General features: G+C 71.7%; 46 protein-coding genes (1 of these 46 running past the window's edge). 21 read left to right on the forward strand and 25 right to left on the reverse strand.

Translation table 11 applies throughout. The annotated features are described in order from the left end of the window. Together ACZ58N_RS03745 and ACZ58N_RS03750 are read right to left on the reverse strand one after the other, a co-directional pair. The coding region (locus tag ACZ58N_RS03745; RefSeq protein WP_471155249.1) for a transglycosylase family protein at positions 1–866 on the reverse strand (866 nt) is incomplete at its 3' end. A 448-nt stretch (positions 867–1,314) separates the two neighbouring features. Beyond that, positions 1,315–2,826: a hypothetical protein gene (locus ACZ58N_RS03750; RefSeq protein WP_471155252.1), complete on the reverse strand. Its 1,512-nt coding sequence runs from the start codon at positions 2,824–2,826 to the stop codon at positions 1,315–1,317. 95 nt (positions 2,827–2,921) lie between these two features. Between ACZ58N_RS03750 and ACZ58N_RS03755 the strand changes: the two genes are divergently transcribed. Next, entirely contained in the window at positions 2,922–3,461 is a 540-nt protein-coding gene (locus tag ACZ58N_RS03755) for a WcaF family extracellular polysaccharide biosynthesis acetyltransferase (protein ID WP_471155255.1), read from the forward strand. Beyond that, on the forward strand, positions 3,458–4,576 hold the full coding sequence (locus tag ACZ58N_RS03760; RefSeq protein WP_471155257.1) for a glycosyltransferase: 1,119 nt from the start codon (positions 3,458–3,460) through the stop codon (positions 4,574–4,576). The genes ACZ58N_RS03755 and ACZ58N_RS03760 overlap by 4 nt, the downstream gene beginning before the upstream one ends. A 93-nt stretch (positions 4,577–4,669) precedes the next feature. Here ACZ58N_RS03760 and ACZ58N_RS03765 read toward each other — a convergent pair whose 3' ends face one another. The 4 genes from ACZ58N_RS03765 to gmd form a co-directional block, all read right to left on the reverse strand. After that, positions 4,670–4,885 carry a DUF6458 family protein gene (locus tag ACZ58N_RS03765; protein ID WP_281210803.1) on the reverse strand — a complete coding sequence of 72 codons (216 nt, stop codon included), beginning with the start codon at positions 4,883–4,885 and terminating at the stop codon, positions 4,670–4,672. Between the two features lie 132 nt (positions 4,886–5,017). Next, positions 5,018–5,713, reverse strand: coding sequence for a hypothetical protein (locus ACZ58N_RS03770; protein ID WP_471155260.1), 696 nt, complete (start codon positions 5,711–5,713; stop codon positions 5,018–5,020). A 94-nt stretch (positions 5,714–5,807) separates the two neighbouring features. Further along, positions 5,808–8,585, reverse strand: a complete 2,778-nt coding sequence (locus ACZ58N_RS03775) for a CBM96 family carbohydrate-binding protein (RefSeq protein WP_471155262.1) — start codon at positions 8,583–8,585, stop codon at positions 5,808–5,810. Positions 8,586–8,830: 245 nt separating this feature from the next. Then, the gene (gene gmd / locus ACZ58N_RS03780; RefSeq protein WP_281210800.1) at positions 8,831–9,844 is read right to left on the reverse strand and encodes a GDP-mannose 4,6-dehydratase; all 1,014 of its coding nucleotides are present in this window, start codon (positions 9,842–9,844) and stop codon (positions 8,831–8,833) included. A 287-nt stretch (positions 9,845–10,131) separates the two neighbouring features. On the opposite strand from gmd, the gene ACZ58N_RS03785 reads away from it, so the two are divergent. After that, positions 10,132–11,076: a GDP-L-fucose synthase family protein gene (locus ACZ58N_RS03785; RefSeq protein ID WP_471155263.1), complete on the forward strand. Its 945-nt coding sequence runs from the start codon at positions 10,132–10,134 to the stop codon at positions 11,074–11,076. A gap of 14 nt (positions 11,077–11,090) precedes the next feature. Here ACZ58N_RS03785 and ACZ58N_RS03790 read toward each other — a convergent pair whose 3' ends face one another. Further along, on the reverse strand, positions 11,091–12,578 hold the full coding sequence (locus ACZ58N_RS03790) for a sugar transferase (RefSeq protein ID WP_471155266.1): 1,488 nt from the start codon (positions 12,576–12,578) through the stop codon (positions 11,091–11,093). 382 nt (positions 12,579–12,960) lie between these two features. On the opposite strand from ACZ58N_RS03790, the gene ACZ58N_RS03795 reads away from it, so the two are divergent. Beyond that, a complete protein-coding gene (locus ACZ58N_RS03795) occupies positions 12,961–15,228 on the forward strand; it encodes a M4 family metallopeptidase (RefSeq protein ID WP_471155269.1) in 2,268 nt (755 codons plus the stop codon). 36 nt (positions 15,229–15,264) lie between these two features. Here ACZ58N_RS03795 and ACZ58N_RS03800 read toward each other — a convergent pair whose 3' ends face one another. After that, complete coding sequence (locus ACZ58N_RS03800) at positions 15,265–17,136, reverse strand: hypothetical protein (RefSeq protein ID WP_471155271.1); 1,872 nt, start codon at positions 17,134–17,136, stop codon at positions 15,265–15,267. 162 nt (positions 17,137–17,298) lie between these two features. Between ACZ58N_RS03800 and ACZ58N_RS03805 the strand changes: the two genes are divergently transcribed. Further along, positions 17,299–18,747, forward strand: a complete 1,449-nt coding sequence (locus ACZ58N_RS03805; protein WP_471155273.1) for a nitronate monooxygenase — start codon at positions 17,299–17,301, stop codon at positions 18,745–18,747. An 89-nt stretch (positions 18,748–18,836) separates the two neighbouring features. On the opposite strand, the gene ACZ58N_RS03810 is transcribed toward ACZ58N_RS03805, so the two are convergent. The 4 genes from ACZ58N_RS03810 to ACZ58N_RS03825 form a co-directional block, all read right to left on the reverse strand. Continuing rightward, entirely contained in the window at positions 18,837–19,307 is a 471-nt protein-coding gene (locus ACZ58N_RS03810) for a hypothetical protein (protein ID WP_471155275.1), read from the reverse strand. A gap of 223 nt (positions 19,308–19,530) precedes the next feature. Continuing rightward, complete coding sequence (gene glgP / locus ACZ58N_RS03815) at positions 19,531–22,167, reverse strand: alpha-glucan family phosphorylase (RefSeq protein WP_471155276.1); 2,637 nt, start codon at positions 22,165–22,167, stop codon at positions 19,531–19,533. A 131-nt stretch (positions 22,168–22,298) separates the two neighbouring features. Continuing rightward, on the reverse strand, positions 22,299–23,165 hold the full coding sequence (locus tag ACZ58N_RS03820; protein WP_471155278.1) for a hypothetical protein: 867 nt from the start codon (positions 23,163–23,165) through the stop codon (positions 22,299–22,301). A 142-nt stretch (positions 23,166–23,307) separates the two neighbouring features. After that, on the reverse strand, positions 23,308–23,931 hold the full coding sequence (locus ACZ58N_RS03825) for a GNAT family N-acetyltransferase (RefSeq protein ID WP_471155279.1): 624 nt from the start codon (positions 23,929–23,931) through the stop codon (positions 23,308–23,310). A gap of 335 nt (positions 23,932–24,266) precedes the next feature. Between ACZ58N_RS03825 and ACZ58N_RS03830 the strand changes: the two genes are divergently transcribed. The 5 genes from ACZ58N_RS03830 to ACZ58N_RS03850 all read left to right on the forward strand — a co-directional run bounded on the left by ACZ58N_RS03830 (position 24,267) and on the right by ACZ58N_RS03850 (position 32,889). Then, positions 24,267–26,261 (forward strand): alpha-1,4-glucan--maltose-1-phosphate maltosyltransferase, encoded by a 1,995-nt coding sequence (locus tag ACZ58N_RS03830; RefSeq protein WP_471155282.1) that lies wholly within the window; start codon positions 24,267–24,269, stop codon positions 26,259–26,261. Continuing rightward, a complete protein-coding gene (gene treS, locus ACZ58N_RS03835; RefSeq protein WP_471155284.1) occupies positions 26,258–27,964 on the forward strand; it encodes a maltose alpha-D-glucosyltransferase in 1,707 nt (568 codons plus the stop codon). The genes ACZ58N_RS03830 and treS overlap by 4 nt, the downstream gene beginning before the upstream one ends. Positions 27,965–28,119: 155 nt before the next feature. After that, a complete protein-coding gene (locus ACZ58N_RS03840; RefSeq protein WP_471155287.1) occupies positions 28,120–29,568 on the forward strand; it encodes a maltokinase N-terminal cap-like domain-containing protein in 1,449 nt (482 codons plus the stop codon). Continuing rightward, positions 29,565–31,844, forward strand: a complete 2,280-nt coding sequence (glgB, locus tag ACZ58N_RS03845) for a 1,4-alpha-glucan branching enzyme (RefSeq protein ID WP_471155289.1) — start codon at positions 29,565–29,567, stop codon at positions 31,842–31,844. The genes ACZ58N_RS03840 and glgB overlap by 4 nt, the downstream gene beginning before the upstream one ends. Positions 31,845–32,199: 355 nt before the next feature. Next, positions 32,200–32,889, forward strand: coding sequence for an XRE family transcriptional regulator (locus ACZ58N_RS03850; RefSeq protein WP_471155292.1), 690 nt, complete (start codon positions 32,200–32,202; stop codon positions 32,887–32,889). Between the two features lie 121 nt (positions 32,890–33,010). On the opposite strand, the gene ACZ58N_RS03855 is transcribed toward ACZ58N_RS03850, so the two are convergent. After that, entirely contained in the window at positions 33,011–34,036 is a 1,026-nt protein-coding gene (locus tag ACZ58N_RS03855; protein WP_471155295.1) for an ATP-dependent 6-phosphofructokinase, read from the reverse strand. A 310-nt stretch (positions 34,037–34,346) separates the two neighbouring features. On the opposite strand from ACZ58N_RS03855, the gene pta reads away from it, so the two are divergent. The 3 genes from pta (at position 34,347) to pyk (ending at position 39,237) form a co-directional block, all read left to right on the forward strand. After that, a complete protein-coding gene (gene pta / locus ACZ58N_RS03860; RefSeq protein ID WP_471155297.1) occupies positions 34,347–36,464 on the forward strand; it encodes a phosphate acetyltransferase in 2,118 nt (705 codons plus the stop codon). 65 nt (positions 36,465–36,529) lie between these two features. Then, positions 36,530–37,744 carry an acetate kinase gene (locus ACZ58N_RS03865; protein ID WP_471155299.1) on the forward strand — a complete coding sequence of 405 codons (1,215 nt, stop codon included), beginning with the start codon at positions 36,530–36,532 and terminating at the stop codon, positions 37,742–37,744. Between the two features lie 62 nt (positions 37,745–37,806). Then, entirely contained in the window at positions 37,807–39,237 is a 1,431-nt protein-coding gene (gene pyk / locus ACZ58N_RS03870; protein ID WP_471155301.1) for a pyruvate kinase, read from the forward strand. A 103-nt stretch (positions 39,238–39,340) separates the two neighbouring features. Here the strand turns inward: pyk and ACZ58N_RS03875 are convergent, their stop codons facing one another. The 4 genes from ACZ58N_RS03875 to ACZ58N_RS03890 form a co-directional block, all read right to left on the reverse strand. Beyond that, positions 39,341–40,684, reverse strand: a complete 1,344-nt coding sequence (locus tag ACZ58N_RS03875) for a hypothetical protein (RefSeq protein WP_471155304.1) — start codon at positions 40,682–40,684, stop codon at positions 39,341–39,343. Continuing rightward, the gene (locus tag ACZ58N_RS03880) at positions 40,674–41,267 is read right to left on the reverse strand and encodes a DUF6114 domain-containing protein (protein ID WP_471155306.1); all 594 of its coding nucleotides are present in this window, start codon (positions 41,265–41,267) and stop codon (positions 40,674–40,676) included. Before ACZ58N_RS03880 ends, ACZ58N_RS03875 begins: the two co-directional genes overlap by 11 nt. Before the next feature lie 107 nt (positions 41,268–41,374). After that, positions 41,375–42,013: a DUF6230 family protein gene (locus ACZ58N_RS03885; protein WP_388901014.1), complete on the reverse strand. Its 639-nt coding sequence runs from the start codon at positions 42,011–42,013 to the stop codon at positions 41,375–41,377. Positions 42,014–42,618: 605 nt separating this feature from the next. Further along, positions 42,619–43,611 carry a tetratricopeptide repeat protein gene (locus ACZ58N_RS03890; RefSeq protein ID WP_471155308.1) on the reverse strand — a complete coding sequence of 331 codons (993 nt, stop codon included), beginning with the start codon at positions 43,609–43,611 and terminating at the stop codon, positions 42,619–42,621. Positions 43,612–43,914: 303 nt separating this feature from the next. On the opposite strand from ACZ58N_RS03890, the gene ACZ58N_RS03895 reads away from it, so the two are divergent. Then, a complete protein-coding gene (locus tag ACZ58N_RS03895) occupies positions 43,915–44,553 on the forward strand; it encodes a TetR/AcrR family transcriptional regulator (protein WP_471155310.1) in 639 nt (212 codons plus the stop codon). A 299-nt stretch (positions 44,554–44,852) separates the two neighbouring features. Here ACZ58N_RS03895 and ACZ58N_RS03900 read toward each other — a convergent pair whose 3' ends face one another. The 4 genes from ACZ58N_RS03900 to ACZ58N_RS03915 form a co-directional block, all read right to left on the reverse strand. Beyond that, a complete protein-coding gene (locus tag ACZ58N_RS03900) occupies positions 44,853–46,553 on the reverse strand; it encodes an acyl-CoA mutase large subunit family protein (protein ID WP_471155313.1) in 1,701 nt (566 codons plus the stop codon). A 99-nt stretch (positions 46,554–46,652) separates the two neighbouring features. After that, entirely contained in the window at positions 46,653–46,982 is a 330-nt protein-coding gene (locus ACZ58N_RS03905) for a DUF3817 domain-containing protein (RefSeq protein WP_362876919.1), read from the reverse strand. Between the two features lie 96 nt (positions 46,983–47,078). Then, on the reverse strand, positions 47,079–47,588 hold the full coding sequence (locus tag ACZ58N_RS03910; RefSeq protein WP_471155316.1) for a MarR family winged helix-turn-helix transcriptional regulator: 510 nt from the start codon (positions 47,586–47,588) through the stop codon (positions 47,079–47,081). Between the two features lie 21 nt (positions 47,589–47,609). Further along, the gene (locus ACZ58N_RS03915) at positions 47,610–48,878 is read right to left on the reverse strand and encodes an MFS transporter (protein ID WP_471155318.1); all 1,269 of its coding nucleotides are present in this window, start codon (positions 48,876–48,878) and stop codon (positions 47,610–47,612) included. A gap of 117 nt (positions 48,879–48,995) precedes the next feature. Here ACZ58N_RS03915 and ACZ58N_RS03920 point away from each other — a divergent pair, with 117 nt between their 5' ends. After that, positions 48,996–49,991 (forward strand): ArsR/SmtB family transcription factor, encoded by a 996-nt coding sequence (locus ACZ58N_RS03920; RefSeq protein WP_471155321.1) that lies wholly within the window; start codon positions 48,996–48,998, stop codon positions 49,989–49,991. 365 nt (positions 49,992–50,356) lie between these two features. Next, positions 50,357–51,376 carry a glycoside hydrolase family 6 protein gene (locus ACZ58N_RS03925; RefSeq protein WP_471155323.1) on the forward strand — a complete coding sequence of 340 codons (1,020 nt, stop codon included), beginning with the start codon at positions 50,357–50,359 and terminating at the stop codon, positions 51,374–51,376. Positions 51,377–51,462: 86 nt separating this feature from the next. Here the strand turns inward: ACZ58N_RS03925 and ACZ58N_RS03930 are convergent, their stop codons facing one another. Both ACZ58N_RS03930 and ACZ58N_RS03935 read right to left on the reverse strand, forming a co-directional pair. Then, entirely contained in the window at positions 51,463–51,759 is a 297-nt protein-coding gene (locus ACZ58N_RS03930; RefSeq protein ID WP_355410677.1) for an MTH1187 family thiamine-binding protein, read from the reverse strand. Further along, positions 51,756–52,103: a DUF3817 domain-containing protein gene (locus ACZ58N_RS03935; RefSeq protein ID WP_471155326.1), complete on the reverse strand. Its 348-nt coding sequence runs from the start codon at positions 52,101–52,103 to the stop codon at positions 51,756–51,758. Before ACZ58N_RS03935 ends, ACZ58N_RS03930 begins: the two co-directional genes overlap by 4 nt. A gap of 151 nt (positions 52,104–52,254) precedes the next feature. On the opposite strand from ACZ58N_RS03935, the gene ACZ58N_RS03940 reads away from it, so the two are divergent. The 5 genes from ACZ58N_RS03940 to ACZ58N_RS03960 all read left to right on the forward strand — a co-directional run bounded on the left by ACZ58N_RS03940 (position 52,255) and on the right by ACZ58N_RS03960 (position 55,630). After that, positions 52,255–52,893: an AIM24 family protein gene (locus ACZ58N_RS03940; RefSeq protein WP_471155328.1), complete on the forward strand. Its 639-nt coding sequence runs from the start codon at positions 52,255–52,257 to the stop codon at positions 52,891–52,893. Beyond that, complete coding sequence (locus ACZ58N_RS03945; protein ID WP_471155330.1) at positions 52,893–53,543, forward strand: AIM24 family protein; 651 nt, start codon at positions 52,893–52,895, stop codon at positions 53,541–53,543. Before ACZ58N_RS03940 ends, ACZ58N_RS03945 begins: the two co-directional genes overlap by 1 nt. An 11-nt stretch (positions 53,544–53,554) precedes the next feature. Then, positions 53,555–54,358, forward strand: coding sequence for an AIM24 family protein (locus tag ACZ58N_RS03950; RefSeq protein ID WP_389706190.1), 804 nt, complete (start codon positions 53,555–53,557; stop codon positions 54,356–54,358). A gap of 85 nt (positions 54,359–54,443) precedes the next feature. Then, positions 54,444–54,920 (forward strand): MarR family winged helix-turn-helix transcriptional regulator, encoded by a 477-nt coding sequence (locus ACZ58N_RS03955; protein WP_471156520.1) that lies wholly within the window; start codon positions 54,444–54,446, stop codon positions 54,918–54,920. A 122-nt stretch (positions 54,921–55,042) separates the two neighbouring features. Further along, complete coding sequence (locus tag ACZ58N_RS03960) at positions 55,043–55,630, forward strand: PepSY domain-containing protein (RefSeq protein ID WP_471155333.1); 588 nt, start codon at positions 55,043–55,045, stop codon at positions 55,628–55,630. An 88-nt stretch (positions 55,631–55,718) separates the two neighbouring features. Here the strand turns inward: ACZ58N_RS03960 and meaB are convergent, their stop codons facing one another. Continuing rightward, positions 55,719–56,681 (reverse strand): methylmalonyl Co-A mutase-associated GTPase MeaB, encoded by a 963-nt coding sequence (gene meaB, locus ACZ58N_RS03965; RefSeq protein WP_471155336.1) that lies wholly within the window; start codon positions 56,679–56,681, stop codon positions 55,719–55,721. A gap of 8 nt (positions 56,682–56,689) precedes the next feature. Then, positions 56,690–57,671: the 3' portion of an acetyl-CoA C-acetyltransferase gene (locus ACZ58N_RS03970; protein WP_471155338.1), read on the reverse strand. It continues 221 nt past the right edge of the window; 982 of the gene's 1,203 nt are visible here — the last part of the coding sequence; the start codon falls outside the window, past its right edge — the gene reads right to left on this strand; it ends in the stop codon at positions 56,690–56,692.

Raw genomic sequence — 57,671 nt, forward strand, 5'->3', positions numbered from 1 at the left:
ACCTGCACATCGGACCCGGTGCGAGCCATCGCCACCTTCGCCACCGGCCTGTCACCCACCGGGTTGCCCACCGGAGCCAGCGGCGTCCAGTTGCCATCCGCCCGACGCACCGTGTGATACACCTTCCCGTCCGCCACCACAGCCACCTGAAGCTCCGCACCCACCGAAGCCGCCGCCACCTGCGTCACGTTCGACAACTGACCGGCTGCGCCGTGGACATCGCCGAAGGTGCCCCATGAACCGTTCCCGTTGCGGACGGTGTGGTAGAGCCTGCCCTCGTTGCTGACGGCCAGGACGTGCGTGTCGCCGTTGATGCCGGCTTCCGCGACGGCGCGGACGCCGCCGGGTACCGCGGCCGCCTCACCCTCGACGTTGCCGAAGCGGGTCCAGGTGCCGTCGGCGAAGCGCGTCGCGTGGTGCAGGCCGTTGCCGGAGTCGACGAGAACCTGCGCCTTCCAGGACTGCGCGGGGGCGGGCGGGGTGGGGGCGTCGGGGTACGGGTCGGCGTGGTCGGTGCCGAGTCCCCGGCTGCGGCCGCAACTCGGCCAGGCGCCCGGGCCCTGAACGGCGAGGACCTTCTCGGCTATCAGGATCTGCTGCTTCTTGGTGGCCTGGTGCGCGTACGCGGCGTACGCCGTGCCGCCGAAGGCCCGCCAGGTCGACGCGGAGAACTGGAGGCCGCCGTAGTACCCGTTGCCGTTGTTGATGCTCCAGTTGCCCGAGCTCTCGCACTGGGCGACCTTGTCCCAGGTCGCCACGCTGGCCGCCGAGGCCGAGGTGGTGCCCAGCGAGAGCGCGACGGACGCGCCGATGGCGATGGTGGCGGTGAGCGAGGCGAGCGCGGTCGTACGACGGCGAGCGGGCATGACGGATCCCCCGGGATGAAGACGTGGATGTACTGCGGACGCGCAGCGGTGCGGTGATCGGGGGTGCGCTTTTCGGCCGCACCTCCCGGTGTTCCCCGGCCCCTGCGGGCCGTTGACACGATCATGTCCGCTGGTCAGGGGCTGTTCCAAGGGGTTCCGGCCGGCCTGAAGGGGCCCTGGCCGGAAGCGTCCGCCGAGGCTTGAACCGGCGGTCGGGAGCGCGGTCGGGAGGCGTCACCACCGTCCGCGCCCGGACGTGCGGAAGCTCCGCTCGCGGGCGTCGGGCGAGCGGAGCGGGACGGGCGGCGTGGCCGCGGGCAGCGCGGAGCGGGACGGGACGGGGCAGGCGGAGCGGAGGGCGCCGAGCGGGGAGGGCTGCGCCGCCGGCGCGGGCGCGTGTGGGGACCGGGGCCGTACCGGGTGATGCCGGGCGGCAACCCCGTGCGCGTCAGCGCAGGGTGGTGCCCTTGTCCGTGCGGTACGTGGCCACGAGCGCGAGGCACATCGCGGCGATGGCGACCCGGCCCGAGGCCTGGAGCAGCGGACCGCGCAGCAGGATGAAGGAGTAGCCGGCGACGAGCGGGACGACGACGGAGATCAGGCTGCCCGGTGGCGAGCGGCGGGTGGCCCGCTTGGCATAGCGGCGGTCCACGCGGGCGGCGGCGTACCCCATGCCGAGCAGTCCGGCGCCCATGCCGAGCGGGCCGAAGTCGATCCACAGCTCCGCCCAGATCGGGGAGGAGAGGTTGGTGTTGACGGTGCCCATCCACGTGCCGACCATCACGCCGGTGTCACGCGGCTTGCCGGGCCAGACCGAGCGCGGCACCGCGAAGAAGATGGATCCGGCGAGCTGGCGGCCGTAGAAGTGGCCGGGACCGGAGTTGGAGTAGGTGATGGTGTTCGCGAACATGCCGACCTGGTCGTAGTCCTTGAGCGCCATCGGCTCCAGGAACGAGGTCGTCTCGACCGGCTTGTAGTTCTTCTCGTCGTAGCGGAAGCGGTCGGCGAAGGGGAAGACGAGGAGGGCGATCACCACGGCCATGGACAGGGCCACCCGGTACATCGCGGCGCTCACCGGGAACACCGTGAAGAGCAGCGCGAACATGACGGTGAGGAACCAGTAGCGCGGGTTGGAGATCGGGTTGTTGACGATCAGGTTCAGCCCGGCGAGCGCGGCCCAGGTCACGATGACCGACACCTTGCGACGGGCGAACTTCGAGGTGATCAGCCAGCGCGTGTACAGGAGCAGGGCGAGCAGCGCGGGCACGGTGCCGAAGCCGCGGAGCAGGGCCTGACCGGCCTGGCCGTCGCCGTTGGAGACGCCCGCCTCCTCGATGCCCGCGATGATCTCCTGCCGGCTGGAGAAGAACACGGCCGGGCCGCCCAGCTTCATGATGAAGGCGGCGCTGCACAGGAACGCGATGACGGTCAGGAGCTGGAGGCGGCGCCGGTGGGCCATGACCGGCCGCGCCTCCTTCTGCGAGCCGCCCGCGCGGCCGGTGGGCCGGTGGCGGGCCAGCAGGACGCCGACGTCGAAGGCGGTGCAGCCGAGCAGTACGAGGCCCACGGCGACGGTGAGGTCCGAGCGCGGGCCGACGACCGGCGTCGGTACCTGTCCGAGGACGGCCTGGGCGAGGGGCGCCACACCCATGGCCATGTAGACGAAGAGCCAGAAGGAGCCCTGGAGCAGCTTGCGGCGGCTGGTGAGGACCATTGCCGAGAGTCGGGCGCCGGCGTACATGGCGAGCAGGAGCTGGAGCCAGAAGGCCGCGTCGCGGGCGCCGGCACCGGATTGGGCGGCGACGAAGAACGGCAGGAAGACGGTGAACCCGAGGGCGAGCGGGACGGACAGCGCCCGGGAGAGCAGGGTGCGCGGGGTGGTGACCCTGCCCCACTTCGATTCGTCCTCGACGGGGGGTGCCTTGGGCGTGACGGTGGGCTTGCGTATGTCCGTAGCCACTGTTGCCCCCACCCCTGTGCGTGATCCGCGCGCAGTCTAGTCTGAGCGGTCTGCGCCCGGGGAGGCGCGTCGGGGTGGACGATGAGGGGCGACTGGTGCGTGATCTTCCTGCCTTCACGCTGGCCGGGTACGACAAGGGCCGCGGGCTGCTGACGCAGGCCCTCTGGTTCGCCGTGATGAACACGGTGTTCATGGCGTGGTTCTGTCCGGCGCGGCTGCGCGTGGCACTGCTGCGGGCCTTCGGGGCGAGGATCGGCGAGGGCGTCCTGATCCGGCACAAGGTCCGCGTGCTGTGGCCGTGGAAGCTGACCGTCGGGGACCACACCTGGATCGGTGAGGGCGCCTGGCTGCTGAACCTGGAGCCGGTGACCATCGGGGCGAACGTGTGCCTGTCGCAGGAGTCGATGCTGTGCACCGGCTCGCACGACCACCGGGCCGCCGACTTCCGCTACCGCAACGCCCCGATCACCGTCGAGGACGGCGCGTGGGTGGCCGTACGGGCGACCGTGCTGGCCGGGGTGACCGTGGGCCGCTGCGCGGTGGCGGGCGCGGGCGCCGTGGTGCACAAGGACCTGCCGGAACTGACCCTGCAGACCCAGGACGGCCGCCGCCGCCCGGTGGAGGAGCCGAAGTGAAAGTACTGCACGCCGTCACGCTGCACTCCCCCTCGCACGCCTTCGGCGGGCCGGTACGGGTCGCGCTGAACCTCGCCAAGGGGCTGCGCGCGCGGGGCCACGAGGCCCGGCTGCTCGCGCTCGGCGAGGGTTTCCCCGAGCCGTGGCCCACCGACGTGGAGGGTGTTCCGGCCAAGCTCTTCCCGGCCCGTCGGATCCTGCCCCTCGGCTTCAGCGGGATGACCTCGCCGGCCCTGCTGGTCTCGGCGGGGCGGCTGGTCCGGGAGGCCGACGTGGTGCACGTGCACCTGGCCCGGGACCTGGTCACCCTGCCGGTGGCTTTGGCCGCGCTGCGTGCCGGCAAGCCGCTGGTGCTCCAGACCCACGGGATGGTCGACCCGAGCGACAAGGCGCTGGCCAAGGTGCTGGACGCGGTGGCGGTGCGCCGTCTGCTGCGCGGTGCCGACGCCGTGCTGTACCTGACCCCGCACGAGCGCGAGGGGCTGGACGCGGTGGTCGGCTCGCCGCTGGAGCGGTCCGTGCGGCTGGTCAACGGCACTCCGGCGCAGGAGGAGCGGCCGCCGCTCGACGGACCGCCGCGGATCCTGTACTCGGCGCGGCTCCAGGCCCGCAAGCGGCCGGTGGACTTCGTGGACGCCGCCCCGGCGGTCCTCGCGGCCCACCCGGACGCGCACTTCGTGGTGGCGGGCCCCGACGAGGGCGAGCTCGCGGCCGTCCGGGCCCGGATCGACTCGCTCGGCCTGGGCGCGCGGTTCACGGTGCCGGGGGCCCTGTCGAGCAGCGAGGTCCTGACGGAGCTGCGGCGGGCCCACGTGTACGTCCTGCCGTCCGTCGAGGAGCCGTTCCCGATGTCGGTCCTGGAGGCCCTCGCGGTGGGCGTGCCCCCGGTGGTGACGCACTCCAACGGCCTGGCCCGCGACATCGCGGCGGCGGGCGCCGGCCGCGCCGTCGACCCGGGCCCGGAGGGGGTGGCCCGCGCGGTCCTGGACCTCCTCGACGCCGACACCAACGGCAAGGCCTCCCACGCGGCCCGCGAGCTGGCGACCGCGTCCTTCTCGATGGACGCGGTGCTGGACACCCTCCTGCCGGTGTACGAGGGAGCCCTGCGCCACTGAGGGCGGTGGCCCGCCCGTGCGGCCGGCGCCCAAGGGCCTGTCGTCGAAGTCCCGTCGTCGACCGCGAGGCAGACGGGAGTTCGACGACAGGTCCTAGATGACGTCCCGGCGTTCCTCGACGACCGGGAAGGCGGCCGTGGCGCGGCGGCGTTTGAGGACGCTCGCGTAGACGGCGAGGCCTACGCAGCCGGCCGCCATCATGATCAGGCCGACGAGGTCGAGGTTGACGCTCTCCAGCTCCCAGTCGCTCGCGAAGGTGAGGATGGCCCCCACCACGATGAGGGCGATGCAACCGCCGATGCCCCGCATAGGATTCGCCTCCGCTGTGTCGTGTGACCGCGCGGGTACCCCGAACGCGGGCACGAAAACGCCGCCGGGGCCCGGGTGTTGCGGGTGCGGCGGCGTTGTCGTGGTGGTGCCGGGGGGCTCGGCGGGTACGGGCTACGCGGGGATCCAGGCGAAGCAGCCGGTGGAGTTGAACGTGGCGGCGCCGCCCGGGACGGTGGCCGTGATCCGGTCGCCCGCCTTGGGCGGGGCCTCGGGGCCGGAGGCCAGGACGGAGCCGTCCTTGCCCTTGGCCTCCCAGGTGCAGGTGGTGCCCTGGGTCAGCGCCCGGTAGGTGCCCGCGGCGGGCGCGTTGCGGGATCCGTCACCGAAGCCCTTCTCCGCGACGGTCAACACCGGCTTCTGTTCGGGGCACAGGTGCGTGATCGCGTCCTTCGCGCCCTTGATCTCGCCGGAGATGATGGCCGCGGTCGCCGCGTCCTTGTCCCGCTTCGCGGTGCGCTCCACCCGCTGGCAGGCTTCCTCGCCGGTCTGGAGGACGGCCGCGGGGTCCATCTTCTCGGGGACCCGGCCGCTGAGGTACTTCTTCTCGTTGTCCTTGAAGCTGCCCGTCTTCGGGGTGAGCTTCGGGTCCGGCACTACGGGGCCCGTCGGCTTGGCGTCGGGGGCCACGGACGCGGCCGGCCCGGAGGGCGTCGGTGAGGCGTCCGCCGGGTCGGGGACCGAGGAGGAGGCCGGCGGCTTCGGCTTGACCGCGGCCCCGGCGTCGGCCTTGCCGTCGTCGGAGGAGCAGGCGGTCAGCGTCAGGGCGGCGGCCAGCAGAACAGCAGCCGCTGCGGAGCGTCGGTACATCAGGTGGCTCCCGTACTTACTGGGTACTCGGGGTGGAGAGGCGGACGGGGCCCGGCGTCACCAGCGGTGGCCGGGCCCCGTCCGCGCTCGGCGGTTACTTCGGGCCGAAGGTGAGGATCAGCTGCGGTGCGGCGTCCGCGGCCGTCGACTCCGAGGACCAGATCCACATCGGGTCGGTGCCCGTGCTCGTCAGGCCCAGGCCGGCGCTGGTGCCGAGCAGCGCCGAGACCACGGCGTTGTCCAGCTCGACGCTCTGGATGGCCGAGCCGTCCGGCACGCCCGCGACGCTGCCGAGCGGGGTGGTGCCGAGGGTGGGCTTGGTGTTGAACGTCGTGCCCGCGCCGCTCCAGGTGCCGGTGACCGGGACCACGGACACGGTGTCGGCGGTGCCGGCACCCGCCTGCGAGCTGGTCTTGAACTGGAGCGAGGCGGCCTTCAGGACCTGCCCGGACGGCGCGGCCGGGAGGGTGAAGCGCAGGTACGTCTCGTACGCCGAGGTGCCGCGCACCGCGAGCGAGGTGGACGTGCCGTAGGCGGCGTTCGGGGCGCCCTGGTTGATGTAGGTGTCCTCGGACGTGACGACCTTGGAGACCGTGTCGGTGGGCGCCTTGGCGAGGTCGAAGTGGTTCTTGACCTGCGCCTGGGTGAGGACCGTCGGGTAGACGGCCGTCTCGTCGATCTGCCCGGCGAAGAAGTTGCTCGTCGGGCGGGTCGGCCAGCTTCCGAGGTTGTCACCGCCGACGTGCCAGTAACCGGCGTACGGGGTGGAGTTCGTGGCGCTGTTCGTGCCCTTGTTCTGGCCGTCCACGTACAGGGTCATGCCGCCGGGGCCCTGCGTACCGACGACGTGGTGCCACTTGTTGTCGTTGTACGTCTCGAACAGACCGGTGGAGATGGTGCGGGTCGAGCCGTTGTAGACGCCGAAGATCAGACGACCGGTGTTGGTCATGTAGATCTGCTTGTCGTACGAGCCGCTGCTGTTGACCGTGTTGTTGCCGAAGCCGATCAGCTTGCCGCCGCGCGTGGTGTTCGTCTTGAACCACGTCTCGATGGTGTAGGTGGCACCGACCGACTGGCGGTGGTCGCTGTACACCTGCTGGCTGGTGCCGTTGAAGCCCATGGCCGTGCTGGAGCCGGTGACGGCGCCGGGGGTCTGGCGCAGGGTCGGGGCGTTGACCTGGATGCCGCTGGTGTTGCCGCCGTTGGAGGAGTCGGCGACGTAGGGGCTGACCGTGTCGTCGTAGCGCCAGTACAGCTGGGCGCCGTCGCTGCGGACCTTGTCCGGGTAGGCCTGGACCGAGGTCGGGATCGTCACGGAGACGTTCGCCGACAGGGCGCTGGTGTTGCCGGCGGCGTCGGTGGCGGTCACCCGGTAGGTGTAGGCCTGTCCGGCCTTGACCGTGGTGTCGTTCCAGGACGCCTGCGGGCGCTCGAACTCCAGGGAGTCGGCGTTGACCGTGGCGATCGGGGTGCCCGAGCCGTTCCGGTAGATCCGGTAGGTCAGCTTGCTGTCGTCCTGGTCGTAGCTGGTGCGCCAGCGGACCTGGGCCTCGCCGGGCTTGACGCTGGAGACGCTGGCGACCGGCGTGGTCGGCGCGCCGACGTCGCCGGTGGAGGCGAAGCGGGTCAGACCCTGCTGCGGCTCGCCGTTGATGAGCGTGAACTCACCGCCGACCCACATGTACTTGACGTCGTTCTTCTCCGCGACGGACATGACGCGCGGGCCGATGCCCTCGCCGATGCCGTCGTTGGCGTTGGGGTGCCAGCCGAGCTTGCGCGGGCCGCGCACGAAGCCGTCCACGGGCGCGGGGGCTACGCCTTCGTGGTCGGTCCGCTGGGCCAGCAGGAAGTTCCGCTTGCCGTCGGGGAACTCCAGCTCGGTGGAGCAGTCGTGCGCGTGCGAGGAGCTGTACAGGACTCCGTCGTACGGCTGGACGTACTGGGTCGCGCCGAGGCAGCGGTCGCGCCACTTCTCGCTGAAGTCGAGGTTCAGGCCGATGCGGCCGTCGAAGACGCCGCCGCCGGAGCCCTCGTTGCCCGTGTAGTAGCCCGTCGCGTCGGCCGAGATGTCCTTGACGACCGAGTTGGAGGGGATGTTGTTGTACGTCTTGGTGACCGCGCCCGTGGTGGCGTCGACGACGGCCAGCGCGTGCGTGTTCGCGTTGTTGACCGAGAAGAAGTCACCGCCGAGCAGGACGTTCTTGCCGTCGTTGCTGATCTCGATGGCGCGGCCCGGCTCGTCGGCGTTGGCGACGAAGGCCTTCAGCGCACCGGAGGAGGCGTCGACCGCGGCGAACCGCCCGCGGGTCTGGCCCTCGACGGTGTTGAAGTCGCCGCCCGCGTACAGGGTGTCGTCCGTGACGGCGAGCGCGCGCACGGTGGCGGGGAAGCTCGGGTGGAACGAGGCCTTGGGGGTGCAGCTCTCGATGTCGATCGCCGCGACGCTGGAGACCGGGGTCCCGTTGACGGCGCCGAAGTAGCCGCCCGCGTACAGGGTCTTCTTGTCCTTCGAGACCACCAGGGCCCGCACGGTGGCGGTGCCCTCGCCGACCGTGAAGGCCAGCTTGCAGGAGGTCGGGTTGCCCGTGGCGGCGTCGAGCGCCACGAAGTTCACGGCTTCCTGCTCGGTGCCGCTACCGGCGCCCTCGGGCGGGGTGACCGCCGAGAAGGTACCGCCGGCGAAGACGGTTCCGTTCGCCTGGTCCATCGCAAAGACGATGCCGTTCGGCTGCCAGGTGGGCAGTTCGTCGGCCGTGAACGCCACCGGCGGCGTGATGGCCGACGCCTCGGGCATCAGCACCAGGCCTATGCCGGCGCCGGTACCGGCCAGTGACAGGACGAGGGCAGCAGTCAGCCCTCTGGATCTACGCATGAGCCCCCCAGGGCAATCGCCCGGTTTGATGGCTGAAAATTATCCGAACAGCCATATGTACTGGCGCAGACTAGGGCTCACGCGAGTACCCGGTCACCTCACTTGACCCATTGCATACCAACTTGGAATCAACAAGGTTCACGAGGAGGGTGCACTTCGGACATACGGCAGGTTTGCCCCGGTCAGGCCGCGAAATATCGCAACGATGACCGGGACACGGCAAAGCGTAGGGGCAATATAAGCCCTCAGCGGTCGATGCGGACCGTTACGCCCGCCAGTTGGTCCTCGACCTGACGGATGTCGGCGTCCACCATGATCCGGGCCAATTCGGGCACCAGGACCGACGGCTTCCAGCCGAGGATCTCCTGGGCCTTGGAGGCGTCGCCGATGAGGGCGTCGACCTCGCTGGGGCGCTCGTACTTGGGGTCGTAGCGCACGTGGTCGTTCCAGTCGAGACCGGCGTGCGTGAAGGAGGACTCGACGAACTCGCGGACGGTGGCGGCGACGCCGGTGGCCACCACGTAGTCGGTCGGCTCGTCCTGCTGGAGCATCCGCCACATCGCGTCGACGTACTCGGGGGCGTAGCCCCAGTCACGGACGGCGTCGAGGTTGCCCAGGTAGAGGTGGTCCTGGAGGCCGGCCTTGATGCGGGCGACCGCGCGGGTGATCTTGCGGGTCACGAAGGTCTCGCCGCGACGCGGGGACTCGTGGTTGAAGAGGATCCCGTTGACCGCGAACATGTCGTAGGCCTCGCGGTAGTTCACCGTGGTCCAGTACGCGAAGACCTTCGCGGCGCCGTACGGGCTGCGCGGGTGGAACGGGGTCCCCTCGTTCTGCGGCGGCGGGGTCGCGCCGTACATCTCCGAGGACGAGGCCTGGTAGATCCGGGTGTCGACGCCGCTGGCCCGGATGGCCTCCAGCAGGCGCAGCGCGCCGAGGCCGGTCACGTCGCCCGTGTAGAGGGGGGCGTCGAAGGAGACGCGGACGTGGGACTGCGCGCCGAGGTTGTAGACCTCGTCGGGGCGTATGTCGCGCAGCAGGTTCACCAGGGCGACGCCGTCGGAGAGGTCCGCGTGGTGCAGGACGAAGGACCGGTTGGCGGTCTGCGGGTCCTGGTAGATGTGGTCGATCCGCTCCGTGTTGAAGCTGGAGGACCGCCGCACGAGCCCGTGCACCGTGTAGCCCTTGGAGAGCAGGAGCTCTGCGAGGTACGAGCCGTCCTGCCCGGTGACGCCGGTGATCAGTGCGGTCTTGCCCATGGGATCCCCCTGGTGGTGGTTGCTGTTCGACGTGGTGAGGCTGTGCCTCGGGGTGTGCGCGGGTCGGGCCCCGGCGGGGGGCGCACCGAGCGTTCGGGCCGCGGCCCGGGGCTGGATGGGTACCGTACACGTCCGTTGCGGCGGGCTTTGCGGCGGATTCCGCCCTCGACGGCCCGGGCGGAATCCGCCCTGCCGGAGCGGGGCCGCGGGTGCCGGGGGCCGGGTCCCGCGGGCTCGGATCCGGACCGTGCGGAATCCCGCGGCGACGGACTGGCATCATCGGCGGTATGACAAGTTCGCTGCCGCTCCTGCCCCCGCACGCCCGCGTCTTCGTCGCCGGTCACCGCGGCCTCGTCGGTTCCGCGGTCGTCCGCCGGCTGACCGCCGACGGCCACGAGGTGCTCACCCGGGGCCGGGCCGACCTGGACCTGCGCGACGCCGCGGCGACCGGGGCCTGGCTGAAGGACGTCCGCCCGGACGCGGTCGTGCTGGCCGCCGCCAAGGTCGGCGGCATCATGGCCAACAGCACCTACCCGGTGCAGTTCCTGGAGGACAACCTCAAGATCCAGCTCAGCGTCATCGCCGGGTCGCACGCGGCCGGCGTCGGGCGCCTGCTGTTCCTCGGGTCGTCCTGCATCTACCCGAAGCTTGCCCCGCAGCCGATCAGCGAGGACGCGCTGCTGACCGGTCCGCTGGAGCCCACCAACGAGGCGTACGCCCTCGCCAAGATCGCCGGCATCGTGCAGGTCCAGTCGTACCGCAAGCAGTACGGGGCCTCGTACATCTCGGCCATGCCGACGAACCTCTACGGTCCGGGCGACAACTTCGACCTGGAGTCCTCGCACGTCCTGCCCGCGCTGATCCGCCGCTTCCACGAGGCCGCGGCCGAGGGGCGCGAGCAGGTCACGCTGTGGGGATCGGGCACCCCGCGCCGCGAGTTCCTCCACGTCGACGACCTCGCGGCCGCCTGCGCGGTGCTGTTGGAGCGCTACGACGGCGACGAGCCCGTGAACATCGGCTGCGGCGAGGACCTGACCATCAAGGCCCTCGCCGAGACGGTCGCCGAGGTCACCGGCTTCCGGGGCGAGCTCGCCTGGGACACCTCGAAGCCCGACGGGACGCCCCGCAAGCTGCTGGACGTCGGCCGCCTCACCTCGCTGGGCTGGAAGCCCGGCATCCCCCTGCGGGACGGAATCGCCTCCACGTACCGCTGGTGGCTCGACCAGAACTGACTCCACCACGGCCCTCAGTACGCTCCGCGACCGTCGACGACGGCGCGGAGGGTACGGCCCATCACGTCGACGTCGCTGGTGAAGGACCAGTTGTCGACGTACTGGAGATCAAGCTGAATCGTTTCGTCCCAGGACAGGTCGGACCGTCCGCTGATCTGCCAGAGGCCGGTCATGCCGGGCCTCACCGAGAGCCTGCGCAGCTCGACCTCGTCGTACTCCGCCACCTCCTCGGGCAGCGGCGGGCGCGGGCCCACCAGCGACATGCTGCCGGTCAGCACGTTCAGCAGCTGGGGCAGTTCGTCCATGGAGGTCCGGCGCAGCAGCCGGCCCACCCGGGTCACCCGGGGGTCGCGGCGCATCTTGAACATCAGGCCGTCGTTCTCGTTGGCCCCGGAGAGCTCCGCCTTCAGCTTGTCGGCGTCCACCACCATCGTGCGGAACTTCCACATGACGAAGGGCTCGCCGTCGCGGCCGATCCGGTGCTGGCTGTAGAAGGCGGGGCCGCGCGAGCCGAACCGGATCGCCAGGACGACGGCGAGGAACATCGGTGACAGCAGTATCAGGCCGACTCCCGCCCCGATGCGGTCCAGCGCGGACTTGAGGAGGGGCTGCACGCCGCGGCTCACGGGCGGCGCGATCCGCAGCACGGCGAGACCGCCGGCGGACAGGGTCTCCAGCCGCTTGATCGATATCTCGACGAGTCCCGGGAACACCGCCAGTTCGAGGCCCTCGTCGTGCAGGGCCCAGGCCACGCGGCGCAGCCGCTCCCCCGCGATCCGCACACCGGGCGCGACGAGCACGAGGTCGGCGTGGTGGCTGCGGACGGCGCCGAGCACGGCGGCGGAGTCGCCGTTCGGCGTCGCCGGCATCACGCCGTCGAGCCGCGCGGCGACGGGTGTTCCGCTGGTCAGGGCGCCGGCGCCGACGGGTACCACGCCGACGACGACGTACGGGTGGTCGGTGCGGGCGGCGAGGTGGGCGATGACGTGCTCGGCCGCCTCGGGTTCCCCGACCACCAGGACCCGGCTGACCGCCTGCGCCTCGCGGCGGGCCGCCGTGAGGTGGCGGTAGGTGAGCTTGTGGCAGGCGACGGTGATCAGCAGCGCCGGCAGCAGTGCTCCGAGGGCGGCCAACCGCGGGGTGCTCTCGCCCGTCACCACCCGGGCCACGGCGAGCACCCCGATGAGAATCAGCCAGTCATGGAGGACGGGCAGGACTCCTCGGGATTCTCCGAGCACGCGGGAGGTGTAACGACGCCTCAGCGCCTGCACGCCGGTCCATGCCAGAGCGGCGCCGACGGCGCAGTACACGGGCCGGGCCTGCTGCGCGGCCTCGAAGACGAGGCCGACGGGCACGGCGGCGCCGAGGAAGTCGGCGGTGACTGCGGCGGGCAGGTACCAGCGGGCCTTGTCACCGAGGCGCCGCGCCGGGGCGGTTGCCGGCCCCGCCGACTCGGAGACCGCTCCGGCCGCCCTTTGCGCAGGAAAACGGACATGCCTCATGGGCCCCCCTGGCACGTGGTCTATGACGTTGGCGCGTGCCCGCGGCTTCCCCTGGCAACGAGCGACAGTCGCACCGGGAAACAGTACGACAAACACCCGTACGGTAAATGCCGTTTGCGTTAACGAGAGCTCTCGTTGCTCAAGCGTTAGAAACCGGTATCAACCACTCCGCATTTTGGACACCTCCTTCGCACGCGAAGGTGAATGGTTCGGATACCGGATACGTATCTTCGGACAACGAACCATTTCCAGCCAACCTTTTGACGCGGCCCTGACATCACGGCCCACAGGTGGCACTCTTCGACCGTTCATCGCACCAGCCCTGATCTGCCCGGAGGCCCTACCCAGCCGTCCGGAACCCCCCTTGCAGAAGGAGTCTGCGTTGAGTCCCACCCCCCAGAGGCGTGCCACCGCGGCCGGAGCGCTCGTCGCCGCGGCAGCACTGCTCGCCGTAGGCATACAGGCCGGCAGTGCCACCGCCGACGCCACCGCGTCGCAGGCCAGTGCGGCCGCCCAGCCCAACCCGGGCGCGGCCAACCTCAAACTCAGCGCTTCGGAGCGTGCGACGCTCCTTGCCGAGGCCAACTCCACCACCGTGCAGGCGGCCAAGGCCCTGGGCCTCGGCTCCGGCGAGAAGCTGGTCGTCCGCGACGTCGTCAAGGACGCCGACGGCACCACGCACACCTCGTACGAGCGGACCTACGACGGCCTGCCCGTGCTCGGTGGTGACCTCACCGTCCACGCCAAGGGCGGCGTCACCAAGAGCGTCACCAAGGCCACCAACCACGAGATCAAGGTCGCGGACACCAGCGCCTCGGTCACGCCGGCGGCCGCCGAGAGCCAGGCCGTCTCCGCCGCCAACGCCGAGGGCTCGAAGGAGGCCAAGGCCTCCAAGAACGCCCGCAAGGTGATCTGGGCGGCCGAGGGCGCCCCGGTCCTCGCGTTCGAGACCGTCGTCGGCGGGCTCCAGCACGACGGCACCCCGAACGAGCTGCACGTGGTGACCAACGCCAAGACCGGCGCGAAGATCACCGAGTGGCAGGCCATCGAGACCGGCACCGGCAACACCATGTACAGCGGCCAGGTGACGCTCGGGACCTCGCAGTCGGGCAGCAACTACACGCTGACCGACACCACCCGCGGCAACCACAAGACCAACAACCTCAACCGGGGAACCTCCGGCACCGGCACCCTCTTCTCGGGCACCGATGACGTCTGGGGCAACGGCGCGGCCTCCAACCTGGAGACCGCCGCCGCCGACGCGCACTACGGCGCCGCGGTCACGTGGGACTACTACAAGAACGTCCACGGCCGCAACGGCCTGCGCAACGACGGCGTCTCGCCGTACAGCCGGGTCCACTACGGCAACAACTACGTGAACGCCTTCTGGGACGACTCCTGCTTCTGCATGACGTACGGCGACGGTGACGGCAACGCCAAGCCGCTCACCTCCACCGACGTCGCGGCGCACGAGATGACCCACGGCCTCACCTCGGTCACCGGCAACATGACCTACAGCGGTGAGCCCGGCGGCCTGAACGAGGCGACCTCCGACATCTTCGCGGCGGCCGTCGAGTTCTACGCCAACAACCCGCAGGACGTCGGCGACTACCTGGTCGGCGAGAAGATCGACATCCGCGGCAACGGCACCCCGCTGCGCTACATGGACAAGCCGAGCAAGGACGGCTCGTCCAAGGACTCCTGGTACTCGGGTCTGGGCGGCATCGACGTCCACTACTCCTCGGGTCCGGCCAACCACTGGTACTACCTGGCCTCCGAGGGCTCGGGCGCCAAGGTGGTCAACGGGGTCAGCTACGACTCCCCGACCGCGGACGGCCAGCCCGTCACCGCGATCGGCCGTGACGCCGCCTCGAAGATCTGGTTCCGCGCGCTGACGGTCGGCTACTTCAAGTCGAACACGAACTACGCCGCCGCCCGCACCGCCACCCTCCAGGCCGCCGCCGACCTGTACGGCCAGGGCTCGACCACGTACAACAACGTGGCCAACGCCTGGGCCGGCGTCGCCGTCGGTGCCCGCATCGCCAACGGCGTGACGGTCACCAACCCCGGCAACCAGAACACCATCACGGGCAGCGCGGTGAGCCTGCAGATCCAGGCGAACAGCACGAACCCGGGTGCGCTGAGCTACGCGGCGACCGGCCTGCCGGCCGGTCTGTCGATCAACTCCTCCACCGGCCTGATCTCGGGCACGGCCTCCACGGCGGGCACGTCCAACGTGACCGTCACGGTGACCGACTCGCAGGCCAAGACCGGTACGGCGGCCTTCACCTGGACCGTCGGCACCTCGCAGCCGAGCGTGTTCGAGAACACGACCGACTACGCGATCGCGGACAACTCCACGGTCGAGTCGCCGATCACCGTGAACCGCACGGGGAACGCGTCCAGCGCCCTCAAGGTGGACGTCAACATCCTCCACACCTACGTCGGTGACCTGAAGGTCGACCTGGTCGCCCCCGACGGTTCCGTCTACAACCTGCGCAACCGCACCGGCGGCAGCGCGGACAACATCATCCAGAGCTTCACCGTGAACGCCTCCTCCGAGGTCGCCCAGGGTGTCTGGAAGCTCCGTGTCGCGGACCTCGCGAGCCTCGACACCGGCAAGATCGACAGCTGGAAGCTCACCTTCTGACCCCTCCGGGGCCGGACGTGAACCAGAGCTGAACCGTCAGATCACGGGGCCGCCCGGGAGCAGACCTCCCCGGGCGGCCCTGTTCCATGACCCGGCGGCGCCGGCCGGCCACTCCTGGCGGCCGGTCAGGGCCAACAACCCCCGGGCCAGTGCCCTCACCTCCAGGTCCGGGTGCGGCGTCCCGTCGCACGGCAAGCCGCGGACGACCCGGCGCGGTGAGGAGGCGATGCGCTCCACCGCCGACCGGGCCTCCGCCGGCAGCGTCCGCATCTCCGTCAGTGCGCGCAGCGCGTCCGGACTCGGCGCGTGCAGGGCGCCCCGGGGGACGAGTTGGCGCGCGATCACCGGGGCCGTGTCGTGCCTGCGGCCCGTGACGCGCCAGACGGCGGCGGCCGCGTCCGCCCGGCTCTCCCGGTCCGGTGCCCCCAGCCGCTCCTCCACCAGCGGCAGCAGCGCCTTCGCGGCCGGCCCGAGTTCGCCCGCCACCCGTACGGCCGCCCGGCGCCGCGCCACCGCCTCCGGCAGTCCCCGTACCGCGTCCACCGCCGGCCCCACCTCGCCCGTGACGTGGAACAGCGCCGTGGCCGACGCCAGGTCCCCGGCCTCGGCCGCGGCCCGCAGGGCCTGCGCCGAGGCGGTTCCTCCGGCAGCGCCGAGCGCCGCCAGGACCCCGGCCGAGGCGGGCAGGAGGCGTACGAGTTCGTCCACGCGGCCGGCCGCGAGCGCGGGGAACCCCCTCAGGGCGTCCACCCACTCGGCGCGGGGCCGGTCCGCGACCCGCCGCGCCACCGGCTCGGCGTCCGGGCCGAAGACGTCCACCACGACGGACACGATGGTGCCCGGCGCGCCGATGGGCGTGAGTCGGAGTTCGGCGGCCTCGTGCGGCAGTTCGTCCATCAGCCGCAGGACGAGCGCGACGGCCCCCGGCACCCGCAGCCGCACCGCGGCGTGCGTCGCCGCCACCCGCACGGCGGGGTCCTCGGACCGCAGGTGGGGGTCCAGCCACGGGGCGGGCCCGCCGCCGTCCAGCGCGGCGGCGACGCGCGCCACCCGGCACAGGTCCTCCGCGTCCTTCGCGGTCGCGGCCAGCCACGGGAGTACGTCCCGTTCCCGGTCGCGCCACTGCTCGGTGAGCGCCGCGGCCAGCGGCAACCCCCGCTCCACCGCCCGGAGCGCCGCGTCGGGATCGTCCAGCAGACGGTCCACGAGCGGCCGGTGGGCGTCGGGCCACGGGTGGCCGCACTCCTCTACGGGCGCCGCGCCGTGGGCGTCGATCGCCGATTCCACCAGGTCCGGCGGCAGCGGCAGCGGGGCCGTGCGCAGCAGGTCCGTCACCGCCGCCCTGCGCACCGCGGGTTCCGGCGCGGACAGCAGTGCCCGGTTGCGCTGGGCCGCGCCGGCGGGCGAGACGTCGAGCAGGCCGAGGGCGGTGACGACGTCGGCCCGCACCTCGGCGTCCCGTTCCTCCTCCAGCCGGGCCCGCAACAGCGGGAGCAGCGGCAGGGAGGCCTCCTCGCAGGCGGCGACGATCCACACCATCGCGCGCCGGACCTCCGGGTCCTCGTCCGCGGTCAGGCCCAGCAGGGGAGGCAGGGCGGCGGCCACCGCCCGGCGCACCCGACGGTGCTCGGGTCCCGCCCCGTCGGCGGCGCCGCGCAGCAGCCACAGCAACGGCAGCCGGTGACCGGGCCCGTCGGCGGCGAGCCGCGCGAGGAACGGCACGGCCGCGGCCGTCGCCGAGTACACGCTGCCCTGGTGGCAGAGCGACGAGACCAGCTCCTGCGATGCCTCCTCCCGCACGCCGGCGTCCGCCGAGCCGGCCGCCCGCAGCAGGTCGGGCACGTCGTCCGCCCGCCCGTAGGCGTGTTCCAGCTCGGCCCAGTCGATGTCGTCGATCCCGTCCCACATGGAGCCGACCCTAGGGCCTGTCCACCCGACCCCCTCCCCACGGGACCTGCTGCCCCCGACGCCGGGACCTTCGGCGCTGCCGACCGGTACGACGGCGGGGAGATAGTGGAGGCAGGCGAACCTACGGAACCGTAGGTTCGAGTGATTCCGAGGACGTGCGCCATGCCCCAGAGCCCTACGAACGCTCCCCCCGCGCAGCGCCCCTGGCTGATCCAGGGCGGCATGGGCGTCGGCGTCTCCGGGTGGCGGCTCGCCCGTGCGGTGTCGGTGACCGGTCAACTGGGCGTGGTGTCCGGCACCGCGCTGGACGTCGTGCTGGCCCGCGTCCTGCAGACCGGCGACCCGGGCGGCCACGCCCGCCGCGCCCTGGCCGCCTTCCCGCTGCCCGAGCTCGCGCAGGCCGCCCTCGACTGCTGGTTCCGTGAGGAGGGCCTGCCGGACCGCACCCCGATGCGGACCACCCCGCGCCTGCGCGCGGCCGGCGGGGCCCCGGCGGAGGTCCTCACCGTCCTCGGCAACTTCGTCGAGGTCTGGCTCGCCAAGGAGGGACACGATGGTGTCATCGGCATCAACTACCTGGAGAAGATCCAGCTGGCCACCGCCCCCGCGATGTTCGGCGCGATCCTGGCAGGCGTCGACCACGTGCTCGTGGGCGCGGGAGTCCCCGGTCAGATCCCGGCCCTCGCCACCCGATTGGCGCGCTGCGAACCCTGCGTGACCCGGGTCTCCGTCGTGGGTCAGGAGGAGCCGCTGGAGCAGCTCTTCGACCCGCGGGCGCTGCTCGCCGGGCACCTGCCCGGCCCACTGCGCCGCCCGGAGGTCCTGGCCATCGTGTCGCTGCCGGTGCTCGCGGCCTATCTGGCCCGGGACGAGGCCACCCGTCCCGACGGCTTCGTGATCGAGACCAGTCGGGCCGGCGGTCACAGCGCCCCGCCGCGCGGGCCGATGACCCTGGACGCGGCGGGCGAGCCCCTCTACGGGCCGCGGGACGATCCCGACCTCGCCAGGATGGCCGCGCTCGGGCTGCCCTTCTGGCTCGCGGGCGGCCAGGCCTCCCCCGAGGCGGTGGCCGCCGCCCGGGCCGCCGGCGCCGCCGGCGTCCAGGTCGGCAGCGCCTTCGCGCTGTGCGAGGAGTCGGGCATGGCCCGGGCGCTGCGCGAGGAGCTGCTCGACCGCGCCCGCGCGGGAACCCTGACGGTCCGCAACGACCCGGGGGCCTCCCCCACCGCGTTCCCGTTCAAGGTGGCCCGACTGCCCGGGACGGTTTCCGAGCCGGAGGTGGCCGCCGCCCGGCGCCGGGTCTGTGACCTGGGCTTCCTGCGCACCCCCGTCCGGGGTCCGCGCGGACTCGTGTACCGGTGCGCGGCCGAGCCGGTGGCCGCGTACGTGCGCAAGGGCGGGGACGCGGCGGACACCGAGGGCAAGCAGTGCCTGTGCAACGGGCTGCTGGCCACGATCGGCCTCGCGCAGCGGCGGCCGGGCGGGCGGACCGAACCCCCGCTGGTGACGATCGGCAAGGACCTGTCGTTCCTGCCCCGGCTCGCCCCCGACGCCTCCCCTTATACGGCGGCGGACGTGGTGCGGTGGCTGGAGCCGGGGGCGCGACCGTAGGACCGGCGGGACGACGGACGCGCGGGAGCCCGGCACCCTCGGGGGTGCCGGGCCCTCGTACCGCTACGGCGTGCGCCTCGGTCCTGCGGTCAGCCGATGTTGCGGAAGACCGACCGGAAGACGTCGTCCTCGTCGTAGTGGTCGGAGTCGTTGTCGTCGTCGTGGCGGCCGTCGTGGCGGCCGCCGTGGTGGCCGTGGTCGTCGGTCGGCTTGAAGTACACGGAGCGGACGTTCAGGTTCCGTGCCTGGTCGCCCGGCTCCAGCACCTCCTGGGGCTCACCCCCGCAGCTGCGGTTCGAGAAGACCAGCGCGAGGGAGTCGGTGTCGTTCGCCACCTTGAAGGCCGGGTGGTTGCGCGTGCCCGGCAGCTGGTAGCACGTGTCGTTGTCGGCGGGTTCGATCGACCTGCGGTGTACGTCGCCCTCCTCATCGGCGTACCAGTAGTGCAGTTCGCCGAGGGAGTCGCGGTCGTGCCGGTCGCCGGCCGTCGCCTGGCCCGCGGCGGGAAGCACGAGCGCGAGGCTCGCGAGCAGCACGGTGGCTGTGGTGCGAAGACGCATGGGGGATCCGTTTCTCGGGGTTCCGCGGATGCCTGGCTGTCGACATCCGCGAGACAACGTAGGAGCGGATCCCTTTGCAGAATCGATTCCGCATACGCAATGTGTTCGATGGTTCACCCTCTCGGGGCGCCCCCCGGAGTGACCCGCGTCCGTACGGCCCACCGCCCCGCCCCGCGGTCGCGGGACGGGGCGGAACGGGCGGGCGGGCGGGCGGGCCCACGGCTCACCGCAGTACGACACCGCCAGGGACCTCGGTGTTCACCGGGGCCGCGACCAGCCCGAGCTCGGCCGGGGCGGCCAGCAGCGGGTGCGACGGCAACACCCGAACGGTGTAGCCGAAGGGGCCGGTCCGGTCGAGGGCGAGCGGGCCCTCGTACACCCACCGTCCCTCCAGGTCGGGGCCGGCGGCGGGCTTGAGCGGGAAGCTCCGCCCGTCCCGGATCACGTCCTGCGCGTCCACCCGACCCGCGACGGCCTGCACCTCCACGTCCTCGGGCGTCAGCGAGTCGAGCGCCACCCGGACCCGCAGCGTGAGGGTGGCCCCCAGCTCTGCGGTGCCCCCGACGGGCGCCGCCGCGACGGCCTCCACGTGCTCGACGGCGACCCGCGGCCAGGCCGCCCGGATCCGCCCCTTCCACCAGGCCAGGTCCCGTGCCGCGTCGGCGGTCAGGGCGCGGTGCGAGCGGGCGGCCGGAGTGTAGAGCCGCTCCACGTACTCACGGACCATGCGTCCCGCGAGCACCTTCGGCCCCAGGGACACCAGGGTGCGCCGGACCATCTCGATCCACCGCACGGGCAGTCCCGTGCGCCCGGTCCGGTCGTAGAACCGGGGGGCGACCCGGTTCTCGATCAGCTCGTAGAGCGCCCCGGCCTCCAGGTCGTCGCGCCGCTCCTCGTCCGTGCCGAGCCCGTCGGCGGTGGGGATGGCCCAGCCGAAGTCGGGCTCGAACCACTCGTCCCACCAACCGTCCAGGACGGAGAGGTTGAGACAGCCGTTGAGCGCGGCCTTCATCCCGCTGGTCCCGCAGGCCTCCAGCGGACGCAGCGGGTTGTTCAGCCAGACGTCGCAGCCCGGGTAGAGCTTCTGCGCCATGGCCATGCCGTAGTCCGGCAGGAAGACGATGCGGTGGCGCACCCGCGGGTCGTCCGAGAACCGCACCAGCTCCTGGACGAGCCGCTTCCCGCCGTCGTCGGCCGGGTGCGCCTTGCCCGCGACGACGATCTGCACGGGCCGGTCCGGATCCAACAGCAACCGGCGCAGCCGCTCGGGGTCGCGCAGCATCAGCGTGAGCCGCTTGTACGACGGCACGCGCCGGGCGAAGCCGATGGTCAGCACGTCCGGGTCGAGGACGGAGTCCACCCAGCCCAGTTCCGCGTCCGCGGCCCCGCGCTGCTTCCAGGAGGCCCGCAGCCGGTCCCGTACCTCCTGGACCAGTTGCTCGCGCAGCACCCGGCGCACGTCCCACACGTCCTGGTCGGCGATCTGCGCGACGGCGTCCCAGCGGGCGGAACCGCCGACGGCGAGGGCGTCCTCGGTGCGCCCGGAGCCGATCTGGCGGGCGCCGAGCCGCATGACCTCGGGGGCGACCCAGGTGGGGGCGTGCACCCCGTTGGTCACGGACGCGATGGGTACGTCGACGGGGTCGAAGCCCGGCCAGAGCCCGGCGAACATGCCCCGGCTGACCGCCCCGTGGAGGGTGGAGACGCCGTTGGCCCGCTGGGCGAGGCGCAGTCCCATGACGGCCATGTTGAACACCCCGGGATCGCCGCCCGGGTACGACTCCGCGCCGAGTTCCAGGATCCGGTCGACGGGTACGCCGGCCAGTTCGGCGGCCTCGCCGAAGTGCCGGGCGACCAGGCCCCGCTCGAATCGGTCGATGCCGGCCGGGACGGGGGTGTGGGTGGTGAACACCGTCCCGGCGCGGACGGCCTCGACGGCGGCGTCGAAGCCGAGGCCGCGCTCCCCTTCCAGTTCCCTTATGCGTTCGAGCCCGAGGAAGCCGGCGTGTCCCTCGTTGGTGTGGAACACCTCCGGGTCCGGGTGCCCGGTGATCCGGCAGTAGGTGCGCACCGCGCGCACGCCGCCGATCCCCAGCAGCATCTCCTGGAGCAACCGGTGGTCGCTGCCGCCGCCGTAGAGGCGGTCGGTCACCTCGCGGGCGACGGCGTCGTTGTCCTCGACGTCGGAGTCGAGGAGTAGCAGCGGGACCCGGCCGACGCGGGCCTGCCAGACGTGGGCGTGCAGGGAGCGGCCGCCGGGCAGGGTCAGCGAGACCCGGGCGGGGGACCCGTCCTCCTCGCGGAGCAGCGAGACGGGCAGCTCGTTGGGATCCAGGACCGGGTAGTGCTCCTGCTGCCAGCCGTCCCGGGACAGGGACTGGCGGAAGTAGCCGTGGCGGTAGAGGAGTCCGACGCCGATGAGGGGGACGCCGAGGTCGCTGGCGGCCTTGAGGTGGTCGCCGGCGAGGATCCCGAGCCCGCCGGAGTACTGGGGGAGGGCGGCGGTGATCCCGAACTCCGGGGAGAAGTAGGCGATCCCGGCGGGCAGGTCGGCCGCGTTCTCCTGGCTCTGGTACCACCTCCCGCCGTGGAGGTAGTCATCGAGGTCGGCGACGGCGACGGCGAGCCGGCGCAGGAACCGCCGGTCGGCGGCGAGTTCCGCGAGGCGGGCCGCGGGGACCGCGCCGAGCAGCCGGACGGGATCGCCGCCGGCGGCCTGCCAGCCTTCGGGGTCGACGGATTGGAAGAGTTCGCGGGTTTCCGTATGCCAGGACCAGCGCAGGTTGCGCGCGAGTTCGGCGAGCGGAACGAGGGGTTCGGGGAGGACGGGGCGCACGGTGAATCGACGGATAGCCTTCACGTGTTCCACCTTCGCAGGGGATGACGGATCGGAGCGGCCGCACCACGCTGTGCACCCGCGCATCGCCCCCGGAAGGCTAGCGGCGAACCCCGCCCCGGACCATCCCGCCCTTCGGGCCGCGGGCGCGGCGGTCAGCGCGCGGGGCCGTCGGTCGTCAGGAGGGCGTCCAGGCAGGGGTGGAGGGCCGGGGGCAGGGTCGTGCGGTCCAGTGCGCCGAGGGCGGCGCGGGCCGGCGGTGACAGGAAGCGGGCGAGTTGCAGCAGGGCGCCCAGTTCGGTCTCCAGCGCGGACGCGTCCGGCTCGCGGGCGGCGGCGCCGGCCAGGGCGGCGCACAGCAGGGCGCCCGTCTCGGGGTCCCAGGAGTCGGGCCAGTCGGCGGCCCCGGCGGCGGCCAGTTCCCGGACCCGTGGGTCGGGTGTCCGCAGCAGGCGTACGTACTCCCTTGCGCGGGGGTCGGCTTCGAGGCGGTCCCACTCCCCCAGGGCGCGCGCGCCGGGGCCCGAGAGCAGCACCCGGGCCGAGGCGCCGGTGTCCAGCCGGTCGGTGGCCCGGCCGTAGGACTCGATGCGTTCCAGCACCACCCAGGCCCCGAGCGGGGTGCGCAGGCTCAGGCCGGTGCGCGGTATGCCGCGCAGGCAGCGCACGACGGCCCGGGTGCCGGCGCCGACGGGCTCCACGGGTCCGGAGACCTGGAGCCGGCCCGCGCGGGCGAGCAACCGGGTCAGCACCGGGGGCGGCGACGGCATGACGGCGAGTCGGCCCAGGTCGGTGTCGTCCAGGCCGGTCTCGACGGAGGGCAGGGCCGCCAGTTGCGCCTCCAGCGCGCCGGGGTCCTCCTCCTCGCGGGCGGCACTCACCAACGCGGCGGCCAGGATCCGTTCCGCTTCGGGTCCCCACAGGGTGGCGGCGGCGTCCCGCGCGGCAGCCGCGCGCATCCGCGGGTCGGGCGCGTGCAGGCGCCGTACGAGGGGATATTCCTGCTGCTCCATCGGACCCATGCCAGGCATTGTCCCGCTTGCGGCCGGTCGCGGGCACGGGGTGGACAGGGCTCCGTCCGGCCGGCGGCGCCGGGAGCGGTCCGCGGGCGGTCACGGGTGGTCGGTCACCGCTGGTCGGGCCTCCGTGCTCGCGCGGCCCCGGTCAGGCGTCGCCGGCGAGCCGGGCGTGGAGGTGTTCGTCGTGCCAACCGTCGGCGTGCAGCAGCGCCCCGCGCATGGTGCCCTCCAACGGGAAGCCGGCTTTGAGCGCGACGGCGCAGGACGCCGGGTTGTCCACGGAGTGACAGATCCGCAGCCGGTGCAGACCGCACTCCTCGAACGCCCATCGGGACACGGCAGCGACGGCCTGTGCCACCGCGCCCCGGCCGCGACCGGCCCGCAGCAGCCAGTAGAGGAACTCCGCGCTCGCGCCGGACCGATCGATGTCGGCCAAACCGACGAGGCCGACCGCCGCACCCGGACCGCCGTCGCCGTCGGGATGCGCGACCGCCCAGGCGGCGCCCTCCCCCTCGTCCCACCGTCGGGCCCACCGCTCGATCCGTTCGCGGGCGGCGGGGAGGGTCATCGGCTCGACCCGGTTCCAGTGCCGGACGTCCGGATCCTCGTACGCAGAGGCCACCACCTGCGCGTCCGTCGCGCGCCAGGGCCGCAGGACCATGCCGCACGGCAGCGCGAACACCGGTTGCGGTGCCGCTCCCCACCCCTTCACCGAAGGTGCTCCCGGGGCCGGCGGGGCGGTTGGGGCGGTGGCCCTCTTGCTGTACATCGCTGTTTCCTCACCGACTTGACGGGGCGTCGGGAGCCGGCGATCCGGTCCTTTGTGCGCCACGTGCCACTACGTACGAGTAGTTAACCAACGGCTCGGATTGGACGGGGTGTGCGTGGGGCAGGGCTCTGCGGGTACGCGCGGTACACGCACGGCGCACCCGCCCACCCCCTTTCCCCGCCACCCGAGTGAACGCGGACAGGAGCGGCCATGCCCGCAGCCCAGCCGTCTTCCGAGCGGCTAGAAACAGAGCGAACAGAGCGTGCACTACCAGCCGTGATACCGGCTGGCCTGTTGTCACCGAGCCCTGCGAACTGCCCCCAGGTGATCCCATCATGATCGGTCGCATTCCCGTGCTGGACGTCCGCCCTGCCGTCGATTGCGGCGCCAGACCCGCCAAGGCGGTCGCGGACGAAGTCTTCGAGATCTCCGCCACCGTGTTCCGCGAGGGCCACGACGCCGTGGCCGCCCATGTCGTACTGAGGGATCCGAGCGGGCGACTGCGCCCGCCGATCCCCCTGCGCGAGCTCGCCCCCGGCACCGACCGGTGGGGGGCCCGGATCTCCGCCGATACCGAGGGGAGGTGGACGTACACCGTCGAGGCGTGGAGCGATCCCGTCACCACCTGGCGGTCCCACGCCGCGATCAAGATCCCGGCGGACATCGACACCGGTCTCGTCCTGCTCGAAGGTGCGGAGCTCTACGAGCGGGCCGGCGCCAAGATTCCCAAGCGGGACGGCCGCGCGGCGGTGCTCGGCGCCGCCGCGATCATGCGCGACGAGGACCGGCCCGTCGCCGAGCGGTACACGGCCGCGCTGGCGCCCGAGGTGGACGCCGCGCTCGCCAGGCGCCCGTACCGGGAGCTGGTCAGCGCCGCCAAACCGCTGCCGCTGCTGGTCGAACGCAAGCGGGCCCTCTTCGGTTCCTGGTACGAGATGTTCCCCCGTTCCGAGGGAGCGGTGTTGGAGCCCGGCTCGGCCCCGGTCAGCGGCACCTTCCGGACCGCCGCCGAGAGGCTGCCCGCGATCGCGGACATGGGCTTCGACGTGGTGTACCTGCCGCCCATCCACCCCATCGGATCCACCTACCGCAAGGGCCCCAACAACACTCTTTCGGCAGGGAGTTGGGACCCCGGCGTGCCGTGGGCCATCGGTTCCACCGAGGGCGGTCACGACGCGGTCCACCCCGAGCTCGGCACCATCGAGGACTTCGACGCCTTCGTGGCCGCGGCCCGTGAGCTGCGTCTGGAGATCGCTCTCGACTTCGCGCTCCAGTGCTCCCCCGACCACCCGTGGGTGGAGAAGCACCCCGACTGGTTCCGCCACCGGGCCGACGGGACGATCGCGTACGCCGAGAACCCGCCGAAGAAGTACCAGGACATCTACCCGGTCCACTTCGACACCGACATGGCCGGCATCGTCGAGGAGACGTGCCGGATCCTGCGGTACTGGATGGACCACGGCGTCCGGATCTTCCGGGTCGACAACCCGCACACCAAGCCGGTGGTCTTCTGGCAGAAGGTGATCGCGGACATCAACAAGTCCGACCCGGACGTGATCTTCCTGGCCGAGGCCTTCACCCGGCCGGCCATGATGCGGGCCCTGGCCGCCGTCGGGTTCCAGCAGTCGTACACGTACTTCACCTGGCGCAACACGAAGTCCGAGCTGACCGAGTACGTGAGCGAACTGGCGGACGACCGTTCGGCCTCCGTCATGCGGCCGAACTTCTTCGTCAACACGCCCGACATCCTGCACGAGTACCTCCAGCACGGCGGCCGCCCCGCCTTCGAGGTCCGCGCGGTCCTCGCGGCCACCCTCTCCCCCACCTGGGGGGTCTACGCGGGCTACGAGCTGTGCGAGAACGCCCCGGCCAAGGCGGGCAGCGAGGAGTACCTGGACTCCGAGAAGTACGAGTTCCGGCCACGCGACTGGGCCGCCGCCGACCGCGAGGGCCGCACCATCGCCCCGCTCATCACCACCCTGAACCAGGTCCGCCGGCGCAATCCCGCCCTCCAGCAGTTGCGGGACATCCACTTCCACTCGACCGACAACGAACAGGTGATCGCCTATTCGAAGCACGCGGGCGCCAATTCCGTACTGGTGGTCGTCAACCTCGATCCGCACCACACCCAGGAGGCGACGGTCTCGTTGGACATGCCGGTACTCGGCCTCGACTGGCACGGGTCCCTCGCGGTGCGCGACGAGCTCACCGGCGATACCTATCACTGGGGCAGGGCGAACTACGTACGCCTGGAGCCGGGTCGTACGCCCGCGCACGTACTGGCCGCTCTGCGACCGTCCCCGCCCACCGGAGGGTCACCCACCACATGATGATCAACGATCCCGTCCACGACACCTTCGAGGACACCCCCGCCAAGGACCGCGACCCCGACTGGTTCAAGCGGGCGGTCTTCTACGAGGTCCTCGTCCGCTCCTTCCACGACAGCAACGGCGACGGCGTCGGCGACCTCAAGGGGCTCACCGCCAAACTGGACTACCTCCAGTGGCTCGGCGTCGACTGCCTCTGGCTGCCGCCGTTCTTCGCCTCACCCCTGCGCGACGGGGGCTACGACGTCTCCGACTACACGTCCGTGCTGCCCGAGTTCGGCGACCTCGCCGACTTCGTGGAGTTCGTGGACGCCGCGCACACCCGCGGCATGCGGGTGATCATCGACTTCGTCATGAACCACACGAGCGATCAGCACGAGTGGTTCCAGCAGTCGCGCAAGGACCCGGACGGGCCCTACGGCGACTACTACATGTGGGCCGACAACGACAAGCAGTACCAGGACGCCCGCATCATCTTCGTCGACACCGAGACCTCGAACTGGACGTACGACCCGGTCCGCAAGCAGTACTACTGGCACCGCTTCTTCTCGCACCAGCCGGACCTCAACTACGAGAACCCGGCCGTCGTCGAGGAGATCGTGTCCGCGCTGCGCTTCTGGCTGGACCTCGGCATCGACGGTTTCCGTCTCGACGCCGTGCCCTACCTGTACGCCGAGGAGGGCACCAACTGCGAGAACCTCCCGCGCACCCACACGCTCCTCAAGCGGGTCCGGGCGGAGATCGACGCGCACTACCCGGACACCGTGCTGCTCGCCGAGGCAAACCAGTGGCCCGAGGACGTCGTCGACTACTTCGGGGACTACGCGAAGGGCGGGGACGAGTGCCACATGGCGTTCCACTTCCCCGTCATGCCGCGCATCTTCATGGCCGTACGAAGAGAGTCCCGCTACCCCGTCTCGGAGATCCTGGCGAAGACCCCGGCGATCCCGGACCGCTGCCAGTGGGGCATCTTCCTGCGCAACCACGACGAGCTGACCCTCGAAATGGTCACGGACGAAGAACGCGACTACATGTACGCCGAGTACGCCAAGGACCCGCGGATGCGGGCCAACATCGGCATCCGGCGCCGGCTCGCCCCGCTCCTGGACAACGACCGCAACCAGATCGAGCTGTTCACCGCCCTGCTGCTGTCCCTGCCCGGCTCGCCGATCCTCTACTACGGCGACGAGATCGGCATGGGCGACAACATCTGGCTCGGTGACCGCGACGGCGTCCGGACACCCATGCAGTGGACCCCGGACCGCAACGCCGGTTTCTCCTCGTGCGATCCGGGCAGGCTGAACCTGCCGGTCATCATGGACCCGGTCTACGGGTACCAGGTCACCAACGTCGAGGCGGCCATGGCATCGCCCTCGTCGCTGTTGCACTGGACCCGGCGACTGATCGAGATCCGCAAGGCGAACCCCGCCTTCGGACTCGGCTCGTACACGGAACTGCCCTCGTCCAACCCCGCGGTACTCGCGTTCCTCCGCGAGTTCGGCGACGACCTGGTGCTGTGCGTGCACAACTTCTCGCGCTTCGCGCAGCCCACGGAGTTGGATCTCCGGTCGTTCAACGGGCGGGTCCCGGTGGAGCTCACGGGTGACGTGCGCTTCCCGCCGATCGGCGAGTGGCCGTACCTGCTGACCCTGGCGGGCCACGGCTTCTACTGGTTCCGCCTGCGGAGCGACCAGCGCGCCGACTGACGGACCGAGCAGGGGGGCGGGCACTCCTTTGGGTCAATCGCCCGCCCCTGTACGGATCATCCTGACCCGACACTCGCACATACCGGAGAAGCAACTGCCGCACATCCGGGACACTCTGCGCATTCTGTGACGGCCCGGGGAAAGGACGCGACGCCATGTCGGAGGCTGCATCCGCCCGGAGCCGGCTGACGGCCGACCGGGCCGCCGGGATCGGCCCGCTGGAACCGATGCTGAGGGCCTGGTTGCCCGCACAGCGCTGGTTCGCGGGCAAGGGCCGCACCATCAGCAGGTTGAGGGCCGTTTCGGCGGCCGAACTGCTGCCGCCGGGATCCGTTCCCGGCCTGCTCCACCTGCTCCTCGACGTGGACGGGGACTGCTACCAGCTGCTGCTGGGCATCCGCCCGTCCCCGCTCCCGCCCGCCCTCGCGCCCGCACTGATCGGGACCGCCGAGGACGGCCCGTACGCGGGCAGGGCGGTCTACGAGGCGCTGGGCGATCCCCGGCTCGCCGCCATGCTGTTGGAGCGACTGCGCTCCCCCGGCACCCTCGGCCCGCTCCGTTTCGACCGGGACCCACAGGCCCCGGTCCCGGCCGGGCTGCAACCCCGGCCGCTCTCGGGGGAGCAGACCAACTCCTCCCTCATCTATGGAGATTCGTTCATCCTCAAGGTGTTCCGCCGGGTCGGTCCCGGCGTCAACCCGGACCTGGAGCTGCCCAGAGCGCTGGCCGCCGCCGGCTGCTCCCGGGTACCCGCTCCCGTCGCCTGGTACGAGGCCGACCTGCCCGGGGCGGAACCGTTGACCCTGGGCGTGCTCCAGCCGTACCTGCGCGGCTCCCACGACGGCTGGCAGCTGGCCCTGCGCCGGCTGGGCGCGGGCGCCGACTTCACCGCCGAGGCGCACGCACTGGGCCGGGCCACCGCCGAGGTGCACAGCGCCCTCGCCGCCGCCCTGCCCACCATCGCGCTCGGGCCCGAGCAGACCGCCCGGCTCGCCGCCGGGATGACGGCCCGGCTCGCCGCGACGGCGCGCGAGGTCCCCGCGCTCCAGCCCTACGAGGCGGGCCTGCGCGGCGCCTTCGACGCGCTGGCCGCCTCCCGGGGCGCCGGGGTGCCCGCCCAGCGCATCCACGGCGACCTGCACCTGGGTCAGACCCTGCGCACCGCCGACGGCACCTGGGCGCTGATCGACTTCGAGGGCGAACCGGCCCGTTCGTTGGCCGACCGGCGCCGACCCGAACCGGCCGTGCGCGACATCGCCGGGATACTGCGTTCCTTCGACTACGCCGCCCGTTCGCACCGGCCGTTCGCCCCCGCCTGGGCGGACGCCTGCCGGGCCGCGTTCTGCGAGGGCTACGCCCGCACCACCGGCCGCGATCCGCGCGAGGACCCGGTCCTGCTGCGCGCGTACGAGACCGACAAGGCGGTGTACGAGGCCCGCTACGAGTCCCGGCACCGCCCCGACTGGCTGCACGTCCCCATGGCGGCGATCCGCCGCCTGTCGGAACCGCAGCGGCCCGCCCACCGCGTGCCGCCGAACCCGCCCGCCCCCGGTTCCGTCTCCCCCCACCCCCATCCGAAGCCCCCGAGGAGGCCGCTCGCGTGAGCGCCGCACGACAGCCGTCACCGACCGTCCGCGACGAGACCGCGCCCGAGGCCGGGAAGAATCCGCGGACCCCGCGGGCCCGGCGGGCCACCCCGCAGCACGGCGTGCGACCCGCCCCCGCCCTCGCCGGCGAGGAACGCGCCCGGCTGCTGGAGGGCCGCCACCACGACCCGCACGGGGTACTGGGGGCGCGAGCCCAGCGCGGCGGGGTGGCCTTCCGGGTGCTGCGTCCGTACGCGAAGGCCGTCACCATCGTGGCGAAGGGGCTGCGGGCCGAGCTCTTCGACGACGGTGACGGGCTGTTCTCGGGGCTGCTGCCGCTGACCGGTGTCCCGGACTACCGGCTGCTGGTGACGTACGACAGCGATGAGGTGGAGCTCCACGACCCGTACCGGTTCCTGCCCGCCCTCGGGGAGCTGGACCTGCACCTGATCGGCGAGGGTCGGCACGAGGAGCTGTGGACGGCGCTCGGCTCGGAGCCCATGGAACACCAGGGCGTGACGGGCACCCGCTTCACCGTGTGGGCGCCGAACGCCCAGGGCGTCCGGGTCACGGGTGACTTCTCGTACTGGGACTCGGTCGCCTTCCCGATGCGCTCGCTCGGCTCGACCGGCGTGTGGGAGCTGTTCCTGCCGGGGGTGGGCGAGGGGACCCTGTACAAGTACGACATCACGCGCCCGGACGGCAGCCACACCGTGCGCGCCGACCCCATGGCCCGGTACGCGGAGGTCCCCCCGGCGAACGCGTCGGTGGTGACCGCCTCCCGGTACGAGTGGCAGGACGCCGACTGGATGCTGATGCGCGGCGAGCGCCCCCCGCACCAGGCGCCGTTCTCGGTGTACGAACTGCACCTGGCCTCCTGGCGGCCGGGGCTCAGCTACCGGCAGCTCGCCGAGCAGTTGCCCGCGTACGTCAAGGAGCTGGGCTTCACGCACGTGGAGCTGATGCCGGTCGCCGAGCACCCCTTCGGCGGTTCCTGGGGTTACCAGGTCACCGGCTTCTACGCGCCGACCTCGCGGATGGGCACCCCGGACGACTTCCGGTTCCTGGTGGACTCGCTGCACCGGGCGGGCATCGGGGTGATCGTGGACTGGGTGCCCGCGCACTTCCCGCGCGACGAGTGGGCGCTGGCCGAGTTCGACGGCCGGCCCCTGTACGAGCACGGTGACCCGCGCCGGGCCGCGCACCCGGACTGGGGGACGCTGGAGTTCGACTACGGCCGCAAGGAGGTCCGCAACTTCCTCGTCGCCAACGCCGTGTACTGGTGCCAGGAGTTCCACGTGGACGGCCTGCGCGTGGACGCGGTGGCCTCGATGCTGTACCTGGACTACTCTCGCTCCGAGGGCGAGTGGTCGCCGAACGAGCACGGCGGCCGGGAGAACCTGGACGCGGTGGCCTTCCTGCAGGAGATGAACGCGACGGTCTACCGGCGCTGCCCGGGCGTGGTGACGGTCGCGGAGGAGTCCACGGCGTGGGACGGGGTGACCCGGCCGACGGACTCGGGCGGGCTCGGCTTCGGCCTGAAGTGGAACATGGGCTGGATGCACGACACCTTGCGGTACGTGTCGAAGGAGCCGGTGCACCGCAAGTACCACCACAACGACATGACGTTCGGGATGGTGTACGCGTTCAGTGAGAACTACGTGCTGCCGATCTCGCACGACGAGGTGGTGCACGGAAAGCGGTCGCTGGTGTCGAAGATGCCGGGCGACTGGTGGCAGCAGCGGGCCACGCATCGGGCGTACCTGGGGTTCATGTGGGCCCACCCCGGCAAGCAACTGCTCTTCATGGGGCAGGAGTTCGCGCAGGGTTCGGAGTGGTCGGAGTCGCACGGGCCGGACTGGTGGCTGCTGGACTCCTCCTACCCGGCGGCCGGTGACCACCGGGGCGTGCGCGACCTCGTCCGTGACCTGAACGGCACGTACGGCGCGACGCCCGCGCTGTGGGAGCGGGACACCGTGCCGGAGGGCTTCGCCTGGGTGGCGGGGGACGCCGCCGAGGACAACGTGCTGGCGTTCCTGCGGTTCGCGCAGGACGGTTCGCAACTGCTGTGCGTCTCGAACTTCTCCCCGGTGGTCCGGCACGGGTACCGGATCGGGGTGCCTGAGGAGGTGCCCGCGTGGCGCGAGGTGCTCAACACCGACCTGGAGGCGTACGGCGGGAGCGGCGTCCACCACGCCCGGCCGCTGCGGCCGGAACCGGTTCCGGCACAGGGGCGGGCGGTCAGCCTGCGGCTGACGCTCCCGCCGATGGCGACGGTCTGGCTCAGGCCGTAGGCCGGTCGCCGATTCGCCCGGTCCGACCTCGGGGCTCGACGCCGAGGTCGGGGCGAGGGTGCGGTCGGTGGTGCGGCGGGGCCCTCGCCACCCCCGTATGCGAGGGCCCCCGATATGGATCACGTACGGGGCGAAGGGCGGGTTCAGGCCCTGTGACGGGGATCACTTTTCGGGTAGTGCCGCGGAGCTGAAATGGAGTGGCCAAATCCGTACGCTGTGAATGGATCTTCACTTGATCCGATTACCGGACAGTCGCAGGGAAACCCGGCCAAAATCCTTATTCCAATAGGACTTTCCTACGATTTGTGAGCTTGTTTGAACGGTTGGTAGTCGCCAAGCCTCGGCCACTCCTACCGTGTGCCCTGTGCACTCCAGCCCACCTTTCAATGCCCCCGCCGCGCGTCGTCTGCGCGCGGCCCTGGGCATGGCTCCCGGTCATGTCGCCTATGGCCTGCGGGCCCAGTACGGACTGCTCGTCACGCCCGAGACCGTGATGGCCTGGGAGCGCGGCGAACTGTCGCCGAGCTCGACCGAGGTCACGGCCCTCGCCGGCGTGCTCTGGTGTTCGCCGGCGGAACTGCTCGCCGAGCCGGTCACCCTGCGGGAACACCGCGTCGCCCGCGGCTTCGACCCCGACGACCTGGCCCGGCGGGTCGGCCTCGACGCGAACGCCTACCAGAAGATGGAGGACACCGGACGCTGGAAGGGCAACGAGCGGCAGTCCGCCGCCCTGGCCTCGGTGCTCGGCCTGACACTGGCCCAGTTCATCACGGCGACCGGCAAGCACGACGAGCTCACCGACCTGCTCCGCAGCGCGGTGACCACCCGCTGGCAGGCGTACGTGAAACCGCTCGCCAAGCTGCTCCCGGTGCCCAAGGCGAACCTGGAGCGGGCACTGGAGCTCCTGCACGGCGACTACCAGGCCCGGATGGTGGCCACCCTCAGCTGGGGCGGCGCCGACAGCGGCGTCTCGGCCGGCACCTCGGGCCGGGAGTTCCTCGCGGAGATCACCGACCGGTTCTGGGCGCTGGTCGGCGGTGCGTGACAGGACACACCGCCGCCCCGCCGGCCGGAACGACGAACGACCCCGGGCGCTCCGCGGGGGAGGTGCACCGGGGTCGTTCGGCGGGTGAAGAGGGGCCGGAGGTCCCGGCCGCCCGGGCCGGTCAGAAGACCGACTCGGCCTCGTACATCCGGTCCTCGGGGACCGTCTTCAGCTCGGTGACGGCGTGGGCCAACGGGGCCATCACGATGTCGGTGCCCCGCAGCGCGGTCATGTTGCCGAACTCGCCGCGGTGGACGGCCTCCACCGCGTGCCAGCCGAAGCGGGTCGCGAGGACGCGGTCGTAGGCGGTGGGGGTGCCGCCGCGCTGGACGTGGCCGAGGATGACCGGGCGGGCCTCCTTGCCGAGCCGGTGCTCCAGCTCGACGGCGAGCCGGTTGCCGATGCCGGCGAAGCGCTCGTGACCGTACTGGTCGATGGCGCCCTTCTCGTACGGCATGGAGCCCTCGGCCGGGTGCGCGCCCTCCGCGACGCAGACGACGGCGAACTTCTTGCCCCGCGCGAAGCGTTCCTCGACCATCTTGACCAGGGCGTCGACCTCGAAGGGGCGCTCCGGCAGGCAGATTCCGTGGGCGCCGCCGGCCATGCCGGACTCCAGGGCGATCCAGCCGGCGTGGCGGCCCATGACCTCGACGACCATCACGCGCTGGTGCGACTCGGCGGTGGTCTTCAGCCGGTCGATGGCCTCGGTGGCCACCATGACGGCGGTGTCGAAACCGAAGGTGCGGTCCGTGGAGGAGATGTCGTTGTCGATGGTCTTCGGAACGCCGACGACGGGCATCCCGGCGTCCGACAGCATGCGCGCGGCGGTCAGGGTGCCCTCGCCGCCGATCGGGATCAGCGCGTCGATCCGGTACCGCCTGGCCAACTCGGCCGCGTTCTCGGCGGCTTCGTGGAGGCGGGCCCGCTCCATTCGGGCCGAACCGAGGATCGTGCCGCCACGGGCGAGGATGCCGCTGACGGCGTTGATGTCGAGGGGGCGGACATGGCCGTCGAGCAGGCCCTTGAACCCGTCCTCGAATCCGATGACCTCGTCCCCGTGGCCGACGACGGCGCGGTGTACGACCGACCGGATGACAGCGTTCAGGCCCGGGCAGTCGCCGCCTGCGGTGAGAACTCCGATGCGCATCGTCCTGTGTCTCCTGCTCCTGGTCGTACCCGGCCGTACGCGTGCGGGCGGACGGCCGTACATATGAAGGGCGTATTGATGACGCCTGTCCGATTGTTCCACGTGCCCGGGGGGCAGCGCTCTTCGCGCCACTCCGCCCACCGGGCCTTTCGACCCCCTTCCAGGGCCTTTGTTCCGGCGGGCGCCCTATCCATTGGCGGAGGTATTGTCAAGAGGTCGAGCCCAACCCATTCGGGATGAGCGACGCACGGACCGGCCCGCCGCACGGTGGGGCGCCACGACCATCACAGACCACGGACGGAGAGCACGCGTGACGCGCAGCGTGTACGTGACCGGTATCGAACGGGGTGACGGCCGTCAGGTCGTCGAGCTGGGGATCATGGAGCTCCTGACCCGGCAGACGGGCCGGGTGGGCGTGTACCGCCCCCTGCTCCACGACGCCCCGGACCGGCTCTTCGACCTGCTCAAGGCCCGCTACCGGATCGAGCAGGACGCGGCCACCGCCTACGGCATGGAGTACCACGAGGCCTCCGCCATCCTGGCCGAGAAGGGGACCGACGAGCTGGTCTCCCGACTGGTCGACCGCTTCCACCGGGTGGCCCGCGACTACGAGGTCATGCTGGTCCTCGGCACCGACTACGCCGACACCAACCTCCCCGACGAGCTGGCGCTGAACGCCCGCCTCGCCAACGAGCTGGGCGCGGTCGTCGTCCCCGTCGTGGGCGGCACCAAGCACCCGGCCGAGGCCGTGCGCGCCGAGACCCGCAACGCGTACCGCGCCTACGAGAGCCTGGGCTGCCACGTCGTCGCGATGGTCGTGAACCGGGTGGCCGCCGAGGACCGGGACCTCATAGCGGAGCGGCTGGCGGCCCGGCTCCCCGTCCCCTGCTACGTACTGCCGGACGACAAGTCCCTGTCCGCCCCCACCGTCGCGCAGATCACCCGCGCGCTCGGCGGCGAGGTGCTCCTGGGCGACGACGCCGGGCTGGCGCGCGACGCCGTCGACTTCGTCTTCGGCGGTGCCATGCTGCCGAACTTCCTGAACGCCCTGACCCCCGGCTGCCTGGTCGTCACCCCCGGGGACCGCTCCGACCTGGTCATCGGCGCGCTCGCCGCGCACACCTCCGGGACCCCGCCGATCGCCGGCGTGCTGCTGACCCTGAACGAGCGCCCGGGCCAGGACATCCTGACGCTGGCCTCGAAGCTGGCGCCCGGCACCCCCGTCGTCTCCGTGGCGGGCAACAGCTTCCCGACCGCGGCCGAGCTGTTCTCGCTGCAGAGCCGGCTGAACTCGGCGACCCCCCGCAAGCTGGAGACCGCCCTCGGCCTCTTCGAGCGGCACGTCGACACCACCGAGCTGCGCGGACTGCTGTCGGTGGCCCGCTCGGAGCGCGTCACGCCGATGATGTTCGAGCACGAGCTGCTGGAGCGGGCCCGCTCCGAGCGGCGTCGCGTGGTGCTGCCCGAGGGCACCGAGGAGCGGGTGCTGCGCGCCGCGGACGTGGTGCTGCGCCGCGGGGTCTGCGACCTGACCCTCCTGGGCGAGGAGCCGGCCATCCTGAAGAAGGCGGCCGACCTGGGCATCGACATCTCGGGCGCGCAGTTGATCGACCCGGCGACCTCGCCGCTGCGGGAACGGTTCGCCGAGTACTACGCGCAGGCCCGCGCCCACAAGGGGATGACCGTCGAGCTGGCCAACGACGTGGTCACCGACGTCAACTACTTCGGCACCCTGATGGTCCAGGAGGGGCTCGCCGACGGCATGGTCTCCGGCTCGGTGCACTCCACCGCGGCCACCATCCGGCCCGCCTTCGAGATCATCAAGACGAAGCCCGATGCGGCGATCGTCTCCTCGGTCTTCTTCATGTGCCTGGCCGACAAGGTCCTCGTCTACGGTGACTGCGCGGTCAATCCGGACCCCAACGCCGAACAGCTCGCGGACATCGCCGTGCAGGCCTCCGCCACCGCCGCCGCGTTCGGCGTCGAGCCGCGGATCGCGATGCTCTCCTACTCCACCGGCACCTCGGGTTCCGGGGCGGACGTGGACAAGGTCCGCAAGGCCACCGAGATCGTCCGCTCTCAGCGGCCCGACCTGTTGATCGAGGGGCCGATCCAGTACGACGCCGCCGTCGAGCCCTCGGTCGCCGCGACCAAGCTGCCCGGGTCCGAGGTGGCCGGGCGGGCGACCGTGCTGATCTTCCCCGACCTCAACACGGGCAACAACACCTACAAGGCGGTGCAGCGTTCGGCCGGCGCCGTCGCCGTCGGCCCGGTCCTCCAGGGTCTGCGCAAGCCGGTCAACGACCTCTCCCGCGGAGCGCTGGTGCAGGACATCGTCACCACCGTGGCGATCACCGCGATCCAGGCCCAGGGACAGGGCGGCGCACGGCCCCAGGACGCTCCCTCGCCGGCCGCCCCCGGCGCCTGACGGACGGCGCCCGTCGGACCCCGCCCGCATCCCCCCACCGACCGCGACAAGGAAAGACCCTCATCGTGACCGCATCGCGCGTACTCGTCCTCAACTCCGGCTCCTCGTCGGTGAAGTACCAGCTCCTCGACATGGCGGACCGGTCCCGGCTCGCCTCCGGTCTGGTGGAGCGCATCGGCGAGGACACCTCCCGGCTGACCCACGAACCGCTGACCGGACCCGGCGCCGCGGGGGGCAGGCGCGAGCGGCTCGGCCCGATCGCCGACCACGGGGACGCGCTGAAGGCGGTCGCGGCGGAACTGGCCGCCGACGGGATGGGGCTGGACTCCCCCGAGTTGGTCGCCGTGGGCCACCGGGTGGTGCACGGCGGGACCCGCTTCACCGAGCCGACGGTCATCGACGACGAGGTGCTGGCGGAGATCCGCAGCCTGATCCCGCTGGCCCCGCTGCACAACCCCGCGAACGTCACCGGCATCGAGGTGGCGCGCGCCCTGCGCCCCGACCTCCCGCAGGTCGCGGTCTTCGACACCGCGTTCCACTCGACGATGCCGGAGCACGTCGCGCGGTACGCGATCGACGCGGCCACGGCCGACAAGTACGCCATCCGGCGGTACGGCTTCCACGGCACCTCCCACGCCTACGTCTCCCGGGCCGCCGCCGGGCTGCTGGGCAGGCCGGTGGAGGACGTGAACGTGATCGTGCTGCACCTGGGCAACGGCGCGTCCGCGTCGGCCGTGCGGGGCGGGGTGTGCGTGGAGACGTCCATGGGTCTGACCCCGCTGGAGGGACTGGTCATGGGCACCCGGTCGGGCGACCTGGACCCGGCTGTGATCTTCCACCTGGCGCGGGTGGGCGGCCTGTCCATCGACGAGATCGACTCGCTGCTCAACAAGAAGAGCGGTCTGCTGGGTCTGTGCGGCGACAACGACATGCGCGAGGTGCAGCGGCGGGCCGACGGGGGCGACGCCGCCGCCCGGCTGGCCCTGGACGCGTACGCGCACCGGCTGAGGAAGTACATCGGCGCCTACACGGCGGTGCTGGGCCGGGTGGACGCGGTGGTGTTCACCGCGGGCGTGGGCGAGAACGCGTCGGAAATCCGGGCAGCAGCGGTGCGGGGGCTGGAGGAGCTCGGCCTGGCGCTGGACCTGGAGGCCAACGCGGCGAGGTCCTCGGAGCCCCGACTGGTCTCGGCGGAGTACGCCCGGGTGGCGGTGGCCGTGGTCCCCACCGATGAGGAACTGGAGATCGCCACCCAGGTGCACGCGCTGGTTACCCACTAGTCACTTGGACTTTCCACCAGACGGAATATTCCGCTACGAAACAAACGGATAGGATCCGCTCCATGCGCCGTTCCAAAATCGTCTGCACGCTGGGCCCCGCCGTCGACTCGTATGAGCAGCTGAAAGCGCTCATCGAGGCAGGTATGAACGTGGCCCGATTCAACTTCAGCCACGGATCCCAGGCAGAACACCAGGAGCGGTACGACCGCGTCCGGAAGGTCTCCGAGGACACCGGCCGTGCGGTCGGCGTCCTCGCCGACCTCCAGGGTCCGAAGATCCGTCTGGAAACCTTCGCCGAGGGTCCCGTCGAGCTGGTGCGCGGTGACGAGTTCACCATCACCATCGAGGACGTCCCCGGTGACAAGTCCATCTGCGGCACCACCTACAAGGGTCTCCCGGGCGACGTGTCCAAGGGCGACCAGGTCCTGATCAACGACGGCAACGTCGAGCTCCGCGTGACCGAGGTCGACGGCCCCCGGGTCAAGACCATCGTCATCGAGGGCGGTGTCATCTCGGACCACAAGGGCATCAACCTGCCGGGTGCCGCCGTGAACGTCCCCGCCCTGTCGGAGAAGGACGTCGACGACCTGCGGTTCGCCCTGCGGATGGGCTGCGACATGGTCGCCCTGTCCTTCGTCCGGGACGCCAACGACGTCAAGGACGTCCACAAGGTCATGGACGAGGAGGGCCGCCGGGTCCCCGTCATCGCCAAGGTCGAGAAGCCGCAGGCCGTCGAGAACATGGCCGCCGTGGTGGACGCCTTCGACGCGGTCATGGTGGCCCGTGGCGACCTGGCCGTCGAGTATCCGCTCGAAAAGGTCCCGATGGTCCAGAAGCGGCTCATCGAGATGTGCCGCCGCAACGCCAAGCCGGTGATCGTCGCGACCCAGATGATGGAGTCGATGATCACCAACTCGCGCCCGACGCGCGCCGAGGCCTCCGACGTCGCCAACGCGATCCTCGACGGCGCGGACGCGGTCATGCTGTCCGCCGAGTCCTCGGTCGGCGCCTACCCGATCGAGACCGTCAAGACGATGTCGAAGATCGTCACGGCGGCCGAGGAGGAGCTCCTGTCCAAGGGCCTCCAGCCGCTGGTCCCGGGCAAGAAGCCCCGTACCCAGGGCGGCTCCGTCGCCCGCGCGGCCTGCGAGATCGCGGACTTCCTCGACGGCAAGGCGCTCATCGCCTTCACCCAGTCCGGGGACACGGCCCGCCGGCTCTCGCGCTACCGCGCGACCCAGCCGATCCTGGCCTTCACCACGGACGTCAACACCCGCAACCAGCTCACGCTGAGCTGGGGCGTCGAGTCCTACGTCGTCCCGCACGTGGACAACACGGACGCGATGGTCGACCTCGTGGACGGCGAGCTGCACAAGCTGGCCCGCTACAACGAGGGCGACACCATGGTCATCACGGCCGGTTCGCCCCCCGGCGTCCCGGGCACCACCAACATGGTGCGCGTCCACCACGTCGGCGGATCCACCCGCGACTGATTCCCGCCCGCTCCACCGTGAGCGGACTCTGCCGCACAGAGACCGAGGGCGGCACCCCGGATCATCGGGGTGCCGCCCTCGGTGCGCGTGCCGCGCCGTCCGACTACTTCGGGCCGATGTAGTTCTTCAGGCCCGGGACGGTGAGGTTGCCGCCGAACTGGCCGGCCTGGACGACCTTGACGTTCGTGAAGAACGCGAACGGGACGTTCAGCGGCGGCGGGCTGTTCGGGGTGAACTCGATCGGGATGAGACCGAACAGGTTCCCCTTGAGGCTCTCGGTGTACATCGTCACCTTGCCGCCGCGGATGGTGGACGTGGAACCCGGACGGGACTTCAGCTGAGCGGTGTTCGCGCCCGTCCCGACCGTTTGGTACAGGTCCTTGATGTCGAGCGAGTCCGCCGTGAACTTCAGGACCTTCTTGGTCTTGCCGCCCGCCGTCTTCACCTCGACGATGCCCTCGTAGTCGAGGCCGTAGAGGGTCAGCAGCGAGCTGTCGAGGTACCAGGGCTCGTCGGGCAGGAGCGGCACGCCCTGCTCCAACTTGGCGTCGGCCAGTGCCTTGGCGTCATAGGTCGGGCAGGGGAAGGGTTCCTTCCCGTCCGGGTCCTTCGTGGCCTCGGCGTCGTCCTTGTCGGCGTCGGCGTCCTCGTCCGCCTTGTCCTTGTCCTTGTCGGCGTCGTCGGCGTCCTTCGGGTCCTTGACGGGCGCCTTGCCCGTCTCGTCCTTGGGGGACTTGGCGGTGTCCTTGACGTCCTGCGGCAGTTCCTTGACCGGCACGCCGGCCTTCTTCGCCGCGTCGCGGATCGCGTCCGCCGCCGGGTCCGGGGTCGGCGTCGCGCTCGGGGTGGACGCGGGCGTCGGGGTGGCCGGCTTCTTCGCGTCCTGGAGGGGCTTGCCGAGTTCGTCGAAGAAGCCCTTGACGGCATCCCCGACACCCAGCGGGTCCAGCGGATTGGGCGTCTTCGACGCCGCGGGGGACGGGGCGGTGCTCGTGGAGGGCACCGCCGTGGGGCTCTGCTTCCCGGTCGTCGCGGCCCCGGAGGGTTTGGCGACGGACGGGGTCTTCGACGCCGAGGGGGTCGCCCCCGGCTTCGGTGCGCCGGTCGCGCTCGGTGAGGGGCCGGCGCTGGGAGACGTACTCGGTGACGGCGTCTTCGACGGGGAACCGCTCGGCGACGGCGAGGCCGACTCCGCGGGTTCGTCGGAGCGCGTCACGCACGGTCCCGGCGCGAAGGGGATGTCCTTCTCGTCGGCCAGTGCCATCTTCGGGGCCATGCCCATCCCGACGAACACCGCCGTCGGCATCGCCGCCAGCGCCATCGTCTTGCCGACGGGTATCTGGAGCTTGTTCAGCAGCGACTTCCTGGGCGCCGCGTGCCGCGGGCCCTTTCTCTCACGGGACTCTGCGCCTGGGGCCACGCCCCGCTGCGTCTCGTCACCCCGCACTGTTCCTCCCGCCATCGGCGTGGGCAGTCGTCTCGGTCACGTGCGCCGTTTCCGTGTCGCGGGGAGCCGGGATGCCGTACGGGTTGCCCGCCGGCACCTGCGCCTTGGCCTCCGCCTGCGCGGCTGCCTCGGCCCGGGCCTCGGCCTCCGCCGCTTCCGCTTCCGTCTCCTCGTCCACCGGTTCGCCGGGAGCCCAGGACAGTGCGAGGGCGCCGCCGATCATGGAGGACAGGAAGCCCATGAAGAAGCCACCGAGGTTGGATACCGGGATCGACACCAGGGCCAGCAGGATCGCGGCGACACCCGCGAAGACGCGGATGGTCTGCTGGAACCAGAGGGCCAGCCCGAGCGTGATCAGCAGGACCCCGATGATCAGCGCGCCTGCCCCGCCCGTCGTGGCCATCGCGAGGGTGACGTTGCCCAGCCTCAGGTCCGCGTACGGGAAGTAGGCGATCGGTACACCGCCGAGGAGCGTGAACAGGCCCGCCCAGAAGGGACGTCGGCCTCTCCAGGCGCGGAATTGGTAGTACACCACGGTGAGCCAAGCGTCGTCTGCGGCGCGAACCGGGGCCTGGGGGTTCATGGACAACAGCTCCCTGGAAACGGTGGTACGGAGAACTATGTGGAGCCCGCGGGGGCGGGCGGCGACGGCTGCCGCCGTCCGCCCCCGCGGTCACGCACCGGGACCGACTACTTCTCGTCCTGGTAGCACGGCTGGTCGCCGCCGAGCAGGCGCAGCTTCAGGTCGGGCAGCTTGAAGGTGCCCGCCGTGGTCGCCCACGCCTTCTGCCGGACGTTCGACAGGACGGCCTTGTCCGCACGCTGGGAGAACGCGTACGGGCTGGTGACCGTACCGGCCTGCGGCTTGGTCTTGTGGCTCGGGTCACCGACCGCGACACCGATGTCAAGGTTCTTGAACTCGGCGTCGGTGTCGAGCTCCGCCACATCCAGGTAGATGTTCTCGGCGACGGCCGGCTTGCCCTTGTGGCCGGTCCTCAGCTGCAGGGTGACGTTGCCCAGCGGCGTCGGGGTGACCAGGGACTGGCACATGTTGGTGATCTCGGCGTGACTGAAGCCCGAGATGGTGACCGGGTGCTTCTGCGGGTTGCCCTTGAGGTCGTGCCCCTCGGCGATGCCGCCGTACTGGATGAGGTTGTCACCGTCGAGCTTGTCGGCCGAGACCTTGAAGTCCTGGCCGGAGACGCTGAAGGACGCCGCGAGGGCGCCCTGCGCCAGACCCACACCGACCGCGGCCGTGGCCGCGATGCTCGGCACCATGACGAGCGCGAAGCGCTTCCATCTGGTCCCGCCACGAACCTGAGAATTCATTTCGTTCCTCCTTCTCGGACGTACATCTCCGGTCCGGGCCGTGCCCGTCCTGGGATGGGAGAAGTGCTACGTCCTCGGGAAGGAGCGCAGGCGGCCGAGCCGCGGCGCAGCCGCGTCCGATACACCGGCGTTCACCCCCGAGCGACAACCACTGGGCCACGCGTTCGCGCAACCTGGAGGACAGGCCCTGCCGGTGCGGCAGGGACCCCCCTGTCCACGGCCGGTGGCATTGCCACCGGTCGGCTCGGTGGGGACCCTCCACCGCGGCTCCGGGTGAGCGGCGCTGCGGGAAGGACCGAGCGTCGCCGATCGTGGTGCATTCCCGGCCGGGGCACAAGGGGGTTCGTTACTGGCGGGTAACGGGTGGATAACCGGAGTGAGGCCCGGCGCTGTCGGGTGGGCACACAGGGTGTCACCCAAGGCCACGACAGATCGGTGGAATAGCGAACCATCCGGACAGTTCACGGGGTTCGACTTACTACGAGTAACAGCGGCCGCGATTACCAAGTTTTGGCAAAGCGCGGCCGCTGTTTATCTACGTGTCAACAAATCGCCGTCGGCCCCCGGGTACCTCCGGGCGTCCTCCGGCCAGGCCCGGACCGGCCCTAGAAGAGCACCCGCGCGAGCGCGGTGCGGGCCGCCGACACCCGCGGGTCGTCCGCACCGATCACCTCGAAGAGCTCAAGGAGCCGGACGCGGACGGCGTCCCGGTCGTCACCGAAAGTCACCTTGACGGTATCCACGAGACGGCCGAAGGCGTCGCCCACGTGGCCGCCCGCCAGGTCCAGGTCGGCGGCGTCCATCTGCGCGGCCGGGTCCTTCGGGTTCTCGGCCGCCGCGGCGCGCACCGCCTGCGGGTCCATGCCCCCGACGCGGGTCAGCAGCGCGGCCTGGGCCAGACCCAGCTTCGCCTCGGTGTTGGACGGGTCCTGCGCGAGCACGTCCTGGTACGCCCGCACCGCGCCGTCGAAGTCACCGGCGTCCAGCGCGCCGACGGCCGCCTCCAGCAGCGCGTCGTACGGGCCGACCGGCGCGGGGGCCTCGGCCGCGGCCGGGGCACCGTCCGCGTCGGGGTCGACCTGGAGGCCGATGAGACCGAAGCGCTCCTCGGCGACCTGGACCAGCTGGGCCAGGGTCTCGCGGATCTGCTGCTCGGGGGCGAGGCCCTGGAACAGCGGCAGCACCTGGCCCGCGACCACGGCGAAGACGGCCGGGATGCCCTGGATGCCGAACTGCTGCATCAACGTCTGGTTGGCCTCGACGTCGACCTTGGCCAGGACGAGACGGCCGTTCGCCTCGACGGTCAGCCGCTCCAGGAGCGGGCTGAGCTGCTTGCACGGCTCGCACCACTCGGCCCAGAAGTCGAGGACGACCGGGACCTCGTTGGACAGCTGGATGACATCGCTCTCGAAGCCGGCCTCGGTGACGTCGAGGACGAGGGCGGACGGCGGTACGGCGCCGCCGGGGGCGCTGCCCGCGCCGCCGCCCTGCCGGGCCGCGTCCGCGCGCGCCTGCTCGGCCTTCGCCTTGGCTTCGCCGGCCGCCTTCACCGCGGCGAGGTCGACGACGCCGCTCATGGACATGTTTCTGGGCTGCATGCGTACATCCTCCCCCGAGTGCGCGCGCCGACGAAAAAGATCCCGAAAGATCGTCGTGAAATGCGGTCGAACCGCGGTACGCCCCGCCGCGCGCGGCCGTCGTCAACGACCGCCGTGCCGAACCGTCGTACCGATCTGCTGGGCGGCGCCGGGTCCCCACCCGGCACCAGTAGCTCTTCGCGTGGTTGTCGCTCTTACGCTACGAGCCGTAGCGTAACTCGCCGGAGCCCCCGGCGCCCCGTGATCTGAACCACACCGAACGGGCCCCCGATGGTTCCCCTACTGACGGGTATGGTCTCGGCCATGCGCAACCCCTGCCCCGGCTCCAGCTCCCCGCACGGCCGTACCGGCCGGCCCCGCAGCGCGGCGGCGGACGCCGCGATCCTCGCGGCGACGCGGGACGCGCTGGTCGACCTGGGCTGGTCGAAGTTGACGATGGGCGACGTGTCGGCCCGCGCGGGCGTGGCCAAGACCACCCTGTACCGGCGCTGGGCGGGCAAGAACGAGCTGGTCGTGGACGCGGTCGCGGAACTCTTCGACTCGCTGGAACTCCCCGACCGCGGTTCCCTCGAAGCCGACATCGAGCACGTGGTGCTCCAGTTCGCACAGCTGCTGCGCCGCCCCGAGGCCCGTACCGCGCTGATGGCGGTCGTGGCCGAGTCCACCCGGGACGAGGCCCTGCGCGACCGGATCCGCTCGGCGATCGTGGACCGGCAGAAACGTCTCGTCGTACTGGGTCGCGAACGGGCTCAGGCCCGCGGGGAACTCCCCCACGAGGAGGACGAGTCCGTCACCGCCCACAGCACGGACCTGATCTTCGACGTGATCGCCGGCACGGTGGTCCACCGGGCGCTGGTGAGCGCCGAACCGGTCGACGAGCTCTGGGTGTCCACCTTCACCGCCCTGCTGATGCACGGCCTCCAGGGCGCCGAACAGCCCTGAGCCGACGACGGACCGCCCCGGCGGCGGCCCGCGGGGCCCTCCCCCTCACGGCCCACCGCCCCCGGAAACGAAAGGGCCGGCCGCGGCGCCACTTGGGCCTGTCGTCGAAGTCCCGTCGTCGCCCGGAGGGCGGCCTCGCGGTGTCCGGTGCGTGCTCCCGGCGTGCCGGGCGGAAGCCCGCGTACTGGACGTACTCGGGCTTTCGCCCGGTGCGGCGGGAGTGCGTGCCGGACACCGCAAGGCAGACGGGAGTTCGACGACAGGTCCTAGGGCGCCACGACCGGCCCGTCGGGCCGGGATCAGAAGCCGGGCGGCTCGGTGTAGGTGCCCCACTCGTCGCGGAGCACGTTGCAGATCTCGCCCATCGTCGCCTCGGCGCGCACCGCGTCCAGCATGGCCGGGATCATGTTCGTGCCGGCTCGGGCGGCCTCCAGCATGGCGTTCAGCGAGTCGGTCACCCTGGCGTCGTCGCGGCGGGCCTTGCGCTCGGCCAGCTCGCGCACCTGGACGGTCTCCACCTCGTGGCTGACGCGGAGGATCTCCAGGTCGCCGGTGACCGAACCGTGGTGCACGTTGACGCCGACGACCCGCTTGTCGCCCTTCTCCAGGGACCGCTGGTACTGGAAGGCCGATTCGGCGATCTCCCCGGTGAACCAGCCGTCCTCGATGCCGCGCAGGATGCCCGAGGTGATCGGCCCGATGGGGTGCTGCCCGTCCGGGTGGGCGCGCAGGCCGCGCTCCTTGATCTGCTCGAAGATCTTCTCGGCGTCCGCCTCGATGCGGTCGGTGAGCTGTTCGACGTACCAGGAACCGCCCAGCGGGTCGGCCACGTTGGCCACGCCGGTCTCCTCCATCAGCACCTGCTGCGTGCGCAGGGCGATCTCGGCGGCCTGCTCGCTCGGCAGCGCGAGGGTCTCGTCGAGGGCGTTGGTGTGCAGGGAGTTGGTGCCTCCGAGCACGGCCGCGAGGGCCTCGACGGCGGTGCGCACGACGTTGTTGTACGGCTGCTGCGCGGTGAGGGAGACACCGGCGGTCTGGGTGTGGAAGCGCAGCCACATGGTCTTGTCGGACTTGGCTCCGTAGACCTCCTTCATCCAGCGGGCCCAGATGCGGCGGGCGGCGCGGAACTTGGCGATCTCCTCGAAGAAGTCGAGGTGCGCGTCGAAGAAGAAGGACAGGCCGGAGGCGAAGTGGTCGACGTCCAGACCGCGGGAGAGCCCGAGCTCCACGTACCCGAAGCCGTCGGCCAGGGTGTAGGCGAGCTCCTGGGCGGCCGTCGCCCCGGCCTCGCGGATGTGGTAGCCGGAGACGGACAGCGGCTTGTAGGCCGGGATGCCGTTCGCGCAGTACTCCATGAGGTCGCCGATGAGGCGCAGGTGCGGCTCGGGTTCGAAGAGCCACTCCTTCTGGGCGATGTACTCCTTGAAGATGTCGGTCTGCAGGGTGCCGTTGAGCACGGCCGGGTCGACGCCCTGCCGCTCGGCGGCGACGAGGTACATGCAGAAGGCCGGGACGGCCGGTCCGCTGATGGTCATCGAGGTGGTGACGTCGCCGAGCGGGATGTCCTTGAACAGGACCTCCATGTCGGCGGCGGAGTCGATGGCGACGCCGCAGTGCCCGACCTCGCCCAGGGCCCGGGGGTCGTCCGAGTCCCGGCCCATGAGGGTGGGCATGTCGAAGGCGACGGAGAGACCGCCGCCGCCGGCGGCCAGGATCATCTTGTAGCGCTCGTTCGTCTGCTCGGCGTTGCCGAATCCGGCGAACTGCCGGATGGTCCAGGTCCGGCCGCGGTAGCCGGTGGCGTGCAGACCTCGGGTGAAGGGGTACTCCCCCGGCCAGCCGATGCGCTCGAACCCCTCGTACGAGTCACCGGGCCGGGGACCGTAGACGGGGTCGACGTCATCTCCGGAGAGCGTCGTGAAATCGGCCTCGCGCTTGCGGGCCTTGTCGTACCGGGCCTGCCAGCGGCGGCGGCCCTCCTCGATGACGTCAGCGTCCATACCCACGAATTTACTAGGACGTCCTAGTAAATGTCGATGGGAAACCCCCGGGGAGTCCCCCGGGGGTTGGATTCCTCCGAGCCCGGACCGGGCCGCGTACTAGGCCTTCGCGGTCGCGGGAGCGTCGACGAGCAGCGGCTCGACCTCGGCGCGGACCTTGCGCTCGACGAAGAACGCGACGAGCGGGATCGTGCCGCTCACCAGCACCCACAGCAGCTTGCCGAACGGCCACCGCGCCTTGGAGCCCAGGTCGAAGGCGAAGACCAGGTAGATCATGAAGAGCACGCCGTGTGCCTGGGAGACCGCGAAGGTCAGGTCGGCACCGGTGTCGAAGCCGTACTTGGCCACCATGCAGGCGCAGAGGATCAGGAGCATGACCGCGGTCACGTAGGCCATGACGCGGTAGCGGGTCAGCACGCTTCGTTTCATGCCGACGAGCCTAACCGTCCGTTTTGCTCGATCTTGACGCGGGCCCCGGCTCCGGGAGGAGCGGCCGGGGCCCGGTGCGGACCGGCCCGGGTGCGGTTACGCCTCGTCGAAGTCGGCCGCTGCCACGCGCAGCGGCCGGAGCAGTGCGAAGATCTCCGCGCACTCCTCCGCGTCGTAGGCGCCGAGCCCGAACTCGATCTCCATCAGGTCCTTCGTCGCGGCCTCGACGACCTCACGGCCCTTCTCCGTGATGGAGGCGAGCGTGCCGCGACCGTCGTGCGGGTTGGGGCGCTTGGCCACCAGCCCGGCCGCCATCAGCCGGTCCACGGTGTTCGTCACCGAGGTCGGGTGGACCATCAGCCGCTCGCCGATCTTCGACATCGTCAGCTCGCCGGCCTGGGAGAAGGTGAGGAGCACGAGCGCCTCGTAGCGGGCGAAGGTCAGCCCGTACGGCTTCACCACCGCGTCGACCTCACCGAGCAGGATCTGGTGCGCGCGCATGATGGAGGTGATCGCTGCCATCGACGGCACCGGCCCCCAACGCCGCTGCCAGAGTTCGTCGGCGCGGGCGATGGGGTCGAAGGGGAGACTGAGCGGCTTCGGCATCCACCAGACCCTACCGGGCGGTCATTTGACGGCCCGCCCCGTCTCACCCCTCGGCCGCCCGGTGGCGCGCAGCGCCGCGAGGAGCGGGAGGACGACGGCCGCCCCGAGGAGCGCGGCGCCGGTGACGACCGCGTGCACCGGGAGGAACTCGGCCGCCAGGCCGGCCAGGGCCATGCCGACGCCCTGGCAGGTCATCATCCCGGTGGAGAGCAGGGTCATCGCCCGGCCGCGGACCTCGTCGGGGACGGCGTCGACGAACATCCGGTCGAGGCCGAGCGTGTAGGCGTGGGCCAGCCCGGTCAGGAGCAGCGCCCCGAGGACGACGGGTGCGGCGGGCCGGACCGCGTAGAGGAGGAGCGGCAGCGGGGCGAGGGCGGCCAGCGGTGCCACGATCCGCGAACGCATTCGGGCGGTGAGCGCCGAGCCCGCCCACACCTCGCCCGCGACGACGCCGACGGGCAGCGCGCACATGAGGAGCCCGAGGGTGACGGTGCCGGCGCCGATGCCCTCGACGTACGGGGTCAGCAGCGCCTCCGGTACGACGACGAAGACGGGCGGCAGCCAGAACAGCAGGGTGAGCGCGCGCAGCCGACGGTCCCCGAACAGCACGCGCAGTCCGCCGGCCGGGGCGGCGCCGGCGGCCGGGGCGCGGGCGGGCCGGGCCCGCGTACCGAGGCGCAGCAGCAGCGCGGAGGCCAGGAACCCGGCGGCCGTCAGGGCGATGGCCGTGCGCGGCGCGAGGACGGTGAGCAGCAGTCCACCGACGCCGAACCCGACCAGTTGGGCGCTCTGGGAGACCATGCGCAGCAGGGACCGACCGAGGACGAAGGCCTCGCCGGAGCCGAGGATGTCGGCGAGGGAGGCGCTGCGCGCGCCCTGGAAGAGCGGTGCGACGAAGGCCATGGCACAGCGCAGGACGAGCAGCCCGGCGACGGGCGTTCCCGGCGCCACCATGGCGGCTGCGCAGGCGGCGCACAGCAGGTCGCAGCCGACGAGCAGACGGCGGGCGGGCAGCCGGTCCGCGAGTCCGGCGAGGAGGGTGCCGCCGAGGGCGTACGGCAGGAAGCCGAGGGCGAAGGTGAGGGCGCTCATCAGGGGTGAGCCGGTGGCGCGGTAGACGAGGACGGTGAGGGCGATCTCGGCGACGACGACGCCGAGCAGGGACAGCAGGTGCGCGGTGAAGACCGTGCGGAACTCCCGGACCCGGAAGACCTCCCGGTAGCCCGGGCCCCGGGGGGCGGGAGGACCCGGGGCGGGGGCGCCGTCCGGGTCGAGGGACGTGGTTGTCATGGCCGTCAGCCTGACGGGGGCCCTAGGCTGGCCCCAGTGATTCGCCCCTGGCCGAATCCACGGGTCGGCCGGGCCCTGTCGGATCGTCGGGGTCGGGTGGTTCGGGAGGGCGGGTCGATGGGGTTCCACTACCGCTTCGGGGCGGCCGACCTGCTCCGCTGCCGGTTCGCGATCTCGCCGCGCTGGGAGACCCAGGAGGCGGTGCGGGTCCTGCTGCGGCCGGGCCGCCGGATGTACCACCTGCCGTGGCTGAGCCGGATCCGGGACGCCGCGGCGGGGCTGGACCTGCGACCGCTGTGGCTGCTGATGCCGCGTGCGGGGCACCACCCGGACCTGCTGAGCCCGCCGCCGCCGGGCCCCTCGGTGACCTTCGAGGAGGAGATGGCCAGGGTCCGGGCGGCCGACCCGGAGGCGGCCCGGGAGGACCTGCGCCGGTCGCTGGCCTGTACCCCGGGCGCGTCGGAGAGCGACATCGGCCGGCGGATGCTGGCCGACCCCGCGCGCGCCGTGCGGGAGCTCGCCGATCTGACGGAGGCGGCCTGGCACGCGCTGGTCGCCCCGCACTGGCCGCGGTTGCGGGCCCTGTTGGAGGCGGACATCCTGTTCCACTCCCGGCGGCTGGCGGCGGGCGGGCTGGAGAGCCTGTTCGACGGTCTGCACCCCGACCTGCGGTGGGACGGCGGGAGTTCCACCCTGACCATCGAGCGGCCCGGTCACCACGACCGGGAGGCCGGCGGTCAGGGGTTGCTGCTGATGCCGAGCGCGTTCGTGTGGCCGGACGTGGTCGGCGGCTACGACCCGCCCTGGCAGCCGACGCTGGTGTACCCGGCGCGCGGCATCGGCGGACTGTGGACGGCCTCCGACGGTCCGACCCCGCGGGCGCTGGCCGGGCTGTTGGGGCGCCGCCGCGCGGACGTGCTGTGCGCGTTGCACGAACCCGCCTCGACGCAGGCCCTGGCGCTGCGGCTCGGGCTGGCCCCTTCGACGGTGTCGGCGCACCTCAAGGCACTCCGGGACGCGGGCCTGCTGATCCCCTCCCGCCACGGCCACCAGGTCCTCTACGAACGCACCCCGCTGGCCATGGCCCTGGCCGGGGGCGCCACCGGCGGGTAGCCGCCACCCCCTCGCCCGGGGGCACCACCGCCGGGTGACCGCCACCACCTGGCGCGGAAGCGCCCCCGCCGGGTGACCGGCGCCCCCGGCCCTGGGGCGACACCGCCGGTGACCGCCACCCCCGGCCCGGGGGGCGCCACCGCCGAGTGACGGCCACCCCCTCCGCCTTGGGGCGCCCCGACCCGCTCCGCCCGACACCCCATCCGTCGCCCCGACGCCCGGTGGTGCGTGCCACCGACCCGGATCGGGTCCGCGGTGTCGTGCGGGAGGGACGGATGTCCCTTATGTCACGATGGCCCGGTCCGCCGGGGCGCCGGTCCGCCGAGGCCCCCACGCCCTGTCGCCCCTTCCCCCCGAGGAGCCGGATGTCCGTCGCCGTCCGACGTCGCCCCGCCACCGCCCTCGGGCTCGTCCTGCTCCTCGCGACCGCCGCCGGTTGCGGCTCCGGCCCCGGCCCCGGCTCCGTGCCCGCCGACGGGCTGCCCGGCGCGGCGGGCGCGGCCGCCGAGTCGCCGTTCTGGGTCGATCCGCGGAGCGCCGCCGCCCGACAGGTCACCGATTGGGAGGCGCGGGGGCGCAACAGCGACGCCCAGGTCCTGCGCAGGATCTCCGACCGTCCGCTGGCCCTGTGGGTGCCGGCCGGGAATCCGGCCCCGGAGATCCGCCGGGCCCGCGCGGGCGCGAAGGCGACGGGGCGGACCCTGGTCCTCGTCGCGCACAACATCCCGCACCGCGGCTGCGGCCCCGCCGCGGCGGGCGGCGCCCCGGACGCCCGTGCCTACCGCGCCTGGACCGGCGCCCTCGCCGACGCCGTCGGGGAGGGGAAGGCGCTCGTCGTGCTGGAGCCGGAGGCCGTCCCGCACCTGGTCGTCGGCTGCACCCGCGCCGAACACCGGGCCGAGCGCTACGCGCTGCTCGCCGAGGCCGTCGACCGGCTCAAGCGGAACAAGAACACCAAGGTCTACCTGGACGCCGGGAACCCGGCGTGGATCCCGCACCCGGCGGACCTCGTCGAACCCCTGAAGAAGGCGGGCATCGCCCGCGCCGACGGTTTCGCCCTGAACGTCTCCGGCTTCCAGCCCGACGCCCCGAGCCGCGAGTACGGGGCCAGGCTCTCCAAGGCCGTCGGCGGCAAGCACTTCGTCATCGACACCGGCCGCAACGGCGCGGGACCCCTGCCCGGGGACCGGAACCAGGCCTGGTGCAACCCGCCCGGCCGGGCCCTGGGCACACCGCCGAGCGACCGGACGGGCCACCCCCTCGTCGACGCGTACCTGTGGGTCAAACGGCCGGGCGAGTCCGACGGCACCTGCCGCGGCGGCCCGCGGGCCGGCGCGTGGTGGGCCGACTACGCGCTCGGCCTGGCCCGCCGCGCCCGGGACTGAGCCCGCGGCGATCACGCGCCCGACACGGAGGTGCCCCCCGGCCGGAGCCGGGGGGCACCTCGCGGTTCACGGGCCTACGGCGGCGCTCAGCCCTCCGCGAGGTGCCGTTCCACGGTCTCCACCTTGGAGGTCATGCCGTCGCTGACCCCGGGCCTGATGTCGGCCTTGAGGATGAAGGAGACCCGGGGCGCCCGCGCCTCCACGGCGGCCACCGCGCGCTTGACGACGTCCATGACCTCGTCCCACTCGCCCTCAACGGTCGTGAACATCGCGTCGGTCCGGTTCGGCAGCCCGGACTCGCGCACGACGCGGACCGCGTCGGCGACGTACTCCCCGACCTCCTCGCCGACTCCCAGCGGCGTCACCGAGAACGCGATGATCATGCCTGGGCCGCCTCACGGGCGACGCGGGCGGCCACGACGCTGTCGGCCTCGTCGCGCTTGAGCAGCTTGTCGCCGTAGAGGCCGCCGAAGGGCAGCACCGCGAGCAGGAAGAACAGGGCGACCTTCTTGACCGGCCACTTCGCCTTGTTCCAGACGTCGAGCAGGAAGACCGCGTAGATCACGAACAGGAAGCCGTGCAGGATGCCGAGCGGCATCATCAGGAAGTCGATGTCCGAGACCCGGCTCAGCAGCGAGCCGAAGATCAGCAGGGCCGGGAACGACAGGGCCTCCGGGACGGAGATGAGGCGCAGTCGGTGCAGGGCGGAAGCGGTCTTGATGTCCACGTGGAACCTTCGGGGCTGACGGCCGGGGGTCCGTCCCAGTGTCTCAGCCGCTCCCGAAGATCTTTCCCCGGGTCCCGGGCGGGATCGAGTGTGGCGCATATCGGCCACAGGGCCCTGTTCCGCCCAGCCCGCTGCGGATACCTTCTTTCCCGTGGCTCAGTTCCGACTCCAAGGCAGCAAGGTGCTCGCCGTCGACCTGACCGGTGACGCCGTGAAAGCGAAGAACGGCGCCATGGTCGCGTACGACGGCCAGATGGCCTTCAAGAAGATGACCGGCGGTGGCGAAGGCCTCCGCGGCATGGTGACCCGCCGGTTGACCGGCGAACAGATGACGGTGATGGAGGTGCAGGGGCACGGCACCTGCTTCTTCGCCGACCGCGCGAGCGAGATCAACCTCGTGGAGCTGCGCGGCGAGAAGCTCTACGTGGAGTCCAGCAACCTGCTGTGCGCCGACGCGGGCCTGCGCACCGGCACCTCGTTCACCGGGTTGCGGGGCGCGTCGACGGGCAACGGGCTCTTCACCACGACCGTCGAGGGCTCGGGCCGGGCGGCGATCATGTCCGACGGTCCGGCGGTGGTGCTCCGCGTCAGCGCCCAGTACCCGCTCTCGGTGGACCCCGGCGCGTACGTCGCGCACACCGGCGACCTCCGGCAGTCGTTCCAGTCCGGGGTGAACTTCCGCACCCTGATCGGCGAGGGCTCGGGCGAGGCGTTCCAGATCCGCTTCGAGGGTGAGGGCCTGGTCTACGTGCAGCCCAGCGAGCGCAACACCGTCGGGGGCGACGTCTGATGCCGTTCCGTGAGATCAATTCGAAGATGGTCGAGGCCCAGGTGGTGCCGGGCCAGAAGATGTACAGCCAGCGCGGCGCGATGCTCGCCTACCGCGGCGAGGTCTCCTTCACCCCCAGCCTGACCGGTGGCCAGGGCGGCGTGATGGGCATGATCGGCCGTCGGGTGGCGAACGAGCAGACCCCGATGATGGAGGTCGAGGGCAGCGGCACCGTGATGTTCGGTCACGGCGGCCACCACATCCAGGTGATCAACCTGTCCGGCGAGACCCTCCACGTGGAGGCCGACCGGCTCCTCGCCTTCGACGGCACGCTCCAGCAGGGCACCATGTTCATGGGCTCGCAGGGCGGGGTCATGGGCATGGTGCGCGGCCAGGTGACCGGCCAGGGCCTGTTCACCACCACCCTCAAGGGCCACGGTGCGGTCGCCGTGATGGCCCACGGCGGGGTCATCGAGCTCCCCATCACCCCGAACCGTCCGATCCACGTCGACCCGCAGGCGTACGTGGCCCACCACGGGGACGTCAGGAACAAGCTCTCCACCGCGCTGGGCTGGCGCGACATGGTGGGGCGCGGCTCGGGCGAGGCGTTCCAACTGGAGCTGTCCGGTCAGGGCGCGGTGTACGTACAGGCCTCGGAGGAGAAGCTGTGAACTTTGGTCCCGTGACCGGTGGGCCCGGCGGGCCGACGGTCTTCGACCCGTACACCCTGCCCTCCGACGACAACGTGAACCCGTACACCTTCTGCGTGGAACTCAAGGGGAGCCAGTGGTTCCTGCAGAAGGGCAAGATGATCTCGTACTACGGGAACATCGAGTTCAACGGGATCGGCCACGGTCGATTCGACCGGCTGCTGCGCACGAGCTTCCACTCCCCGCTGCACGCGAGCGACTGGGTGGTGGCCGAGGGGCAGGGCAAGATGCTACTCGCCGACCGGGCCTTCGACGTGAACTCGTTCGACCTGGACAACGGCAACCTGACGATCCGTTCGGGGAACCTGCTGGCCTACCAGCCCACCCTGGCGCTGAAGCAGTCGATCGTCCCGGGTTTCCTGACGCTGATCGGAACCGGGAAGTTCGTGGCCGCGTCCAACGGACCGGTGGTGTTCATGGAGCCGCCGCTGCGTGTGGACCCGCAGGCGCTGGTGGGCTGGGCCGACTGCCCCTCCCCGTGCCACCACTACGACCACGGCTACATGTCGGGCGTGATGGGCGGTCTCCGCTCGCTGACGGGCATCGGGGGCGCGTCGGGCGAGGAGCACCAATTCGAATTCGTAGGGGCGGGAACGGTGCTGTTGCAGTCCTCGGAGATGCTGATGGCGGAGCAGGCGGTCGGCGCGGTCGGCGCCGGCGCGGCCGGTGGCAACGCGCAGGGCGTTCCGGGCGCGGGCCAGGGTCCACTCGGCCAGGTCGGCGTGCCCCGCATGCCGGGACAGCTGGGTGATCTGCAGCGGCGCTTCGGCCTGTGACCTGCCACGGATCTCCGGCCATCCGCAGATCTTCCGATTTTTGTACGTAATTCAACTTCTTAGGTAGAGTTCATTCATGGAGACCATGGAGACCGATACGGCCACCCGCTGGCTTACCGATGCCGAACAGTGCGCCTGGCGCACCCACCTGGACGTCAGCCGACTACTGATGCACCAGTTGGAGAAGGATCTCCAGCCCTTCGGACTCACCAACAACGACTACGAGATCCTCGTGAACCTCTCGGAGTCGGAGAACCACCGGATGCGGATGAGCGACCTCGCCACCGCGACGCTGCAGTCCAAGAGCCGGCTGTCCCACCAGATCACCCGAATGGAGGCGGCCGGTCTGGTCCGCCGGGAGAACTGCGAGTCCGACCGCCGCGGCCTGTACGCGGTCCTGACGGACGAGGGCCTGGAGACCATGCGCAAGGTCGCCCCGCACCACGTGGCGTCCGTGCGGGAGCACTTCATCGACCTGCTGTCCCCGACGTCGCTGACGGCCCTGCGCGAATCCCTGGGCCCGGTGGCGGAACACCTCCGGGACAACCGCGGCAAGATCTGAGTCGCGCGGGATCTCCGACGCGCCGTACCCGGGGGGCGGCCGGACAATGGGCGGTAATCGCTCACAGCCGGCCGTCCGCCGAGCGACAGTAGGCGCCCGGCCGGCCCGAGGAGGTCCAGCCCATGAAGCGCAACCTGTACGTTTCCGCGGCCGCGTCCGTCGTCCTGGTGGCCGGAGGTCCGGTGGCAGCCGCCTCGGCGGCGACCGCCGGACCGCAGGCGTCATCGAGAACCGCTCCCGCGTCCGCCGTCGCACGGGTGGACGTGGACGCGGGCGGAGCGGCGGCGGCGGCCCTCAAGCACTTCCCCGGCGTCGTCGAGTCCCTCGACAAGGACGGCTCCGTCTGGCACGTCAACGTGATCGGCAAGGACGGCGTCACCAACTCCGAGCTGGAGGTCTCCACGGCCGGCGCGGTCACGGAACGCAACAAGGACCGGGACGACAACGCGGCGGAGAACGCCCGTCTGGTCGGAGCGAAGATCACCGCCGCGGCGGCGATGAAGGCGGCCCTCGCCGCGCACCCGGGCACGGTCGTGTCGGTCGACTGGGACGACGATGACGACAACGGCTCCGCGCCGCACTGGAACATCGAGGTCAGGGCCGCCGACGGCAAGACGTCGAACTACGACGTGAGCGCCACGGACGGCAAGGTCACCGTGTCCTCGGACGACGGCGACGACGACAACAGCAACGACAACGACAACAATTGAGGTCCGCCCGCGGAGCCCCTGCGGCCCGTACGTGACGGCGGGGCGGCCCGGGGCGCGCGATGGCGCCCCGGCCCGCCCCGAGGGGTTCTCAGGCCTCCGTCAGGCTGTCGAGCAGCGCGTCGGAGGCCGCGTACGGGTCCAGCTCGCCCTGCGCCACCCGTCGCGCGAGCGCGTCGAGCCGGGCGTCGCCGCGCAGGTCGGCGAGACGGGCCCGCAGTGCGGTGATCGCGATCGTCTCGACCTCCCGGGCGGCCCGGGCGGCCCGGCGCTCGGCCAGCACGCCCCGCTCGTCCATCCACGCGCGGTGCTTCTCCAGCGCCTCGACCAGTTCGTCGATGCCCTGGCCGCGGGCGGCGACCGTCTTGACGATCGGAGGCCGCCAGTCGTCCCGGCCGCGGGCCTCGCCCAGGCCCAGCATGTGGTTCAGCTCCCGGGCCGTCGCGTCCGCGCCGTCCCGGTCGGCCTTGTTCACCACGTACACGTCGCCGATCTCCAGGATCCCGGCCTTGGCGGCCTGGATCCCGTCGCCCATGCCCGGCGCCAGCAGCACCACGGAGGTGTCGGCCTGCGAGGCGATCTCCACCTCCGACTGCCCGACCCCGACCGTCTCGACCAGGATCACCTCGCAGCCGGCCGCGTCGAGCACCCGGATCGCCTGCGGGGCCGCCCAGGCCAGCCCGCCCAGGTGTCCCCGGGTGGCCATGGAGCGGATGTACACGCCCGGATCGCCCGCGTGGTCCGACATCCGGACCCGGTCGCCGAGGAGCGCCCCGCCCGAGAAGGGCGACGACGGGTCCACGGCGAGCACCCCGACCCGCTTGCCGGCCTTGCGGTAGGCCGACACGAGGGCCGAGGTCGACGTCGACTTGCCGACGCCGGGCGAACCGGTCAGGCCGATCACGTACGCTCCGCCGGTCAGCGGGGCCAGGGCGGCCATCACCTCGCGCAGGTGCGGCGACGCCCCCTCGACCAGTGAGATCAGCCGGGCCACCGCCCGCGGCCGGCCCTCGCGGGCCTGCGCGACCAGCGCGGGGACGTCCACCGTCGTCATACGGCCACCTACGCCTTCGGAACGCGGATCACGAGGGCGTCGCCCTGACCGCCGCCGCCGCACAGCGCGGCCGCGCCGACGCCGCCGCCGCGGCGCTTGAGCTCCAGGGCCAGGTGCAGGACGACGCGGGCACCGGACATGCCGATCGGGTGGCCCAGGGCAATGGCGCCGCCGTTGACGTTCACCTTTTCCGGGGTCACGCCGAGGTCCTTCATTGACTGCACGGCGACCGCCGCGAAGGCCTCGTTGATCTCGATCAGGTCCAGGTCGGCGACCTCCAGGCCCTCCTTCTTCAGGGCGTGCGCGATCGCGTTCGAGGGCTGCGACTGGAGCGAGTTGTCCGGGCCGGCCACGTTGCCGTGGGCGCCGATCTCGGCGATCCACTCCAGGCCGAGCTCCTCCGCCTTCGCCCTGCTCATCACGACCACGGCGGCCGCACCGTCGCTGATCTGCGAGGAGGTGCCCGCGGTGATGGTGCCGTCCTTCGCGAAGGCCGGGCGCAGCTTGCCGAGCGACTCCGCCGTGGTCTCGGGGCGGATGCCCTCGTCGGCGGAGAACAGCACCGGGTCGCCCTTGCGCTGCGGGATCTCCACCGGGGTGATCTCGGCCTCGAAGACGCCGTTCTTCTGCGCGGCGGCGGCCCGCTGGTGCGAGGCGGCGGCGAACTCGTCCTGCGGGGCGCGCTCGATGCCCAGGCGGGTGTTGTGCTTCTCCGTGGACTCGCCCATGGCGATGTTCTCGAAGGCGTCGGTGAGGCCGTCGTAGGCCATCGCGTCGAGCATCTCGATGGCGCCGTACTTGAAGCCCTCGCGGGACTTCGGCAGCAGGTGCGGGGCGTTGGTCATCGACTCCTGGCCGCCCGCGACCACGACGTCGAACTCACCGGCGCGGATGAGCTGGTCCGCGAGCGCGATGGCGTCCAGGCCCGAGAGGCAGACCTTGTTGATGGTGAGCGCCGGGACGTTCATCGGAATGCCCGCCTTGACGGCG

Source organism: Streptomyces sp. NPDC040432, assembly GCF_055595445.1.

Bases quoted from the DNA above. Each gene is read 5' to 3' on its own strand.
- ACZ58N_RS03765 (WP_281210803.1), bottom strand. From the start codon at position 4,885: ATGCGGGGCATCGGCGGTTGCATCGCCCTCATCGTGGTGGGGGCCATC.
- ACZ58N_RS03770 (WP_471155260.1), bottom strand. From the start codon at position 5,713: ATGTACCGACGCTCCGCAGCGGCTGCTGTTCTGCTGGCCGCCGCCCTG.
- ACZ58N_RS03775 (WP_471155262.1), bottom strand. From the start codon at position 8,585: ATGCGTAGATCCAGAGGGCTGACTGCTGCCCTCGTCCTGTCACTGGCC.
- gmd (WP_281210800.1), bottom strand. From the start codon at position 9,844: ATGGGCAAGACCGCACTGATCACCGGCGTCACCGGGCAGGACGGCTCG.
- ACZ58N_RS03785 (WP_471155263.1), top strand. From the start codon at position 10,132: ATGACAAGTTCGCTGCCGCTCCTGCCCCCGCACGCCCGCGTCTTCGTC.
- ACZ58N_RS03790 (WP_471155266.1), bottom strand. From the start codon at position 12,578: ATGAGGCATGTCCGTTTTCCTGCGCAAAGGGCGGCCGGAGCGGTCTCC.
- ACZ58N_RS03800 (WP_471155271.1), bottom strand. From the start codon at position 17,136: ATGTGGGACGGGATCGACGACATCGACTGGGCCGAGCTGGAACACGCC.
- ACZ58N_RS03805 (WP_471155273.1), top strand. From the start codon at position 17,299: ATGCCCCAGAGCCCTACGAACGCTCCCCCCGCGCAGCGCCCCTGGCTG.
- ACZ58N_RS03810 (WP_471155275.1), bottom strand. From the start codon at position 19,307: ATGCGTCTTCGCACCACAGCCACCGTGCTGCTCGCGAGCCTCGCGCTC.
- ACZ58N_RS03820 (WP_471155278.1), bottom strand. From the start codon at position 23,165: ATGGGTCCGATGGAGCAGCAGGAATATCCCCTCGTACGGCGCCTGCAC.
- ACZ58N_RS03825 (WP_471155279.1), bottom strand. From the start codon at position 23,931: ATGTACAGCAAGAGGGCCACCGCCCCAACCGCCCCGCCGGCCCCGGGA.
- ACZ58N_RS03830 (WP_471155282.1), top strand. From the start codon at position 24,267: ATGATCGGTCGCATTCCCGTGCTGGACGTCCGCCCTGCCGTCGATTGC.
- treS (WP_471155284.1), top strand. From the start codon at position 26,258: ATGATGATCAACGATCCCGTCCACGACACCTTCGAGGACACCCCCGCC.
- ACZ58N_RS03840 (WP_471155287.1), top strand. From the start codon at position 28,120: ATGTCGGAGGCTGCATCCGCCCGGAGCCGGCTGACGGCCGACCGGGCC.
- ACZ58N_RS03855 (WP_471155295.1), bottom strand. From the start codon at position 34,036: ATGCGCATCGGAGTTCTCACCGCAGGCGGCGACTGCCCGGGCCTGAAC.
- pyk (WP_471155301.1), top strand. From the start codon at position 37,807: ATGCGCCGTTCCAAAATCGTCTGCACGCTGGGCCCCGCCGTCGACTCG.
- ACZ58N_RS03880 (WP_471155306.1), bottom strand. From the start codon at position 41,267: ATGAACCCCCAGGCCCCGGTTCGCGCCGCAGACGACGCTTGGCTCACC.
- ACZ58N_RS03885 (WP_388901014.1), bottom strand. From the start codon at position 42,013: ATGAATTCTCAGGTTCGTGGCGGGACCAGATGGAAGCGCTTCGCGCTC.
- ACZ58N_RS03890 (WP_471155308.1), bottom strand. From the start codon at position 43,611: ATGCAGCCCAGAAACATGTCCATGAGCGGCGTCGTCGACCTCGCCGCG.
- ACZ58N_RS03895 (WP_471155310.1), top strand. From the start codon at position 43,915: ATGCGCAACCCCTGCCCCGGCTCCAGCTCCCCGCACGGCCGTACCGGC.
- ACZ58N_RS03900 (WP_471155313.1), bottom strand. From the start codon at position 46,553: ATGGACGCTGACGTCATCGAGGAGGGCCGCCGCCGCTGGCAGGCCCGG.
- ACZ58N_RS03905 (WP_362876919.1), bottom strand. From the start codon at position 46,982: ATGAAACGAAGCGTGCTGACCCGCTACCGCGTCATGGCCTACGTGACC.
- ACZ58N_RS03910 (WP_471155316.1), bottom strand. From the start codon at position 47,588: ATGCCGAAGCCGCTCAGTCTCCCCTTCGACCCCATCGCCCGCGCCGAC.
- ACZ58N_RS03915 (WP_471155318.1), bottom strand. From the start codon at position 48,878: ATGACAACCACGTCCCTCGACCCGGACGGCGCCCCCGCCCCGGGTCCT.
- ACZ58N_RS03920 (WP_471155321.1), top strand. From the start codon at position 48,996: ATGGGGTTCCACTACCGCTTCGGGGCGGCCGACCTGCTCCGCTGCCGG.
- ACZ58N_RS03925 (WP_471155323.1), top strand. From the start codon at position 50,357: ATGTCCGTCGCCGTCCGACGTCGCCCCGCCACCGCCCTCGGGCTCGTC.
- ACZ58N_RS03930 (WP_355410677.1), bottom strand. From the start codon at position 51,759: ATGATCATCGCGTTCTCGGTGACGCCGCTGGGAGTCGGCGAGGAGGTC.
- ACZ58N_RS03945 (WP_471155330.1), top strand. From the start codon at position 52,893: ATGCCGTTCCGTGAGATCAATTCGAAGATGGTCGAGGCCCAGGTGGTG.
- ACZ58N_RS03955 (WP_471156520.1), top strand. From the start codon at position 54,444: ATGGAGACCGATACGGCCACCCGCTGGCTTACCGATGCCGAACAGTGC.
- ACZ58N_RS03960 (WP_471155333.1), top strand. From the start codon at position 55,043: ATGAAGCGCAACCTGTACGTTTCCGCGGCCGCGTCCGTCGTCCTGGTG.
- meaB (WP_471155336.1), bottom strand. From the start codon at position 56,681: ATGACGACGGTGGACGTCCCCGCGCTGGTCGCGCAGGCCCGCGAGGGC.